Annotated in this window: 48 protein-coding genes, 1 pseudogene and 1 riboswitch (1 of these 50 cut by a window edge); of the genes and pseudogenes, 31 read left to right on the top strand and 18 right to left on the bottom strand. The window is 72.6% G+C overall.

The window, feature by feature from the left end:
* Positions 1-31 precede the first annotated feature (31 nt).
* The 6 genes from IEY37_RS09255 to IEY37_RS09230 all read left to right on the top strand — a co-directional run bounded on the left by IEY37_RS09255 (position 32) and on the right by IEY37_RS09230 (position 4626).
* A complete protein-coding gene (locus tag IEY37_RS09255) occupies positions 32-778 on the top strand; it encodes an SDR family NAD(P)-dependent oxidoreductase (protein WP_229674220.1) in 747 nt (248 codons plus the stop codon).
* 89 nt (positions 779-867) lie between these two features.
* Complete coding sequence (locus IEY37_RS09250) at positions 868-1134, top strand: hypothetical protein (protein ID WP_188941236.1); 267 nt, start codon at positions 868-870, stop codon at positions 1132-1134.
* Between the two features lie 178 nt (positions 1135-1312).
* Positions 1313-2338, top strand: coding sequence for an LLM class flavin-dependent oxidoreductase (locus IEY37_RS09245; protein ID WP_188941235.1), 1026 nt, complete (start codon positions 1313-1315; stop codon positions 2336-2338).
* 106 nt (positions 2339-2444) lie between these two features.
* The gene (locus tag IEY37_RS09240) at positions 2445-2618 is read left to right on the top strand and encodes a zinc transporter permease (RefSeq protein WP_188941234.1); all 174 of its coding nucleotides are present in this window, start codon (positions 2445-2447) and stop codon (positions 2616-2618) included.
* Positions 2619-2854: 236 nt separating this feature from the next.
* Positions 2855-3631, top strand: coding sequence for a DUF427 domain-containing protein (locus tag IEY37_RS09235; protein ID WP_188941233.1), 777 nt, complete (start codon positions 2855-2857; stop codon positions 3629-3631).
* 149 nt (positions 3632-3780) lie between these two features.
* Positions 3781-4626, top strand: a complete 846-nt coding sequence (locus IEY37_RS09230) for a PrsW family intramembrane metalloprotease (protein ID WP_188941232.1) — start codon at positions 3781-3783, stop codon at positions 4624-4626.
* Here the strand turns inward: IEY37_RS09230 and IEY37_RS09225 are convergent.
* Positions 4568-5269, bottom strand: coding sequence for a TetR/AcrR family transcriptional regulator (locus IEY37_RS09225; RefSeq protein WP_188941231.1), 702 nt, complete (start codon positions 5267-5269; stop codon positions 4568-4570). The genes IEY37_RS09230 and IEY37_RS09225 overlap by 59 nt on opposite strands.
* A gap of 96 nt (positions 5270-5365) precedes the next feature.
* Here IEY37_RS09225 and IEY37_RS09220 point away from each other — a divergent pair, with 96 nt between their 5' ends.
* Complete coding sequence (locus IEY37_RS09220; RefSeq protein WP_188941230.1) at positions 5366-6289, top strand: SDR family oxidoreductase; 924 nt, start codon at positions 5366-5368, stop codon at positions 6287-6289.
* Positions 6290-6322: 33 nt separating this feature from the next.
* Here the strand turns inward: IEY37_RS09220 and IEY37_RS09215 are convergent, their stop codons facing one another.
* The gene (locus IEY37_RS09215) at positions 6323-8734 is read right to left on the bottom strand and encodes a DUF8508 domain-containing protein (protein ID WP_229674219.1); all 2412 of its coding nucleotides are present in this window, start codon (positions 8732-8734) and stop codon (positions 6323-6325) included.
* Positions 8735-9014: 280 nt separating this feature from the next.
* Here IEY37_RS09215 and IEY37_RS09210 point away from each other — a divergent pair, with 280 nt between their 5' ends.
* Together IEY37_RS09210 and IEY37_RS09205 are read left to right on the top strand one after the other, a co-directional pair.
* Positions 9015-10430, top strand: coding sequence for a hypothetical protein (locus IEY37_RS09210; RefSeq protein ID WP_188941228.1), 1416 nt, complete (start codon positions 9015-9017; stop codon positions 10428-10430).
* Positions 10418-10648: a hypothetical protein gene (locus IEY37_RS09205; RefSeq protein WP_188941227.1), complete on the top strand. Its 231-nt coding sequence runs from the start codon at positions 10418-10420 to the stop codon at positions 10646-10648. Before IEY37_RS09210 ends, IEY37_RS09205 begins: the two co-directional genes overlap by 13 nt.
* 216 nt (positions 10649-10864) lie before the next feature.
* Here the strand turns inward: IEY37_RS09205 and IEY37_RS09200 are convergent, their stop codons facing one another.
* Positions 10865-13717: an FAD-binding and (Fe-S)-binding domain-containing protein gene (locus IEY37_RS09200; RefSeq protein ID WP_373298286.1), complete on the bottom strand. Its 2853-nt coding sequence runs from the start codon at positions 13715-13717 to the stop codon at positions 10865-10867.
* Between the two features lie 432 nt (positions 13718-14149).
* Between IEY37_RS09200 and IEY37_RS09195 the strand changes: the two genes are divergently transcribed.
* Both IEY37_RS09195 and IEY37_RS09190 read left to right on the top strand, forming a co-directional pair.
* Positions 14150-14686 carry an FAD-dependent oxidoreductase gene (locus tag IEY37_RS09195; RefSeq protein WP_188941225.1) on the top strand — a complete coding sequence of 179 codons (537 nt, stop codon included), beginning with the start codon at positions 14150-14152 and terminating at the stop codon, positions 14684-14686.
* 86 nt (positions 14687-14772) lie between these two features.
* Complete coding sequence (locus IEY37_RS09190) at positions 14773-15309, top strand: FAD-dependent oxidoreductase (protein ID WP_188941224.1); 537 nt, start codon at positions 14773-14775, stop codon at positions 15307-15309.
* 208 nt (positions 15310-15517) lie between these two features.
* Here IEY37_RS09190 and IEY37_RS09185 read toward each other — a convergent pair whose 3' ends face one another.
* The 6 genes from IEY37_RS09185 to IEY37_RS09160 all read right to left on the bottom strand — a co-directional run bounded on the left by IEY37_RS09185 (position 15518) and on the right by IEY37_RS09160 (position 27697).
* Complete coding sequence (locus tag IEY37_RS09185; RefSeq protein ID WP_188941223.1) at positions 15518-17392, bottom strand: sulfatase-like hydrolase/transferase; 1875 nt, start codon at positions 17390-17392, stop codon at positions 15518-15520.
* On the bottom strand, positions 17392-19761 hold the full coding sequence (locus IEY37_RS09180; RefSeq protein ID WP_188941222.1) for an MMPL family transporter: 2370 nt from the start codon (positions 19759-19761) through the stop codon (positions 17392-17394). Before IEY37_RS09180 ends, IEY37_RS09185 begins: the two co-directional genes overlap by 1 nt.
* Positions 19762-19980: 219 nt before the next feature.
* Complete coding sequence (locus tag IEY37_RS09175; protein WP_188941221.1) at positions 19981-22707, bottom strand: helix-turn-helix transcriptional regulator; 2727 nt, start codon at positions 22705-22707, stop codon at positions 19981-19983.
* 109 nt (positions 22708-22816) lie between these two features.
* Complete coding sequence (locus IEY37_RS09170; protein ID WP_229674218.1) at positions 22817-23488, bottom strand: response regulator transcription factor; 672 nt, start codon at positions 23486-23488, stop codon at positions 22817-22819.
* A complete protein-coding gene (locus tag IEY37_RS09165; protein WP_188941220.1) occupies positions 23485-25176 on the bottom strand; it encodes a sensor histidine kinase in 1692 nt (563 codons plus the stop codon). Before IEY37_RS09165 ends, IEY37_RS09170 begins: the two co-directional genes overlap by 4 nt.
* Positions 25177-25246: 70 nt before the next feature.
* The gene (locus tag IEY37_RS09160) at positions 25247-27697 is read right to left on the bottom strand and encodes a hypothetical protein (protein WP_188941219.1); all 2451 of its coding nucleotides are present in this window, start codon (positions 27695-27697) and stop codon (positions 25247-25249) included.
* A gap of 482 nt (positions 27698-28179) precedes the next feature.
* Here IEY37_RS09160 and IEY37_RS09155 point away from each other — a divergent pair, with 482 nt between their 5' ends.
* Complete coding sequence (locus IEY37_RS09155; protein WP_188941218.1) at positions 28180-29985, top strand: Ig domain-containing protein; 1806 nt, start codon at positions 28180-28182, stop codon at positions 29983-29985.
* A gap of 447 nt (positions 29986-30432) precedes the next feature.
* On the opposite strand, the gene IEY37_RS09150 is transcribed toward IEY37_RS09155, so the two are convergent.
* Positions 30433-32496, bottom strand: a complete 2064-nt coding sequence (locus IEY37_RS09150; RefSeq protein ID WP_188941217.1) for a TerD family protein — start codon at positions 32494-32496, stop codon at positions 30433-30435.
* 232 nt (positions 32497-32728) lie between these two features.
* Here IEY37_RS09150 and IEY37_RS09145 point away from each other — a divergent pair, with 232 nt between their 5' ends.
* The 5 genes from IEY37_RS09145 (at position 32729) to IEY37_RS09125 (ending at position 38414) form a co-directional block, all read left to right on the top strand.
* The gene (locus tag IEY37_RS09145; RefSeq protein ID WP_229674217.1) at positions 32729-34135 is read left to right on the top strand and encodes an ABC transporter substrate-binding protein; all 1407 of its coding nucleotides are present in this window, start codon (positions 32729-32731) and stop codon (positions 34133-34135) included.
* 128 nt (positions 34136-34263) lie between these two features.
* Positions 34264-35100: a carbohydrate ABC transporter permease gene (locus tag IEY37_RS09140; protein WP_188941216.1), complete on the top strand. Its 837-nt coding sequence runs from the start codon at positions 34264-34266 to the stop codon at positions 35098-35100.
* Positions 35101-35168: 68 nt separating this feature from the next.
* Positions 35169-35963, top strand: coding sequence for a carbohydrate ABC transporter permease (locus IEY37_RS09135; protein ID WP_373298303.1), 795 nt, complete (start codon positions 35169-35171; stop codon positions 35961-35963).
* A 10-nt stretch (positions 35964-35973) separates the two neighbouring features.
* Complete coding sequence (locus IEY37_RS09130) at positions 35974-37368, top strand: glycoside hydrolase family 13 protein (RefSeq protein WP_188941215.1); 1395 nt, start codon at positions 35974-35976, stop codon at positions 37366-37368.
* Positions 37365-38414: a LacI family DNA-binding transcriptional regulator gene (locus IEY37_RS09125; protein WP_188941214.1), complete on the top strand. Its 1050-nt coding sequence runs from the start codon at positions 37365-37367 to the stop codon at positions 38412-38414. Before IEY37_RS09130 ends, IEY37_RS09125 begins: the two co-directional genes overlap by 4 nt.
* Before the next feature lie 42 nt (positions 38415-38456).
* On the opposite strand, the gene IEY37_RS09120 is transcribed toward IEY37_RS09125, so the two are convergent.
* Positions 38457-39425, bottom strand: coding sequence for an RNA polymerase subunit sigma-70 (locus IEY37_RS09120; RefSeq protein ID WP_229674215.1), 969 nt, complete (start codon positions 39423-39425; stop codon positions 38457-38459).
* Positions 39426-39535: 110 nt separating this feature from the next.
* Between IEY37_RS09120 and IEY37_RS09115 the strand changes: the two genes are divergently transcribed.
* Entirely contained in the window at positions 39536-39922 is a 387-nt protein-coding gene (locus tag IEY37_RS09115) for a nuclear transport factor 2 family protein (protein WP_188941212.1), read from the top strand.
* 37 nt (positions 39923-39959) lie between these two features.
* On the opposite strand, the gene IEY37_RS09110 is transcribed toward IEY37_RS09115, so the two are convergent.
* The gene (locus IEY37_RS09110; RefSeq protein ID WP_188941211.1) at positions 39960-40604 is read right to left on the bottom strand and encodes a DUF8548 family protein; all 645 of its coding nucleotides are present in this window, start codon (positions 40602-40604) and stop codon (positions 39960-39962) included.
* Positions 40605-40682: 78 nt separating this feature from the next.
* Positions 40683-40874 (bottom strand): annotated as a pseudogene (locus IEY37_RS09105) (GMC oxidoreductase); the annotation flags it as partial.
* Between the two features lie 68 nt (positions 40875-40942).
* Between IEY37_RS09105 and IEY37_RS09100 the strand changes: the two are divergent.
* Complete coding sequence (locus tag IEY37_RS09100; RefSeq protein WP_188941210.1) at positions 40943-41263, top strand: putative quinol monooxygenase; 321 nt, start codon at positions 40943-40945, stop codon at positions 41261-41263.
* Positions 41264-41296: 33 nt separating this feature from the next.
* Here IEY37_RS09100 and IEY37_RS09095 read toward each other — a convergent pair whose 3' ends face one another.
* Together IEY37_RS09095 and IEY37_RS09090 are read right to left on the bottom strand one after the other, a co-directional pair.
* Complete coding sequence (locus IEY37_RS09095) at positions 41297-41692, bottom strand: Rv0313 family protein (RefSeq protein ID WP_188941209.1); 396 nt, start codon at positions 41690-41692, stop codon at positions 41297-41299.
* 101 nt (positions 41693-41793) lie between these two features.
* A complete protein-coding gene (locus tag IEY37_RS09090; RefSeq protein ID WP_188941208.1) occupies positions 41794-43284 on the bottom strand; it encodes an MFS transporter in 1491 nt (496 codons plus the stop codon).
* A gap of 110 nt (positions 43285-43394) precedes the next feature.
* On the opposite strand from IEY37_RS09090, the gene IEY37_RS09085 reads away from it, so the two are divergent.
* Complete coding sequence (locus tag IEY37_RS09085; protein ID WP_188941207.1) at positions 43395-44126, top strand: TetR/AcrR family transcriptional regulator; 732 nt, start codon at positions 43395-43397, stop codon at positions 44124-44126.
* A gap of 60 nt (positions 44127-44186) precedes the next feature.
* On the opposite strand, the gene IEY37_RS09080 is transcribed toward IEY37_RS09085, so the two are convergent.
* Positions 44187-44801 (bottom strand): TetR/AcrR family transcriptional regulator, encoded by a 615-nt coding sequence (locus IEY37_RS09080; RefSeq protein ID WP_188941206.1) that lies wholly within the window; start codon positions 44799-44801, stop codon positions 44187-44189.
* Positions 44802-44864: 63 nt separating this feature from the next.
* On the opposite strand from IEY37_RS09080, the gene IEY37_RS09075 reads away from it, so the two are divergent.
* The 11 genes from IEY37_RS09075 (at position 44865) to IEY37_RS09025 (ending at position 55604) form a co-directional block, all read left to right on the top strand.
* Positions 44865-45362: a DUF4188 domain-containing protein gene (locus IEY37_RS09075; protein ID WP_188941205.1), complete on the top strand. Its 498-nt coding sequence runs from the start codon at positions 44865-44867 to the stop codon at positions 45360-45362.
* A 473-nt stretch (positions 45363-45835) separates the two neighbouring features.
* Positions 45836-46822 (top strand): S1C family serine protease, encoded by a 987-nt coding sequence (locus tag IEY37_RS09070; RefSeq protein WP_229674213.1) that lies wholly within the window; start codon positions 45836-45838, stop codon positions 46820-46822.
* 49 nt (positions 46823-46871) lie between these two features.
* Positions 46872-47897, top strand: a complete 1026-nt coding sequence (locus IEY37_RS09065) for an AAA family ATPase (RefSeq protein WP_229674212.1) — start codon at positions 46872-46874, stop codon at positions 47895-47897.
* 33 nt (positions 47898-47930) lie between these two features.
* The gene (locus IEY37_RS09060) at positions 47931-48815 is read left to right on the top strand and encodes a DUF58 domain-containing protein (protein WP_188941204.1); all 885 of its coding nucleotides are present in this window, start codon (positions 47931-47933) and stop codon (positions 48813-48815) included.
* 34 nt (positions 48816-48849) lie between these two features.
* On the top strand, positions 48850-49815 hold the full coding sequence (locus IEY37_RS09055) for a VWA domain-containing protein (protein WP_188941203.1): 966 nt from the start codon (positions 48850-48852) through the stop codon (positions 49813-49815).
* A complete protein-coding gene (locus tag IEY37_RS09050; protein ID WP_188941202.1) occupies positions 49812-50924 on the top strand; it encodes a vWA domain-containing protein in 1113 nt (370 codons plus the stop codon). The genes IEY37_RS09055 and IEY37_RS09050 overlap by 4 nt, the downstream gene beginning before the upstream one ends.
* A 177-nt stretch (positions 50925-51101) precedes the next feature.
* Positions 51102-52682, top strand: a complete 1581-nt coding sequence (locus tag IEY37_RS09045; RefSeq protein ID WP_188941201.1) for a hypothetical protein — start codon at positions 51102-51104, stop codon at positions 52680-52682.
* A 199-nt stretch (positions 52683-52881) separates the two neighbouring features.
* The gene (locus tag IEY37_RS09040) at positions 52882-54126 is read left to right on the top strand and encodes a metal-dependent hydrolase family protein (protein WP_188941200.1); all 1245 of its coding nucleotides are present in this window, start codon (positions 52882-52884) and stop codon (positions 54124-54126) included.
* 95 nt (positions 54127-54221) lie between these two features.
* A complete protein-coding gene (locus IEY37_RS09035) occupies positions 54222-54704 on the top strand; it encodes a MarR family winged helix-turn-helix transcriptional regulator (RefSeq protein ID WP_188941199.1) in 483 nt (160 codons plus the stop codon).
* 26 nt (positions 54705-54730) lie between these two features.
* On the top strand, positions 54731-54946 hold the full coding sequence (locus IEY37_RS09030) for a hypothetical protein (RefSeq protein ID WP_188941198.1): 216 nt from the start codon (positions 54731-54733) through the stop codon (positions 54944-54946).
* A 333-nt stretch (positions 54947-55279) separates the two neighbouring features.
* Positions 55280-55353: riboswitch (cyclic di-GMP riboswitch) on the top strand.
* 17 nt (positions 55354-55370) lie between these two features.
* The gene (locus tag IEY37_RS09025) at positions 55371-55604 is read left to right on the top strand and encodes a hypothetical protein (RefSeq protein WP_188941197.1); all 234 of its coding nucleotides are present in this window, start codon (positions 55371-55373) and stop codon (positions 55602-55604) included.
* Between the two features lie 93 nt (positions 55605-55697).
* On the opposite strand, the gene IEY37_RS09020 is transcribed toward IEY37_RS09025, so the two are convergent.
* Together IEY37_RS09020 and IEY37_RS09015 are read right to left on the bottom strand one after the other, a co-directional pair.
* Complete coding sequence (locus tag IEY37_RS09020) at positions 55698-57200, bottom strand: aldehyde dehydrogenase (NADP(+)) (RefSeq protein ID WP_188941196.1); 1503 nt, start codon at positions 57198-57200, stop codon at positions 55698-55700.
* A gap of 75 nt (positions 57201-57275) precedes the next feature.
* Positions 57276-57671 carry the end of an aldo/keto reductase gene (locus IEY37_RS09015; RefSeq protein WP_188941195.1) on the bottom strand. 549 nt of this gene lie beyond the right edge of the window, so the window shows 396 of its 945 coding nt (coding positions 550-945); its start codon lies off the right edge, out of view; it ends in the stop codon at positions 57276-57278.

The following is a 57671-nucleotide window of genomic DNA, read 5'->3' as shown; positions in this document are numbered from 1 at the left end:
GGCGGACGCCTGGGCGGGCCGGGTGGTCGTAGTGACCGGCGCGGCCGGCGGCATCGGCCGACGGATCGCCCTGGACTTCGCGGCCGCCGGCGCCACCGTCGTGGTCGCCGATGTCGACGCCGCCGGCGCGGACGCCACCGTGCAGCAGGCCGTCCGGGACGGGCACCGGGCGGCGAGCGTGCGGATGGACGTCACGTCGGCAGCGTCCGTCGAGTCGGCGCTCGAGGCGGTGGCGCTGCGGCACGGGTTCCCGGACGTCCTGGTCGCCGCGGCCGGGATCTACCCGACCCGTCTGCTGGTCGAGATGACCGACCAGGAGTGGGACGCCGTTCACGGCGTCAACGTCCGCGGACCCTTCCTGCTCTGCCGATGGCTCGCGCGGCGGATCACCGACGGCACCGTCCCCCGCACCCGGCGGAGCATCGTGGTGGTGTCGTCGGGTGCCGCCCGGTCCGGCCGCATCGGCGCGTCGCACTACTGCTCGTCCAAGGCGGCGGTCGAGATGCTCACCCGCGTCGCGGCACTCGAGCTGGCGCCGCTGGGGGTCACGGTGAACGCCGTCGCGCCCGGGCTGATCGACGTGCCGCGGGTGCGGGAGCTCAGTCCGGAGTACCTCGACACCCTGGTGGCCGGTCAGCCGGTCCAGCGCATCGGCCGGCCCGAGCACGTCGCCCGGGCATGCCTGTTCCTCGCCGACGACCGGTCCGACTACGTCACCGGCGCGGTCCTGGACGTCGACGGCGGCTTCTCGGCGGGCCGGCCGCTGCCGCTGAGCTGAATCGCCGGCCGCGCTGCTCGGCCAGGACGCGGCCGGGGGCCTCACGCTGGTCACGTTTCCGTGCCGCTACCCGCGGGTACGGTCGAGACGTGACCGAGCAGAGCAGCCTCAGCGGCCGGGAGCAGGCGATCGTCGACCAGTCCGACGACGTCCGCGACCCGGCGGACGACTCCGACGAGCTGAACGACCCGACGGCCATGGCGGACACCTACCCCAAGGCCCTGGAGGACAAGCTCCAGGCAGCGGAGGCGATCGAGGAGCACCGCGACGAGCCGGACCGGCGCACGATGTCCGGGAACGGCGACGATCGCAAGGACGAGGCTGCCGGGCTCACCGGCTGGGCCGGCCTGCCGTAGGCAGGTGCCCGGGACGGGCCGCGTCGGGCGACGCCACGCGTCCTGCGCGGGCCCGACTCCCGGGCTGTCGGTGGTGTCGCCACAGTCCCCGAGGGTGACCTGGGCCATCGGACCGGTTGCCGGACAGGGCGTCCCACCGGGAACGGCCCGCGGAGGTCCCTGACCGCAGGAGATGTGCATGTCCGAGTCCCGCCCGCTGCGCCGCCTGGGGTTCCTGACGATCGGCCTGTTCGACGGGGACGACCCGAGACCCGGCCACGAGTCGACGCTCTCGATCATCCAGCTCGGCGAGCAGCTCGGCTTCGACAGCGCCTGGGTGCGCCACCGGCACCTGCAGTACGGTATCTCGTCCCCGGTGGCCGTGCTGGCGGCGGCATCGCAACGCACCAGCCGCATCGAGCTCGGCACGGCCGTCATCCCCCTGGGCTGGGAGAACCCGTTGCGGCTTGCCGAGGACCTCGCCACCGTCGACATGCTCACCGGCGGCCGGCTCAACCCCGGGGTCAGCGTCGGCCCGCCGATGCACTGGGACACCGTCAAGGAGGCGCTGTACCCGGACACCGCCGACGCCGAGGACTTCTCCTACGAGCGGGTACGGCGACTGCTCCGGTACGTCCGCGGCGAGCAGGCGACGAGCGTCGCCGGGGTCGAGGGCATCGAGGTGTTCTCGGACCGGGTGCAGCCCTACTCCCCCGGTCTCGGCCGCCGGATGTGGTACGGCGGCGCGAGCCTGCGGTCGGCGCAGTGGGCCGGCGAGAACGGGATGAACTTCCTGACCAGCAGTGTCGTCAAGGCCGAGGTGCCGGACGAGGACGCCGACTTCGCCCGGATCCAGCTGTCGCACGTCCGGACCTTCCGGCAGCACCACCCGGACGGTGACCGGGCCCGGGTCTCCCAGGGGCTGGTGGTCATCCCGACCGACTCGGCATCCACCGACCAGCGGGACAAGTACCAGGCGTACGCCCGCAGCCGGCTCCCGCGCACCGCCCGACCGCAGGGCCCGGCGCGGATGCTGTTCGCCCCGGACCTGGTCGGCCCGTCCGCCGAGCTCGCCGAGCGGCTCGAGCAGCACGCCGCGTTCCGGGAGATCGACGAGGTCGCCTTCGCGCTGCCGTTCACCTTCGACCACGACGACTACGTGCAGATCCTCACCGACATCGCGACCCGGCTCGGGCCCGCGCTGGGGTGGATGCGCGGGAACTGACCGGGGACCCGGTGGGTCCCCGGCTCCCGGGGAACCACACGACGGGAACGGACCCGAGACCGGCGGCAGCAGGATGCGGCCGGGCACCGACGACCAGGAGGCGACCATGAGCACGACCGAACCGGCCACGCACCGCCAGCACGACGACGAGCACGCCAACCACCTGCACGGGGTCGACTGCGGGCACCAGGCGGTGTCGCACGACGACCACTTCGATTACATCCACGACGGTCACCGCCACGCCCAGCACGACGACCACTGGGACGAGCACGGCGACTGACCTGCCGGGTGGGTGACCCGTCGCCGGGTCGCGCAGCGGGCGGCCGCGCGCCGGACTGCTCCCGCGGCGGGCGGCCGGTTGCCGGACTGCCCACTGCGGGTGACCGGTCGCCGGGCCGCCCGCCGCGCGCGGTGGTCACCGTCCCTGCCGGCCCTCGACCGCGGTGGCCGACCGTCCTAGGGTCCGGTGGAAGGGTCCGCCGACCGGGGCCGACCCGACCGGACGGAGGTGTGGCGATGCGGACGGAACCGTGCGGCAAGTGGGTGCGGGGGTTCGTCGGGGACACCGTGGTCGTGGACACCCGCGACCCGCTGCTGTTCTGGGAGGACCGGCTCCCGGTGCCGTTCTACGCCGTCCCGGAGGGGGACGTCGCCGACGGTGTGCTGCAGCCGGCCACCGGGGAGCCACCGCGGCAACCGTTCTTCTTCCTGCCGCAGGGGCCGGTCTCCCGGTGGTTCGACGTGGTCGTCGGCGACCGGCGGCTGCCGCACGCCGCGTGGATCCGGGAGGATCCGGCGCTGGCGGGACGCGTCGTGGTGAGTTGGCAGCCCGGCCTGCTGGACCGCTGGCTGGAGGAGGACGAGGTCGTCGCCGGGCACCCGCGTGACCCGTACCACCGAGTGGATGCGCTGCCCAGCTCCCGGCACGTCACGGTGTCGGTGGACGGCACCGTCGTCGCGGACTCGCACCACCCCGTCCTGCTGTTCGAGACGCACCTGCCGACGCGGTACTACCTGCCGGTCGAGGACGTCGTCCGGTCCGCGGTGGTGCCGGCGGACACCCGGAGCCACTGCCCGTACAAGGGCGACGCCGACCGGTACTGGGACGTCGTCGGGCCGTCCGGCGATCGGCTCGCGGACGCGGCGTGGAGCTACAGCACGCCGTTCCCCGCCGTGTCGGAGATCGCCGGTCGCGTCGCCTTCTACAACGAGCTGGTCGACATCACCGTCGACGGAGTGCCGCAGCCGCGGCCGGTGTCGCCCTTCAGCGACGCGGAGAACCGACCCAGCTGAGGCTCTCGCGCGGACGTCGTGCCGGGAGTCCGACCCCGCCGGTCGTTGGGGGTCGGGCGCGGGCGCCCGGTCCAGGGAACGCTGCATTCGCGTGGCCCGACGTGCGGCGGGAACCGGTGCCGCGTTCCGAGACAGGGAGCAGATCCGCGATGAGCCTGTACCACCACCCCGCGGCGGGCGAACGGACCGCCGTCATCCCGGGCACCCGTCCCGGCAGCCTGCCGAGGGGTACGTGGCTGGCCGTGCTCCTGGTCGGCGCAGCCATCTTCGAAGCACTGCGGCACACCCTGCTCAGCACCCAGAACCCGAACCTGCTGCCGGCGCTGATCCTCGTCGGCGCGCTGGTGGTCCCGGCGGCCTTCCTGGCGTTCATCTACAGCCGGCGGCTGGCGTTCGATGTCCCCGGCGGGGTGCTGGCCGTCGCCGCGCTGGTCGGCGGGTTGATCGGGGTGATCGTCGCCGGCACGGTCGAGTACGACACCGTCCGCCGGCTGGGCACGCTGCCCATGGTCGGCGTGGCACTGATCGAGGAGACCGCGAAACTGGTGCTGCCGGCGTTGCTGCTGCTGTGGGGCCGCTACCGGACGCCTGCCGACGGCCTGCTGGTCGGGGTGGCCAGCGGCGCCAGCTTCGCGGTGCTCGAGACGATGGGCTACGCGTTCGTCACCCTGATCGTGACCCGGGGCAACGTCACCGCGGTGGGCGGCGTGCTGATGGAGCGGGGCGTGCTCAGCCCGGCCGGCCACATGGCGTGGACGGGCCTCACCGCCGCCGCGCTGTGGATGGCGGCCGTGGAGCGCTGGAGTGCTCGCGCGGTGCTGCGTTTCGTCCTGGTGTTCGCGGTCGCCGTCGGCCTGCACACCGCCTGGGACAGCATCGGCACGCTGACCGGCTACATCGTCCTGGCGGTCCTCGGGTTGGGCGCCCTGGCCCACGTCACGCACCAGCTGCACGTCCGCCGACCTGCGTCGCCGAACGAGCCAGCAGTCCGCTGAGCAGGACCTCGAGCAGCTGGCGCGCGGTGTCGGTGAAGCCGATGCTCAACACGGCGAGCGCGGGATCGGCGTCGTACGCGGCCTGCATGGCCGGGGACGGGCGCCCGTGCGTCCAGGCCGCACCGAAGATCATGGCCGCGGCCGCGGCGAACCGAAGGCCGTCCTGCTCCCCGAGTTCCGGGACGACCCGGACGATCTCCCGGCCGAACGCGGAGGTGTCGTCGAGCGCGGATCGCTTGAACCGCGCGGCCACGTCCGCCGAGATGTTGCGCTCGAGCACCCCGGTCTGCGCGCTCCACAGGTCGCACAGGACGGGCCGTCCGGCGACGGAGCTGGTCAGGACAGCGGCGGTCCGGTCGACCCGCACCTCCAGCGGTCCCGAACCGACGGCCGATGGAAGTGTCTGAGCCAGATCAGCGACCCAGTCGCGATAGGCACGGTGCAGGAGTTCCAGCAGGACGGCCTCACGCGACACGAAGTACCGCAGGACGTTGGACTTCGCCAGACCCACCCGTCGACTCAGTTCGTTGAGAGTCAGATCGTTGACCGACATCTCGGACAACATGGCAGCGGCTGCATCGAGAATCGCTTCTCTCCGCTGCTCCCGCTGGTCCTCGCTGCGGGCGCGTTGGAACGAGGTCATCGGTCACACCCTACAGACCGTCGGTCCGTTGCGAAGGGACCAGTGGTCTGATACGTTCCTGCTATAAGAGACCGCAGGTTCGTAAAGGAGGAACGCATGTACGCAGTGCCCCGTCAGTCCGGAAAGCTCGCCGTCGTCACCGGAGCCAACTCCGGGACCGGAAAGGAGTCCGCGCGCCGATTGGCCGCCGCCGGTGCTCGGGTGGTCCTGGCCGTGCGGACTCCCGCCAAGGGCGCGGTCGCCCGGGACGAGATCCTGCGCAGCGCTCCGGACGCCGAGGTGCAGATCCGCCACCTCGACCTGGCCGTGTTGGACTCGATCCGGGACTTCGCCGACGAACTCCTGGCTGACGGCGAGCCCGTCGACCTGTTGGTGAACAACGCCGGCGTGATGGCGCCGTCAAGGCGTTTCGAGACCGTCGACGGCTTCGAGCTGCAGTTCGGCAGCAACTTCCTGGGTCCGTTCGCGCTCACCGTCCGGCTGCTCCCGCTCCTGCTGGCCGCAACTGCCCCGCGGGTCGTCACGATGAGCAGTGGCACGGCGAACTTCGCTCGGATCCGGTTCGACGATCTCCAGTGGACCCGGCGCCGGTACAGCCCGTCGCGGTCCTACGCCCAGTCGAAATTGGCCGACCTCGTCACGGCGTTGCACCTGGCCCGGGTCGCGGCCGAGCGGGACTGGAACCTACTCAGCGCGGCGGCGCACCCGGGGTACACCCTGACCAACCTGCAGACCGCGGGCGCGAGCCTGGGGCGCGATCGGCCGAAACGCTCGGTGCTCCACGCCCTGCGTTTCCTGCCGACGCAGGGCGTGGAACAGGGAGCGGAACCGTTGCTGTTCGCCGCGACCAGCCCGGACGCGGCCCCGGCCGGGTACTACGGACCGGGCGGCCAGTGGGGGTTGGTCGGGCCGACGGCTGTGGCCCGGATCCCGCGACGGGCCGCGGACCCCGCCCTCGGGCGGCGACTGTGGGTCGAGGCGGAGCGGCTCACCGGCGTCTCGGTGGGCGCGCCGGTGTGAACTCTCACAGCCGTGGCGTCGGGTCGGGTGCGCTTACCGGAAGGCGCCGAACAGACTCACCACCTGCGGGTCGTGGTCGCTGGTCTGATCCGGGAACTCGCTGTTGATGTGGGCGACCTGGTAGCCGACGCGGCCCTGCAGGAACGTCCCGGGTGTCAGCAGGATGTGGTCCAGCACCTGGGAGACCCCGTTGTAGACATAGGTGTACCGCTGGTTCGCAGGCAGCGTCTGGATCATGTCGACCAGCACCGGGACGCCGCGGCCGTCGGCACGGCCGGTCCGCAGCACCGACAGCGCCGGGCTGAACTGGAAGTCGTTGAGGTCGCCCAGCACCACGGTCTGCGCCAACGGGTTCTTCTTCAGTATCGCGACGACGAAGGCGTGCACGAGCGCTGCCTGCTGCTGCCGCTGGGTCTCGGAGGACCGGACCGGGAACTGGAAGCGGCCGTCGGCGTTGCCGTCCCCGCCCTTGGAGTTCCAGTGGTTGGCGACGACGAAGACCGTCCTCCCACCGAACCGGAACTCCCCGACCAAGGGCTTGCGGCTGGAGCTCCACGCGGCGTTCGTCGGGTCGATGCGGCCGGGTGAGAGGGTCAGTGCCGGCCGGCCGGCGGATCCGGCGACCTGCGTGGCGGTCGTGGACCGGTCGACGCCGGCGGCGCCGCGGTCGACGAACGACACCCGGTGCGGGTCGAACAGGAACACGGTGCGGATGTTGCCGCCGGGCTCCCCGCCGTCCTGGTCGTCCACCGGGTCGATCTCCCGCCAGCTGTAGCGGGGGCCTCCGGCGGCGACCACGGCGTCCGTCAGTGCGGTGAGCGTCTTCCCCGCGGTGACCACCCCGTCGTCGGCGGCACCGTCGTCGTCCTGCACCTCCTCCAGCGCGACGATGTCCGGCGCGGCCAGGTTGACCACGATCCCCCGCGCCAGGGCGGCGAACTTGGCCGGCGGGTCGGTGGGGTCGAGGTTCTCGACGTTGTAGGTGGCCACCGTCAGCTCCCGCGCGGACGCGGCGCGCACCACGGTCGGCACGAGGCCCCCGCGGACGACGGCGCCGAGCTGGGTCGCGGCGATCAGGTAGCCGCCGTACTGCGAGTAGTCCACCGGTCCGACCGTGGCGCCGGCGTACACGTCGCCGACCGCGACGTCGGGGCCGTCGACGAGCGGCACCAGCTGGATCCGGCCCGACGGGGTGGCGTTCTCGCCGGTGAGCAGCGTTCCGCCCCGGTACGAAGGCTTCTGCGCCGGCTTGGTGGTGATCCACTGCTCGCCGTACTGGTTGGACGGCCCGACCACTCGGGCGTCGTCGACCTGGACCCGCATGCCTTCGCGCGATTCCCAGAAGTCCAGGGCCGACCGGCTGGGCGTGACGGGGGTGTCCTCGAGGTTGCCGCCACCGAGGTCCGGCGCGTACACGTCCGGAACGGTGGTCGGTGTCACGACCTCCGGAGCCGGCAGTGCGGCGCCGTGCGCGAGCACCGTGACGGTCGGGCCGGTGATCTCAGTGACCGACAGCGTCTGGGCGTCGGCCGGCGCGGCGTCCGGGTAGTACTCGCTGATCCGGCCGCTGACCAGAACGGAGTCGCCGACGGACACCGCCGGTGCGCTGGTGTAGACGAACACTCCCTCGCTGGTCGCGGGGTCGGCGTCCGGCGTCGGGTCCTGGAGGAAGAAGCCGCGACTGGACCCGGTTGCGCGGACGGCGGTCACCACGCCGGGCACGTCGGTGACGGCCTGCCCGACCAGCGGCGACCGGAACCCGGGGCCTTGGAGATCGTGGATGCGGACGGGTCCGGGCTCGGGTGGCGTCGGTGGCGGGGTGGATCCGGCGTTCACGGCGCCGGGCGTCGGAGCGCCGGCCGCCAGGTCCGTGGCGTTGACGTCGGTGTCCGGTGCGGTGCCGCGGCCGACCGACTGGGTGTTCGACGCGCCACCGACCGGCGTGCCCTCGGCGATCGCTGCACTGCCGTACCCGACCAGGTCCGTGCTCGCGGTGACGCAGGAGGCGGAATCGGTGCAGGTCAGTGGGGTCGTGGCGGCGACCAGGGCGACCGTCCCGGAGGAGGCGCTCATCGCGATGCTGCCGGTGACCTGGGCAGGCACCTCGGTCGTCCCGCCGGCGCCCTGAGCCTCGGCCACGACGAGGTAGCCGCCGGGAGCGACGGTCCCGGTCAGCGGGGTGACCTGCCAGCTCCCGGTCGCGGAACCCGAGTGGTACTGGATGGACCAGCCGGTGAGGTCGACCGGCTCCGTCCCGCGGTTCTGCAGCTCCACGAAGTCGCGGGTGTAGCTGGCACCGCTGTTCCCGCCGCCACCGTAGACCTCGTCGATCACGAGACCGTTCGAGGGAACTGCCGCGGCGGGCAGGGCCGCGGCGACGGTGCCGGCGAGGGCGACCGCCGCCCCGGCGGCGACGGTGCGCAGGCGTGTGGAGCGACGGATCACGGTGTTCCTCCCCGTTGGAACGGTGTGCGGTCCACGCATGGTGGGCGCGCGGGGTGAACGTAACGTGTCGGTCCGACAACGGCTTGTCCTCCGGCGCCCGAAACGCTCACGGCGGGCGCGACACCGCACCGATACCGCGGCGCCGAAACGTCGGACGCCACGGGTGTTGTCGTGCCCGCCACCAGCGGCATGTGGACAACCACGGCCTCGCGGACCCGACCGTCCCTACCGTCCTGCTCCGACCGCGGGTCCCCGCGGACGGACGCCGGGAGGTGGGATGGTGACGGCGGCGTTGGGCGGTGACCCGCCCGCCATCCGGGACTCGGCGCGGGCATGGGTGCGCTTCGGGGATACCTGCGGGTCGGCGGCGGGGCGCATCCGGTCGCTCGACGCCGGCGAGTTCGTCGGCGACGAGGCCGAGCTGTACGCGCAGCGCATGTCGGGGGACCTGCCGCCGTGCCTGGTCGCCACCTCGGACGCCTGGCACCTCGTCGGCGGGGTCCTCACCACGTACGCCGACGACCTCGAGTCGGTGCAGCGACGCCTGACGACGCTGTCCGCGCAGGCCGGCGACCGCGAGGCGTCCGTGCGATGCGCGCAGGACGACGTCGCGGCGGGAAGGGCGGCCGACCGGGCGCACGCCGAGGCCGCGGCGTCCCAGCCGGCCGGGACGCGGGTGCCCGCGGACGACGGCTACCGATCATCGACGCCGGTGGCCGAGCAGGCCTTGGACCGGGCGCATCGCGCGTTACAGGAGACCGTCGACGCGGTGACCGCGCTGCGGGCCGAGCACGATGCGGCGGTCCAGCGCTGCGTCGACGCGGTGGAGCGGGCCCGGGCGTCACGCTTCGCCGATCCGCCGGGGTTCTGGACCCGGGTCGGCCGGTCGATCACCTCGTGGGTCGGCGACCACGCCGACGCGCTGCTGGAGATCTCGTCGGTGCTCAAGGAGGTCGCCTCCGTCGCGGCCATGCTGTCGTTCGTCCCCGGCATGGCCGCCGTCGCTGTCGCCGCCGGCGGCGTCGCCGTCGCGGTGGACGCCACCGTCAAGATCACCACGGGCGAGGGCTCGTGGACCGAGATCGCCCTCGACGCGGTCGGCGTGGTCCCCGGCGGCCGCACCGCAGGCGCCGCGCTCCGCGGGTTGCGACGCGAGGCCGGCGAGGTGGCAGCGGTCGGGCGGACGGCCCGGGGCGCTGTGCCTGCAGGGTGGACGGGCGCCGAGCGCATCACCGGCGGACGCATCATTCGACCAGGCGATCCCACGAAGGTTCCCGGATGGGCGGAGGCCTCCTACGACGAGATACGTGCAACGTCGGACACCGCGCTCATAGCGTCCAACACGAGATCTGTCGTGCTCCCGGACGGGCACCGTCTCGACGAAGGCGACCTGGAGCAGATCAAAAGGCATCTCTTCACGGACGAACACGTGCTTGAGTACGGAGACGGCGCCGTGGTCCTCGGCCGGTTCGACGCTGACCCGGACATCGCGGAAGCGTGGTACCGACTGCGTGCAGGAAGTCCGGCTGACAGTGACCTGGTCCTCCTGCACCACGAGCTGTACGAATCATCCTGGTTGCGCGACCATCCTGGGTCGACCTACGTGGACGCCCACGCGCGGGCCAACGGCGTTGCCGACTGGCATGCCATCATCAAATCCAGACATCGGCGAGGAGGTAACCCGTGGCGATCCTGATCCACGCTCGGCTGATCGAACGGGACGGGGACGACCTCACCTATGAGGTCGACGACGACGGTGAGACGACGAAAATCGTCGTGCCGACGGCGGACTACGCCTCCGTCTACACCAGGAATCCCGACGAACAATGGCTGGCCGAACGCGTCGCCGGCCGAGTGTTCACTGTCCGTGAGAGAACCGGCGCCTTCCCTGACACCTTCAGCATCTTCTCCTGAAACGTGCTGGCCAAACGTAGATGTCGGGCGGCACGGCACAGTACCGGCGGGTGGTCATCGCGGGCCGGCAGCCGCAGCCGGGTGCGACGAAGGCGCAGAGCCGTCGGTGCCGTGAGCGGGCCGGCAAGTGGAGCGACAGCCGCCCGGATCCGTGACCGGCTTGACGCCCACCGGTAGGCCCGGATCACTTCGATTGCTGCCGCCCTGCACCCACCCCTACCGCGTCGCTTCCTCCAGCACCTCCAGCACGTGCCGGTACGGCTGCCCGGTCGCTCGTTCCATGCCGATCTCGCAGGTGCGGTTGGCCGAGACGTACTCGGTCCGCACACCCCGCGCGGCGAGCCGGGCCACCTCGGCCGCTTCCGGTCCGGTGGCCGACGCGGTGAGTTCGGGGTGGAGCATGCCGCGGTCGCCGGCGAAGGCGCAGCAGCCCCAGTCGACCGGCACGGTGACGTCGTCGGACACCAGCTGCGCCAGCCGGACGAGAGCCGCGGTGCTGCCGAGCTCCGTGGTGGAGCAGGTGGGGTGCACCACCACCGCGGGGACCCGGCGGGTCACCGTCAGCCGCGGCGCCACCTCGTCCGCGACGAAGTCGAGGGCGTCCACCACCCGGTAACCGGCACCGGTGACCAGCTGGCCGAGACCCTGCGCGCACGAGCTCGCGTCGACGACCACCGGCAGCCGGCCGTCGTCGGTCGCCGTCCGGAGCGCGTTCCGGACCAGCGCGGACATCCTGTGCTGGCCGTCGAGCTGACCCTTGGACTTCCACGGGGTGCCGCAGCACAGGCCGTTCGGCCGCTCCGGCGTCCGCAGCGCCACCCCGGCCCGCTCGCACAGCGTCCGCAGCGCATCGCCGACCCCGCCGCCGAACATGCTGCCCACGCAGGCGTCGAACAGCACCGCCTGCGCCGCAGCCTCGTCCAGCTCGCGCCGGCGTCGCCCGCCCGGCGGCAGGCCGGGGTCGTAGAGCGGCACGGTGTCGTGACCGGCGAACCGGCGACCGACCTTGGTGATCGTCACCGGCACCGCGGGCGGCAGCTTGTCGGCCGCGGTCAGACCGAGCGACCCGGCCCGGGACACCGCCGACCAGTGCCCGGCGGCCGCCTTCCACAGCCGCCGGGAGGTCGGCGTGGCCGCGTCGGCCCGCAACCGCCGCACCAGGTCGCCCGTGTTGATCAGGACCGGGCACGCGGTCTGGCACATGCCGTCCACCGCGCAGGTCTGGACGCCGTCGTAGTCGTAGTCCCGCTCCAGCTCGGCCACCAGGTCCGTGTCGCCACGCTCGCGCGCGGCGGCCATCTCGCGACGCAGCACGATGCGTTGCCGCGGCGTCGTCGTCAGCGCCCGGGACGGGCACACCGGCTCGCAGAAGCCGCACTCCACGCAGCGGTCCACCTCCGGCTCGACCGTCGGCGTGGTCTTCAGATCCTGCAGGTAGCCGCGCGGGTCGTCGGTGAGCACCGATCCCGGGTTGAGCAGACCCTGCGGGTCGACCAGGTGCTTGACCTGCCGCATCGCCTCGGCGAGCTCGGCACCGTACTGCCGCTCGACGAACGGGGCCATGATCCGACCGGTCCCGTGCTCGGCCTTCAACGTGCCACCGAGACCCAGCACCAGGTCCACCATCTCGGTGGTGAACGCCTCGTACCGCGCCATCGACGCGGGCTCGTCGAACCGCTCGTTGAGCAGGAAGTGCAGGTTGCCGTCGCGGGCGTGACCGAAAATCACCGAGCTGTCGTAGCCGTGCCCGTCGAACAGCTCGGTCAGGCCGCGGCTGAGTGCACCGAGCCGGTCCACCGGGACCGCGACATCCTCCAGCAGTGCGCTGGTCCCGGACGGCCGGGCGCCGGCCACGGCGCTGTACAGGCCCTTCCGGGTGTGCCAGAGCGAGGCCCGTTCGGCCGCATCGGAGGTCAACTCCGTGGCGGCGGCCAGCCGCAGGCCGGACAGGTCCCGCCGGGCGGCGTCCTGCCGATCGGCGAGCTCGTCCGGTCCGGAGGCCTGCAGCTCCACCAGCAGAGCCGCGTACCCGCCCGCCGCCAGCACGTCGGTGTCCAATCGGCGGATCTGCTGCGGGCAGGCCGGATCCAGTCGCGCCACCCGCAGGGACGCCGCGTCGAGCAGTTCTGCGGTGGCCACACCTGCGGCCGAGACCTGCGGTACCGCTTCGGAGGCCGCCTGCAGGCCGTCGAAGACCAGGAGGCCGGTGGCCGCGTGCGGCAGCACCGGCACCGTCCGGAACACCGCGGAGCCGACGAATCCGAGCGTGCCCTCGCTGCCGACGAGCAGCCGGACCAGGATCTCCACCGGGTCGTCGTGGTCCAGGAACGCGTTCATCCCGTAGCCCATGGTGTTCTTGATCGCGAACAGCCGCCGGAGGGTCGCCACGGACTCGGAATTGCCCCGGATCCGGTCCCGTAGGGCGAGCAGCCCGGCGTGCAGTTCCGGCTCCGCAGCCGCGAGGCGGGCGCCGGCGGCGGGATCCGCCGAGTCCAGAACCGTGCCGGAGGGCAGCGCGAACACCATCGACTCGAGGGTCCGGTACGTGTTCAGCTCCGTCCCGCACTGCATCCCGGACGAGTTGTTGGCGATGACCCCGCCGACGGTGCACGCGCCCTCGCTGGCCGGGTCCGGTCCCAGGCGACGCCGGTGCCGGGCCAGGTGGCCGTTCACCGACCGCACGGTGACCCCCGGCTGCACCCGCAACCGCGCACCGTCGTCGAGCACCTCCAGCCGCTGGAACCCGGTCCGCGCGTCGACCAGCACGGAATCGGACAGCGCCTGTCCGGACAGCGACGTGCCGCCACCGCGGAAGGTCAGCGGCACGCCGAGCGCGGAGCAGGCACGCAGCACGTCCGCCACCTGGACGGTGTCCTGCGGGACGGCGACCGCCTGCGGATGGAGCAGGTAGTGCGACGCGTCGTGGGCCCGGGCCAGCAGGTCCAGCGACCGGCCCGTGACCCGGCAGGACGAGTCGCCCAGCGCCGTCCGCAGCCGCTCGGCCAGCTCCGTCCCGGCGGAGGCTTCGGCGGACCGCCCGGCCGGCGCTGCGGTGGCGGTCACGGGCACCCCTGTCGTCGCGAGGACGGCGCCGCCGCAGACCGGCGGGCCGGTTTCCGATGGTAGGCGTCGGCCGGTGGCAGCAGCGGAAGGCGGCCAATCGGGGGCTGAGCCCGATCCCTCGGTGAGGTCGAGCCCCGGTCCGGTCCCGGTCTCTGTCTCCTCCCTGAGGGCTGGGCCCGTACTCGCGTTGCGATCAGGAGTCGTGCTACTCAGTCAGGGTCCGGGTCGGGATCAGCGACTGGACGGACCTCTCCGACGACCGACGTGGGCACAACTCAGTCGGGCCACCACGCCACACCGTCTTCGACCGGACCAGCACCCACCGCGACCGACTCACGCTCCCACCGCACCGCTCGTGTCCCGTCGGTTCAACCCGCCGGCGGCGAGGCGACCTGGGTCCATTTCACCGTCGCCCGAGGGTCACCACACTCGACGCGCATGCGTCTGCCCGCCCGACGTGTGTCCTACGGAAGGAGACCTCAGGTGAGCACCGAGTTCACGCGCAGAACCGCCTTGCTGACAGGGCTGCTCGCCGTCACCGGAGCCGGCGCACTCGCGGGATGCGTCACGAACGCCAAGCCGGACGACGCACCTCCCGGTGGTCAACCGGTCGTCGACGTCAGCAAAGACCGGGTGATCAAGCAGGTCGCGGGGTTGCGGCCGTTCCGTTCGTCCGGCTTCCGGGTCGGCTCGGAACGGATCGGTACCAAGACGGTGATCCACAACTATGGTCACGGCGGGTGCGGCGTCACGCTGTCCTGGGGCACCGCGAAGATGGCGCTCGATCTCGCCCTGCGGACACCGCACCGGGCGGCGGCCGTGCTGGGCTGTGGCGTCATCGGTCTCACCACGGCTCGTCTGCTGCAAGATCACGGCTTCGACGTCCAGATCTATGCGGCAGCCCTTCCGCCGGACACCACCTCGAACGTCGCGGCAGGGGTGTTCGGCGTCACCGACGTGGCCGACGGGACCTGAGCGGGCCGTTCCTCCCCCAGTTACAGTTCGCCGCGCGCTACGCCCACCGCTACTTCCAACCGTTCGTCGGGCGCCCCGAGTACGGAGTGAAGTGGTTCGACCTGTACGTGCTCGGCGACGCGCCCATCAAGCCCCCGGCCGAGTTCGCCGTCACGCCGGAGCTCTACCCGATGACGCAGTTCGGCCCGGGCCAGCATCCCTTCACCACCCCGTACGCGGCGAGCGTGCCGACGCTCATCGCCGAGACGAACGTCTTCCTCCCGAAGCTGATGGAGGACGTTCGCCTCGCGGGCGGCAAGATCAACGTCCGGTCGTTCACCGCTACGGGCGAGCTCGAATCGCTGACGCAGCCTCTCGTGGTGAACTGCACCGGCCTCGGCGCCAAACTCCTGTTCCGCGACAACGAGTTGACGCCCGTACGGGGCCAGATCCTCTTGCTGCGACCGCAGCCCGCACTGGACCGCGGATACATCGATCCGAAGAACGACCTCTACATGTTCCCGCGCAGCGACGGGGTGGTCTTCGGCGGCAGTCACGAGATCGGCGAGACCAGCACCGAGCCCGATCCTGCGGTCACGACGCGAATACTCGACGGCGGGAAGCGCATCCTCGGCGGCAGTTGAGCGAGGCGGGAGACGCATCCTGGGCGGCGCCGTACATGCTCGACCACGCATGCCCGCTCGGCGTCAGCGTCCGAGCGGGCGCCCTCCCAGGTATCGGCCGAGCGGTCCACCCGCGGCTGTCGGGACCGCGGGTGGACCCGTCGACGCGATCAGGCCGGCCGGGCCACGGGCGTCGGGTTCCGCGGCTCGGCCGGTCCTGACCGCACGATCAGAAGTTGGCCCCCCAGGCGGTCAACCGGGCGATGCCACCGTCGCGCAGCTGGCCGTCGCTGAGCCGGTCCAGGAACGCCTGATAGGCCAGGTAGCGGGCCTTGGCGGCGTCGCTCTGTAGCTGGTACGCGGGTGGCAGCCGCCGTTCCAGCTGGAGCGGGACCCGGACCGTCAGCAGCTCCCTGGCCGCCGCCTTCGCCCGCCGGTCGCAGTGGAAGGTGTTGTCGAGTTCCAGGCGGCCGCGTTCGGTGCCGTAGTCGTAGAACTCGTACTGCAGCGACTTGGGGTCGATCCTGGTGGTGTTCTCGAACCACCGGGCGTAGGCGGCCACCTTGTAGCCGTGCGTCCGCATGACGTAGATGTGCAGCGGGACGTTGTCGAAGTTCAGCGCCTTGGGCGGCTGCTCGCCGCTGGCCCAGACCAGGTGGCTGCGCCCCCGGGCCTTGTTGCTCTTGAGCAGCGGGAGCAGGTCCAACCGTTCGCCGTAGATCTGCGCCATGTCGCCCCTGAGCCAGCTCCGGTTGCCGTGCGCGATGGTGGCCAGCATCGGCAAGAGGTCGACGCTCGAGGTCAGTTGCTGCCGGACGGTGTGGATGTCGCCGGTGAGCACGCCCCGCGGGTCCGCGACCACCATCGGGACGCTGAAAGCCTCGTCGTAGGCCGTGCCGATCTTGCCCGAGACCATGCCGTGGGCGCCGGCGTACTCGCCGTGGTCCGACATCATGATGAAGACCGTGTTGCGGGCGACCTCCTTGGGCACGGAGTTCAGCACGGTGCCGATGTGCTGGTCGACCATGACCATCATCTGCGTGTAGCTGTCCAGCGAGCGCTCCCAGTAGTTCCAGGGAGCGGTGCCGATCTGGTACTGCTTCTTCGAGCCGTCCAGGTACGGCTGGAGGGTGAAGTCGGTCTGCTTCCTGCTGTCCGTGACGCCGCCCCAGACCAGCGCCTGGACCTCCCGCGCGAACGCGTGCGCCGACGGCTTGTCGGCCAACGCCGACTCCGGCTCCCAGTTGGCCGGGACGTGGCGGTACCCGTACCGCTGCGGGGTGTCCTCCGTCGGGATCTGCTTCCAGGGACGCAGCGGGGCGGCGTTGTTGTCCGCGTACAGGGCGTTGTACCGGTCCGCCTCCGTGCCGGCCCAGAAGAACTGCTTGTCGTGCGGGTTGACGAAGCTCGCCGTCAGGCAGAAGGGCTGCTGGCCCGGCTTCGTCGCCTGCAACCACGAGGCGGCGCGGGCTGCGATCTGTCCGTCGTAGTAGTAGCCGTCCCCGTTGTCGCCCAGGATGTCCGGCTGGGTGAGTCCCTCGAACCCATACTGCGACAGGTACTCCGGCAGGTAGGCGCCGTTGCGCGCGGACGGCGACAGGTGCCACTTGCCGACGTACGGGGTGCGGTAGCCGGCCTGCCGCAACAGCTTTCCGTAGGTCGGGAAGCCGCGGCCGAGCGCGGGTGAGGGCGCGGGCTGGTCCGCCGTGCCGGTCCGCGTCGCCAGCAGCCACTGCTGCAGCGGGTACAGGCCGGTGACGAACGTCGCCCGGGCCGGGCTGCACGCCGTGCCGTTGGTGAAGTGGTTGCCGAACTTGACGCCGGACCGCCACAGCTGGTGCAGGTTCGGCATGTAGGTGGCGATGAACTGGTCGGCGTCCTTGATGCCCGCGGGGAACTCGCGCGGGTAGCGCATCTCGTCGACGACGATCAGCACGATGTTCGGCTGGCTGTACTGGTGCTTCGGCGCCGCGGTCGGGCTCTCGGCAGCGGCGGCGGTGCCCTCGAAGAGCCCGCTCAACGCGAGAGTGGCGCCGGCGGCGGCGGTGCCGGCGAGGAAGCCGCGCCGTCCGATACCGGGCCGGTCCTCCGGGTCCTGGGTCATCAGTGGTCCTCTCTCGGTGCGATGGAGCGGGCGGTGGTGCCGGCGGTCGCCGGCACCGGGTCGTCGGCACGGGCCGCCGTGGTGGCGGCCGCGGGTGCGTCACCGGTCGGTGACGAGGAGGCGGAATCGCCGGCCGCGTGCTCCGCCTGCGCCTCCAGTCGGGCCAGGTGCGCGGTGCCCTCGATGTCGAGGTTCGGTGTCCAGCGGTCGATCCAGCGGGGCAGCCACCACGCCCGCCGGTCCAGCAGCGACATCGCCGCCGGCACCAGGACCATCCGCACGATGCTGGCGTCGATGAGCACCGCGGCGGCCATTCCGACGGCCAGCATCTTGACCGTGGGGTCGGTGCTCAGCACGAAGCTGGTGAAGACGGCGACCATGATGGCGGCGGCGGTGGTGATGACCTTCGCGGTGCCGCCGATGCCGATGGCGACGCTGCGGTGGGCGTCACCGGTGCGCACCCATCCCTCGTGCACCCGGGACAGCAGGAACACCTCGTAGTCCATCGACAGCCCGAACACGATCGCGAACATCAGCATCGGCACGAAGGCCGGGATCGGCAACTGCTCGTGGATGCCGATCAGGCCGGATCCCCAGCCCCACTGGAACACGGCCACCACGACGCCGTAGGCCGCGCCCACCGAGAGCAGGTTGAGGATCGCCGCCTTGACCGGGATCAACAGCGACCGGAACGCCACCAGCAGCAGCAGGAACGACAGCGCCACCACGCCGAAGATCAACCAGGGCATGCGCTGCGCGACCTTGGCCGTGAAGTCGACGTAGCCCGCGGTCGCTCCGACCACGTAGGTCGGTGCCGGCACGGTGGGCAGCACGGAGTCCCGGAGGTGGTCCACCAGGTCGGTGGTCGCCTCGTCCTGCGGGCCGGTGGTGGGCACGACGGTCAGCACGGCGACGGTCTGGTCGGTGTTGATCGCCGGGGCGCCGACGCCCGCGACGCCGGGGGTGGAGCCGAGCGTCTGTTGCAGCCCGGTCAGCAGTATCTGGGCGTCCTGGGGCGAGGTCCCGGCCGGGACCTGCGCGACCACGCTGAGCGGTCCGTTCAGTCCCGGGCCGAAGTGGTCGGCGACGAGGTCGTAGGCGCGCCGGCTGCTGTCGGTGGTCGGGTTGGTACCGGCGTCCAGCTGGCCGAGCCGGAGCCACAGCACCGGCAGGCACAGCACGAGGAGCACCAGCGTGGCACCGATGGCCCAGGGCGTCGGCCGGTTGCTGACCTTCCGGCCCCAGCGGGCGAAGGGGCTCTGCTCGTGCGCCGCATCCGCCGCCGCGATCAGTGCGGCCGCGGACACCGCGTCCGGCACCTCGCCGGCCGACCGGGCACGACGGGCAGCGCGCAGGTCCTTGAAGGCGCGGACGTTCTGCCCGCACACCCCCATGAACGCCGGCATCAAGGTGATGGCGGCGAGCACCGCGACCGCGACGACGATCGCCGACGCCAGCCCGAGGGACCCGACGAACGGCACCCCGGACACGTAGAGGCCGAGGATGGCGACGACGACCGTGCCGCCCGCCACCACCACCGCCGCACCGGACGTCGCCGTCGACCGTCCGACCGACTCGACGACGCCCATGCCGTGGTCGAGGTTCTCGCGGTGGCGGGCGATGAGGAACAACCCGTAGTCGACGGCGACGCCCAGACCCAGCAGCGTGGCCACCGTCGGTGCCGTGGTGGGGAAGGTGACCGCCGAGGCCAGGATGGTCACCAGCGACAGCCCGGCGAGCACGCTGAACAGCGCCGAGAGCAGCGGGACGACAGCGGCGACGATCGAGCCGAACATGAACAGCAGCAACAGCAGTGCGCACGACAGGCCGATGACCTCGGAGGTCAGGTCGTGGGCGGCCTGGCCGATCTGTCCGGCGCCGGCGCCGTACTCGACCTCCAGACCCGCTGCCCTGGCCGGCTGCACCGCGGCGTCGAGGTCGGCGAGGTACTGCTCGTCCAGTCCCGCGGGGACGACGTCCCAGGAGACCGTCCCGTAGGCCGTGGTGCCGTCCCGGGCGACCTGCGGCGAGCCCGGGGTCGCGAACGGGCTGCTGGAGGCGATGACGTGCGGCAGCTTCGCGACGTCGGCCATGGCGGTGTTGACGGCCGCGGTCTGCGCGGAGACCGCGCCCGTGGGTGCGTGGAAGACGATCTGCCCGGCGTAGCCGCCCTGCTGCGGAAAGTCCTGCTGCAGCACCGCCAGTCCGTCGGCGGACGGGCTGCCGGGCACCGAGTAGTCGTTGGCGAACGTGCCACCCGCGACCGCCCGGACACCCAGCAGCGCACCCAGGATCGCGACCCACACCAGCAGGACGGACCACCGGTGCCGGGCACTGAACCGGCCGAGGGCGTCGAGGAACTGATTCATGGCAGGGGATCCCGTTCACGGAGCCGGATGAGGTGCGCCGTGGCGGGAGGGCATCTGCCCGGACCGCCGGCCGCCCGACTCTGTCAGCGCCGTACAGCCGCCCGGAAGAGGGAAGCAGGCAAACTGGGAGTGCGCGACCCGAAGACTAGGGAGCGGACTGGGGACCCTGGGACCATTCCTCGGGGCGGCGACCCGACGGGCTGCGTACCGTCGGCGCGTTCACCGTCCGGTCGGTGAACCCAGGAGTCGCTGCAGTCGATCCGCCAGCTGCCGGCGCGAGGAAATTCCGAGCTTGGCGTAGACGTTGGTCAGGTGGAACTCGATGGCCTTGCGGGAGACGTACAGCCGGGCGGCGGCCTCGCCGTTGGACAGGCCCAGGGCGACGAGCCGCGCGACCTCGAGCTCCCGGTCGCTCAGCAGCGGAGGACCACCGGCCGGCGGCCGGTCGCTCTGCAGGTCCGCCAGGCGGTTCTCGCACTGCGCCACCCGCGGCCAGGCCCCGATCCCGGCGAAGAGCCCCCGGGCGACGGTCAGCGCCGCCGTCGCAGCCCGAACATTGCCGGTGCGCAGGGCCATCTCGCCGCGGACCTGGGCCTCCCGGGCGCGCAGGAAAGCGTTGTCGGCGGGGATCGCCGACGACGCCGAGCGCAGCACGGCATCGGCGTCGGGCAGGTCGCCGGCCGCCAGCGTCGCCTCCGCCAGCACCACCAGGGCCTCCGCCGCCACCGATCCCGGGTGGCCGACGACGTCGCCGGCGACCCGAGCGGCCGGTCCCGGACTGCCCGCGGCCAGCAGGGCCGATGCGCGCAGGAGTCGACGTTCCCGTGCCCGCAACTGGATCTCGGGCCGTTCGACGGCATCCAGCTCCGCGGCTGCCGCCGCGGGATCGCCGTTCAGCAACGCCTGGACCGCCGCGGCGATCGCGACGTACACCCGGTTGGTCTGCGACCCGAGCAGTTCCGTCCAGGCACGCGCCGCCTGCAGCTGCTCGAGTGCCCGCTCGTCCTGCCCGTGTTCCGCGAGCACCCTGGCGGCTACCGCATGGACGATGGGACGCTCCACCGCCCTGCTGTCGCCCTCCTCCACGGCCAGCAGCAGCTCGACCGTGGCCATCGACTCGGTCCAGTGCCCGGAGAGCAGGCGCCACTCCGCGATCAGCGCGAGCGAGAGCGCCAGCAGGGCCGGAACGGGACGGCCCGCCCTGATGTGCTGCTCGACGAGCGCCAGATCCGCCGCCGCCGCCCCGTCGTCACCGGTCCACAGCCGGATACCGCCGCGGGTGGCGAGCAGCGGCACGTCCCCGCTGTCGAGGACTCCACCCACGGCCGGGGGCACCTGGACCATGGCGACCGCGTCCTCGGGACGCCCGGCGATCATCTGGCTCATCGCCCCGAGCACCCGCGCGAGTTGCCGCCAGGCGGGGTGCGCACCCGGATTGGCGAGCACGCCGTCGACGTCGGCCATGCCGTCCGTGCCGGTGAGCACCTTGCGGGTGGCCTCCAGCAGGCTGACCGATGCCTCGAGCCGGGCGTCCGGGGTCTCCACCAGTTCCTGGCGGGCCTGTGCCAGCAGGTCCCGGCCGGCCGACAACTGCCCGGCGAGCAGGGTGAGCGCTGCCAGCACGACCGTCCGCTCGCTCGACGGCGGGGCGGCCAGCACGTCCGCACGGCAGCTGAACGCCCGCACGATGTCGCCCTGTGTCGCCATCAGGCCCACCGCCCGCAGGAACCGTCGCGCGCGCAGCTCGGGGTCCGGCGAGATATCGGCCGCGGAGAGCAGCAGGCCGATGGCGCCGTCGAGATGTCCGACGAGCTCCCGTGCCGCAGCCGCCTCGGTCGCCTCGACGGCAAGCGCCTCGTCGTAGCCCTGAACGGCCCCGAGGCGGTGACGCAACGCCGTCTCCCCGGACAGGAACGGCAGGACCGCCGCCTCGATCGCCCGCCGGTGCGCCGGCTCCAGGGCGTCGCGCACGGCGGTGACGATCAGGGGGTGAGGCACGCCGAGCGTGCGCCCCAACGCTGTCAGGGTCTCCCGCAGCAGACCGGCGGCGACGGCTTCCTCGACGACGGGGGTCGGGTCGGCGACGCCGGCGACGGCCTGCAGCATGCGGATCTCCACCGGCCTGCCGACCACGGCCGCCGCTGCCACCACGGATCGGGCAGCAGGGCTCAGCGCCTCGAAGCTCGCTGCTATCGCACCGGCGAGGCTGCGGGACAACGGGAGCGGGCCGGAGACGGCCGACAGCTGTTCCCAGGAGGCGGTTTCCACGATCAACCGGGCGTGCAGCGGGTGACCGCCGGTCTGCTCGGCCAGCCGTGCGGCCGCGGCGGGCGCCAGCCGGCGGCCGTGGTGCCGGCGTGCCAGTTCGGCCACGTCGTCCTCGGTGAGCGGTCCCAGTTCGACGGCGGCGCCCGACCCGGCGGCCGTCGAGGGCCGCTGCCAGCCCAGGTCCACCGAGCGGACTCCGCCGCGGGTCGTCACCACGACCAGGGCCCTCTCGACGGTCAGCCGGCGGACAGCGAACTGCACCGCCGCCGCTGTCGCGCCGTCGAGCCACTGTGCGTCCTCCACGAGCAGCACCAGCAGCCGGCCGGGTTCGAGATCGCCGAGCACCCGGACCAGCTCCGCGCCGACCGCCAGCACCGACGCCCCGACGGGGGCTCCGGCGGCCAGGTGTGGCCAGGGGGCGGCCGCCGCCCCGGACAGCACGGGGGCCAGTTGGGCCAGCGCGCCGTACTCGGTGGACGATTCCAGAGGGTCGGCGAGCACCCGCACCAGCCGGTGCGGCACCGCGGACAGCGCCGCCTCGACCAGAGTGCTCTTGCCCATCCCCGCCGGCGCGGTCAGCAGCACGAACTGGGACCGCCCCGAGTCGGCCGCCGCGAGGGCCGTGCGGAGGAGGGCGAGCTCGGCGGTCCGTCCGACGATCGACGACGCGCCGGTCACGCCGGCGCGCTCCCGGTCGGCGCTGCCGCACGCGTCCGCACGCCAGGATGGTAACGAGCACGAGCCGTCACCGTCGGAGCGAAGACCGACGCCCGCGGACAGCACCGGATCAACCGCCGGCGCGGTCCTGCAGGTAGGTCAGCACCGCGAGGACGCGGCGATTCGTCGTCCTGTCGTCGCCGGGGATCGGCAGCTTCGTGAACACGGAGGCCACGTAGGCCTCGACCGTCCTGGCCGACAGGTACAGCGCGGCGGCGATCCCGGCGTTCGACCGTCCCTCCGCCATCAGCTGCAGGACCTGCGTCTCCCGCTCCGACAGCACGCCGAGCGGGGACCGGCGGGCCGGGTGCTGCAGCAGGTGGGCGACGATCTCCGGGTCCACCGCACTGCCTCCCGACGCCACCCGGCGCAGGGCGTCGATCAGCGCCGCGGTGTCGTCGACCCGGTCCTTGAGCAGGTAGCCGGTTCCGGCTGCACCGGCCCCGAACAGCGTCCTGGCCCAGTCGCCGTCGGCATACGTGGACAGCACCAGGACCCCGACACCGGCCGCGGTCCGCCGCAGTTCCACTGCCGCCCGGATGCCCTCGTCGGTGTGGGTGGGCGGCATGCGCGCATCCAGGACGACCGCATCCGGCCGGTGGGTCGTCACGGCGTCCGCCACACCCGCCGCCGAGTCGAGCTCCGCGGCGACCACGATGCCGGCCGCCCGCAGCAGGGCGGCCAGGCCGCTCCGGAACAGTGCCGAGTCGTCGACCAGCACGACGGTCAGCGGATCGGTCATCGACTCCCGTCCTCTCCGCCCGGCACGGGTAGTTCGGCCAGCACCGTGCTCCCCGACCGGTCGTGCTGCGGACAGGGATCCGCGTGGACGTCGAGCGCGCCACCGAGAGCCCGGATGCGGTCGGTCAACCCGGCCAGACCTCCACCCGGGACCACTCGCACGGCGCCCGTCCCGTCGTCGGTGATCACCGCGCGCACGACCACTCCGTCCCACTGCAGCGACACCCGGACGCACTCCGCCGCCGCGTGCCGGACGCTGTTCGTCACCGCTTCGGCCACGACGAAGAACAGCGCGCTCTCCACGTCGGGCGGAGGTCGGTGCGCGGTGAGCCGGTCGTCGAGTCGTAGGTCCAGTCGCACGTCACCGGGCACCGGAAGGCTGCGCACCGCCGCCGGGAGTCCCTGCTGGGTCAACACGGTCGGGTGGACTCCCCGGGCGAAGGCCCGGAGATCCGCGAGCGCGGCGCGCAGCCCCGACCGGGCCTCCGCCACGACCGCGGGCAGCGCGGCGAGCGGCACCAGATCACTGCGGGCGAGGGTGGCCGCCACTGCCAGCAGGCCCTGCTGAGCGCCGTCGTGCAGGTCTCTCTCGATCCGCCGGCGCTCCTCGAGCGTGGCCTCCACGATCCTCGCGCCGGCCGCCTCGAGCTGGACCACCCGCTCGCGCAGCTCACCGGCCAGGCGCACGTTCTCCATGCCCACCCGGACGGCGTGCAGGGCGGTGTCCAGCACCGGGTCCTCCGCCAACCGGCGGTCGACGTCGACCATCAGCAGGAGGGTGCCGTCGTCCTGCCGGACGTCGCAGCGACGGCGCTCCGCGGCCGCGGCCCCGGTGCCCGCGGCAGGCGACGCGACGGTGAGTGCGGGGTCGACGAGCACCGAGCGCAGGGTGGTCTGCAGCCGGGCGAGGTCGGCGCCTGCGGCGGCGGCCAGCACCTGCTCGGACACCGCGGCGGCAGCGATGCGGCGACGGAGCAGGTCCGCGAGCAAGGTCACCGGCAGCGTGGCCGCCAGCAGGTCGCGGACCAGTGCCGGTGCCGCGAGCCCCGGACCGGCGAGTCCCAAGGCCCACACGGCCTGGTCGACAGCGGCGGCCGCGGCGCAGCCCACGCCGACCGAGGCGAGCGGGAGCGCCGCCCGCCGGGTCAGTCCCGGCGCGTGGACGACGCGCACGACGATCGCCGTGGCCGCGACGACCAGCAGCGCCGCCGTACCTCCGCGGCCGAGGTCGACGGCCACGACGTCGTGCCAGAACGGTGAGCGGACCGACGGCCAGTGCGGCGGCCGCCGGAAGCCGTCCGGACGGAGCCCGGTGGTGCCCGCCGCGAGCAGCCGGGTGGCGACCGCCCACACCGCCAGCACGACGACCATCCGGCGCCCGCCGGCGGTGAGGCGAGCGCTCGGGTACCGCAGCACCAGGGCGACGGCCAGCGGCAGGTACACCGGCTCCAGGACGAAGCCGAGCGGCGTGAGCCCCGCCGAGGCGTACACGTCGTTGTTCAGGTCACCGGGCAGCGTGCCGAGAGCCACCCACAGGCATCCCCACCCGGCGGCGGACGGCAGGCCGGTGGACAGCAGAGCCAGGCCGGTGACGGCGAACGCACTGACGACCAGCCAGGTGATCGCGACGGACGCCGCGGCACCCGACAACCGCGGCGCCGACAACGCCACCTTGGCCGCGATCGTCACGACGGCCACCACGGTGGCGGTGGTGCGACCCCGCCAAGGCCGGAGCTGCGTTGCCGACCCCCGCACCGGCTCAGCACCAGTGGGCGGCCAGCGCCCGGGTCATCACCGAGGCGCCCAGGTTGCGGTAGGCCTCGAAGTCGAACTCGTCGTACATCTCGTACGTGTACTGACTCACCGGGAACCCCGGATGCCGCTTCCGATAGCTTTCCAGATCCCAGGACAGGCCCTGAGGGAGAACGCACTTCAGGTAGTGGATGACGGTCGTCGCCCCACCCGGCCAGGTGGCCGTCGCGGAGGTCCAGGCCCGCGCCGGTCGCTCCCCGGCGCCGCGCTGCATCGGTCCCGGCTCGAAGTCGATCTCGACTCCGAGGTCCATCCGGGCCGACGCGATGGCGTCGCCCATCCCGGCGAAGGTGTCCTCGGCGTCGCCCGATCCGTCCAGCAGGACGATCTCCCGCGGCCTGTGGCGCAGACCCTCGACGAGACCCAGGTTGTCGTAGTGGCCGCCGTCGGTCAGGTACAGGAACGGCCGGTAGATGCTCGCCGTCCCGAACGCCTCGGCGACGACCTGGAACGGCGTCAGGGCCCCCATCCACCTGTCGAGCCGCAGCACGGTCTTCCGCCAGGACCCCGTGACAGCGTCGGTCGGGTGTCGCATCCAGCAGGGATTGCGGACCCACACGCCGAGGCGGATGTTCGCCAGCGCCAGCAGCAGGCGGTAGGCGCCCCAGGTCTTGTCGGCCCGACCGGCCAGCGGTGCGACGGCCGCCGCCGAGATGGCCATCGCCGTGTCGAGGGTCATCGGGTCGTGGGACAGATTCCACGGTCGCCAGTCCCCGGTCGGCAGGCACCCGGTCCCCGACAGATCGCCGAGCGTCTCGTCCGTGAAACCGATCTCGTCACCGAGAACGAACGTGGTCCCGTTCCGCGCGGTCGGCAGCAGGTCGCCGTCCTGGACGTTGGCCGTGGCGCAGAGCACCAGCCGTGGGTGCGGGTGCAGTCCGGACTCCCCTCGCGCCGCCACCGCGAGTGCGGCGCCGCGGCGCGGTTCGGACCCCGGTGGTGTCGGGGGCGCCTCGGGCAGGAAGGCCTTGGCCAGCCGGTTCCGGTAGAACGTGTGCATCGAGGTGCTGTTGGCCGACAGGAAGATCGTCACCGCCGTCAGGACCGAGGCGACGGTCAGGACGAGGGCGGCTGAACGACCGGGTGCCAGCAGCCAGGAGGTCTCTGCCACCAGCAGCACGAAGCCGAGCAGCCCGGCCACCGCGACGCCCAGTTTGGGCGCCAGACGACTGCGGACGAACGCCAGGATGCGTGCCCCCACGGAGGAGTCGTGCCCGACGGCCGTCGCCTTCATCGACGACCTGACGAGGGCGGCGACCGTGCTGACGGCCGAGAGGACGCCGGCGACGGTGATGCCGCCGGCCCAACTGCCGAGCGGATGGGCAAGCCAGAAGTCGTGGAGCAGACACGCGAGCCAGGGCACCCCGGGATAGAAGACCAGCACGGCAACGGAGATCGCGAGCAGCGTGTTCGGGGTGTTGTCCAGCCAGGCCGCGGCCGCACCGATCCAGCCGTCGGCGGAGCGGGACGCCCCGTCGCGTCGGCGGCGTGCGATCCCGTCCGCAAGGCGCCGCAGTCGGCCCGGGAACAGCTGGCAGCACAGGAACGTCACGAAGGACGACAAGGCCAGCGCACTCGGTATCCAGAACAGCCCGATGGCGGAACGGCCGCCCGGATCGAACCGCCAGCGGGCGTGCTCGCCGCCGGACACGTCGACCAGCCCCACCAGACGGACGTGCTCGACGAGCAGCCAGGAGACGACGCAGACGGCGGCGCCGGCGATCAGCAGGTTCACCAGGATGCCGAGGAACAGCCAGGACACCAGGTCGAAGCGCGCCCGCGCCGTCGAGGCCAGGTAGTTCGTGTTGCGCCGGAGCTCGGCGACGTCGCTCCCGCCGGGGGCGAACGGGCGCTGGTTCCGATCCCGGTCCGGCTGCGCGTACCGGGCGGCGAAGGCGGCGGCCGTGTAGCCACCCCCACTGACGGCCACGACGGCATCGGCCCGTTCGTACCGGGTGGACGTCTCCCCCGGGGTGGTCGGCGTGTTCAGTACCTGGAGTGCTCCGAGGCAGAACGAGGCCGACTTGATGCCGCCGCCGGAGCAGCAGATCACGGTGTCCGGCCGGTCCTGCGGTGCCGTCCCCGCGGCACCGCCGCCCCGGCCGGCGCCCGGTCCGCCGCCGGCCGGGTCCGCCGGAGCCGGGACCCGTGGGGAACCGATGGACACGACCACCGCCAGCGCCAGTCGGCGGAGCACGGCGGTCACGGCCACGGCGACGGTCAGGCCGGCCGTCACGAGGAACGCCGGATTCGAGATCCCTTGGTGCCACGTGCGACCGGCCGTGACCCCGTCGACGACGAGCACCAGGGCGAGTACCGCCCCGCTCGTGGCAACGGTAGCCAACGCGTACACCCCGAGCCGCCGGCCACGCTCCTCGATGGCCGAGGACGACGGCATCGGGGGCTGCGGTCCTTGGGACCGGTCGTGATCGTCCTGCGATTCTCGGCCGGCCGGCGTCTCGCCGCTGGTCGCCCGCTCGTCGGTCATGGACATGGACAGTCGGCCTCCTGTCGCACTGCGCCGAGACGGTGGCAACGGGACGTCGCGAGCCGGCCGGTTCGCCGACCGCGGTGCCACCGAGCATCGGCACGGGACGGTTGATACACCCGCGGGACATCTTTCGCACAACGGACATGGCGAGCTACCGGGTGGACCCGTGCGAAAGACGCGGGAAATCGCGGTAGCGGGTCGCCGACCGCCGGAAGCATCCTCGATCCGCCGACTCCACCGGACACGCCGTCCGGATCACCGCCGGGTGAGGGTCGGGACGCATGGCGCCGTGCGTCCCGACACCGGGGTCGGGTCTCCCGCCGATCGGCTGTGCCGCGGCGTCCTCCCCGACCACCGACGGTGGTCCCCCACGGAAAACGAGTGCTGCCATGAAACTCTGGAAGTTCGCCGCTGCCCTGGTGGCCGGCGCCTACCTCACCACGGCGGCCGCCGGGACGGCCGCCGCCATCGCCACCGGCGCCCATCCGTCGCCGGCGGCCGTTGCGATGACCGCGCCGGCCCGACCACCCTCCTTCGTACCCCCGCACGTCCTGCCGCCGACGTCGATCCTCGCGGTGCGCGGCCCGGCAGGTGGGACACAGGTCCTCGACGTGCGCGGTGCGCCGGCCGGGCTGCGTCCCGGTGTCGTCGTGGTGTCCGGTCCCGGGCGAGCCGCCGCCCACGGGTTGCTCGTCACGGTGAGGCAGGTCCGGCATGCCGGCGGGAACACCGTGCTGACCGTGACGCCGGCGCAGTTGACCGATGCCCTGGCCCCGGGCACCTACTCGCACCACGCCGAGCTGGGTGGGACGGCGTCGGGCAAGGCGCGCATCACGGCCCGGTCCACCGGCGTCGCGGTCCGCCCGGAGGCCTCCACCGGCGGATCGAAGTCGTTCTCGGTGCAGATCAACAAGTGGCTGTCCTGCAGCGGGTCGGTCAGTCAGGTCAAGGTGTCCGGCGCGCTGTCCATCCGGCCGTCCGTCGACCTGTCGTTCGTCATCGGTCTGGTCAGGGGCCTGCCCGGGATCCAGTCCGCGTCCTTCCACGTCAACGTCGTGCAGGACGCCGTCCTGCAGGCGAGCTTGCAGGCCGCTGCCTCGTGCAAGGCGTCGTTCAAGCTCGTCGACCTGACCCTGCCCGCCTTCTCGATCGGGCCGGTCCCGGTCACCGCCAGCATCGGTCTCGCGGCCGACGCGACGGTCGGGGTCGAGGGTTCGGCCTCGGTGGGTGTCCACGAGCACTTCGAAGCCGGAGCCGGCTTGGACGTCAAGGCCAATGCGGTGACGCCGTACTCGCACATCGTCGGTCCGAACTGGTCGTTCGACCAGCCGCCACAGATCAGCGCGAAGGGCAAGCTCGAGGTCGGGCTCACCGCCACGGCCAGCCTGCAGGTCGCCGCCCTCGTCGGACCGCGCCTGGATACCCGGGGGTACGTGGGGATCTCGGCAGATCCCTTCCAGGTCCCGTGGCTGCGGGCCTACGCCGGTCTGTCCATCGACGGCGGCCTCCGACTGCTGGTCTTCAACCTGGGCTCCTGGCACATCTGGGGCAAGGAGTGGACGCTGTTCGAGGCGCTGGGCATCCGCGCCGGCGCCCTCCCCGCTGCCGTCGCGGGCCAGCCCTACACCGCACGGGTGTCGGCCGCGGGCGGGACGGCTCCGTACGTCTTCAGCTCCGCTGGACCGCTGCCGGCGGGCCTGACCCTCGGCCAGGACGGCACGATCACCGGCACGCCCGACGCGACGGGCGGTCAGGACAGCACCACCTCGTTCGACGTCGTGGTCCGCGACGCCGCCGGGGCACAGGTCACGCGGACGTTCAGCATCGCGGTGCACCGGATGGGCATCGTCGACGACACGCTGCCGACCGCGCTCCCGGGACGCCCCTACAGCGCCGCGCTGTCGACGGTCGGCGGCACGGGATCGACCACCTGGGCGGTGATCTCCGGTTCGCTGCCCGTCGGGCTGTCACTGTCCCCGAGCGGTGTCCTCAGTGGCACCGTCGGCGACTCCGCAGCGATCGTCAACCGTTTCACCGTCCAAGCTGTCGACGCCGCGGGAGCCGTGGCGACCAAGGACCTGGCGGTCACCGTCCGGCGCGTCATCACGCCACCCCCGCCGCCGCTCGGTGGGTGCGCGCTGCCCGGCGTGACCTCCGGCGCGGGCGCGGTTCCGATGATGCTGCCCCGGTGCTGACGCGGGTGCAGTGACGACCGGCAGCGCCGGGAGATCCTCGTGGGTCTCCCGGCGCTGCCGGTCCGTCGGCCCAGCTACCGGTTCCGGCAAGAAGCGCGGGCAGGTCGCGCGGATACGCCACGCAGGAGCAGACCTCGGGGCTCCGGCCGGTCGGCACATTGTGCGGAACGGTCAACCGACGCGGTCAACCGACGCCTGGACGGCGCCGTGCTGCATGCGACCCTACTGGTACCCGTCCACCGTGCTCGGTAGATGTGCGGTGGTTTCGTGGCTCGTGAGCAGCCAGAACTTCTCGGGCCTGTACGGCGTCCCGACGTCGACGAGCCCCCCGTTCTCTGGTGACCACGGGAGCGCGGTACTTGGGCGGAGCCTGTCGTACTGCGACGCACCGCGGACTTCGCTCATCCGACGGCGAGGACTGGGTTCATCGGTGCACTTCCCCGAACGTCACTGGGCCGGCACGCGCGGCGGCCGCGCGTTCCAAGGGCTGAGGTTCTGCACCACTTCCGCGTAGAAGCTGTTTGTCAGGTCCTGCACCGACTTGATGAGACCTCCCGGGACGGAGGACCGCCGGGACCCGATCGGCGCCTCCATGACCACCCGGAAGGCCCGGATTTCGCGGCCGTCCGCGGGCAGCAGTTGTTCGGGCTTCTTCCGGAGCGCGCCGACCAGTGCGGCGGTAGACGCACCCCTTCCGCCTGCGAGTGCGGCCTCGACACGCAAGCTGTCCCGGGCGCCGACCGGCAGCTGCCGGAGCAGCCAATTCACCCGAGTCAGCGGCCGACCGTCGCGCGGAGCGTCGAGTTGGATGGAGCAAGCCACCCGCTCCGCGCGCAGGTCCGCGCTGAGCACGAGAACGTCGACGGCTCCAGGCACCCGGAGAGTCCCGAACAGCAGACCCGAGTCGGCCAACTGTTGGCATCGAGTTGCCGCATCCGGAGCGTTCCGCGGCGGAAGCGATTGCACCTCGACGCCCAGCAGAGCGGACAACCGCAATGCGACGTGCTCGACCAGTTGGTCGAAGCGGCCGCTGACCTCCGCCGCGTTCCGGTCGCCGCTGCGCAGAGTCCTTGCTTTGACGGCGTCGCGGACGCCGACCCAGCGGGGCCCCATGTCGGTGAATCCGTGCAGGCCCGACTTGGGGTGAGACATGTATCGCACGAATTCGTCCAGGACCCGGCGTTGGGTCGGGTCCGCGACCCCGTGATGTCGTGTCAAGAGGACCGCTTGCGTTCGGATCTGATCCCAGGAGAGGTGGATGAGCTTCACCTTCTTGAGCTTCCGACGGTCGACGCTCACCGGACTGTCCTCAGCTCCGGCCAGCTCGTTGCTGATCGTGACAACGGCGTCGTAGCCCTTGTCCTTGGCGATTCCGAGATAGCTCTCGACCTGGTCGGCTCGAAGTTGACCCGTTGCGGTCTTCGCCTCCACCAACGCCTGCCACATGCGCTGACCACGGGTCACCCGGATGACGCCGTCCGGCCGATAGGCCTCCTCGTCATGACCGAACGGCACTTCGATGAACGTCTCGACCATGCCCGCAGGTGCGCCGCAGCGAGCGGTCAGAGCTCGGCCGAAGTCGCGGACGAGCGACATCACCGCCAGCAGGGCCGAAGTGGCCCGACGCTCCTGTTCCTCGCCACCGCCGATGCCCGCAACCGGGAACAGCCGTGCCCGCTGCCAATCGGTGACGTCGTCGGCGGGAATGGTGGCGTTCCAATCAGCCGGCATCCGCGGCGCTCGGGCGGGCCGCCGTACGGACAGCCGACGCTGTGCCGTCTGAGCGGCGGGTCCGGGCACAGAAGCGGAGTCTCCTGCCGCCTCGTCTCCAGCGTCATCAGCGGGGATCGCCTCCACAGCACCGACCGGCTCCGTGCCAGCCTCCGGGGGATCGGTCATCGTGGAGGAACTGTCGTCCTGAACTGCAATGCCATGGTCTGCAATGAGCGCCGCGAGTCCGTGCTCGTAACCCTGCCCGATCGCCCGAACCCTCCACTCGCCGTTCCGGCGGTAGAACTCCCCGAACAGCAGCGCCGTCTCCCTGGAAGCGCCCTCGACTGGGAACGACAGCACGTCCTGTGCGTCTGCCGTGCGCTGGAGGCGCATGGACAGGACAGTCGCATCGCCGAAGGTGGCATCCGAGCCCGGATCGATGCTCGCCGCCAGGACGATACGGTCCACGTCATCCGGCACGTCGTCCAGCTCCAGCGTGATGATGTCCGCCGATGCGTCCTCGCCCGAATCGTCGGCGGCATCCGACCGCACCTTCTCGCGAAGATGGATCGCACCCCCCAGCGCGACCGGTTGGTTGTAGAACACCAGGTCGTCGTCCGATCGTGCGCGCCCGTCCGCCGCAAGCAGCAGCACGCTGGCGTCGGCCGCCACCGGAAGGTCGGACGTGCCCCCGGACTCCAGCACCACTGTCACCGAACCAAGCTCGGCATCCAGATCGCGCAGTGCGACGTTCGCACCTTTCACCAATCGCCGCGGCAATGTCTCCCCCGTAGTCATTCGAGGGATCATCACACGGGGTCTCACGCCGTCGTCAGAAGCCGGCGGCCGCCTGCGTGCCCTCGTGTCGCGCGGACCTCGGACCCGCTCCGTCGACCCGCACCGCTGACATGGATGGACGACGCCGGTCCAAGGCGTCTCCTCGTCTCAGTTCACCCGATCGGGCGTCTTCCCCACCGAGCCGCGAGCTGCCAGGTTAACCGTGTTAGTAACCGCAACCAGGAGGTCAAGGGTGACCCGTAGGCTTCGTCGTCGTTGGTTCGCCGTGGCGGCTGTCGCCACGGCCCTGACCGTGATCGCCGGGTGCGGCTCGTCCAGCAGTCCGGCCGCCTCGTCGTCCTCGTCGTCCTCGTCGTCCCCGGCGTCGTCGAGTGCGTCCGGTACGAGCGACCCGGCCGGCTCGGCGAGCGGTTCGCCGGCCGCCACCACCGCCTCGAGCTCCTCGCCGGCACCGTCGTCGTGGTCCGGCGAGCTGACCGTCTGGCACTACTGGGACGGCAAGAACGCCGACACGTTCTCGGCGATGGCCCAGAAGTACCAGACGGCCCATCCCGGGGTGACCATCAAGGTGGTCAACGTGCCCGGGAGCGACATGATGACCAAGCTGCAGGCCGCCGTCTCCTCGCGGACGCTCCCGGACATCTCGATCGGCGACCTGGTCAACGTGCCGCGGCTCGTGCAGACCGGTCGACTGGTCGACCTCACACCGTTGATCCCGCAGGCCGACTGGTCGGACATGTACCCGGCCATGCTGAGCTTCGGCACCAAGGACGACCAGCAGCTGTCGATCCCGGTCTCGGCCAACGACCTCGGACTGATGTACAACGCAGACCTGGTCCGGCAGGCCGGGTTCGATCCGGCGAAGCCGCCGACCACCTGGGACGAGATGAAGACCGCGGCGGCGGCGATCAAGGCCAAGACCGGCAAGGCGGGCTTCGAGCTCTTCACCCAGGCCGGCGACAACGGGGAGGGTTTGACCTGGAACTTCCAGGTCAGCCTGTGGCAGGCCGGCGGCGAGTTCCTCGACGAGGGCAACACCAAGGCCGCTTTCAACTCCGACGCCGGCCGCAAGGCCCTGCAGTACTGGGTCGACCTGATCGACGCCAAGGCCAGCCCGCTGGCGCCGTGGGGCGAGTTCGAGAAGGGCAACGCCGCGTCGGCGCAGGAGGGTTCCTGGATGGTCGGCATCTGGGCGGACAAGCCGCCGTTCACCTTCGGCACGGCACAGATCCCCGCGCCTGCGGACGGCCGCAAGGCCACCAACCTGGGCGGCGAGCAGGCGGTCGTCTACAGCTCCGACGACGCGCGCGAGAAGGCGGCCGCCGACTTCCTCGCCTGGTTCGACGGGCCGGCGCAGAACCTGTCGTGGAGCGAGCAGACCGGCTTCCTCCCGGTACGCCGCTCGGTGGCCGAAGGCGCCGAGTACAAGTCGTTCGTGGCCAAGACCTCGCCGCGGATGCAGCCCTTCGTCGATGCGCTGCCCACCGCACACGCCCGGCCGAACACACCCCAGTACGCGGAGGCGTCCCTGGCCTTCGCCAAGCAGGTCGAGAAGGCGCTGTACGGAAAGGCGACCGTCGAGCAGGCGCTGTCCGCCGCGGAGGCCGACGTCAACCAGGTCCTGTCCGCGACCCCGTGACCGACACCGCCACCCGTCCGGCACCGATCCCTCCCCGCTCGGCGACATCCGTCGGGCGGGGAGGGGCGTCGTCCGCAGGCATCCGGCGCCGGCGGAGCCGTCCCGGCGACACCCGCACCGCCGCACTGATGCTCGCGCCCACCCTGGTGGTGATCGGCGTGTTCGTGGTGTACCCGATCGTCGGCACCGGCTACCTGAGCCTGACGTCCTGGGACGGCTTCAGCGAGATCAAGAAGTGGGTCGGCCTGGGCAACTACACCAGGCTGTTCCGTGATCCGGCCTTCTTGAACTCGCTCTGGGTCACGGTGCTGTACGGGGCCGGAGTGTGCGTGGCCGGCGTGGTGTCCGGACTGGGCATCGCCGTGCTGCTCAACGGCGCGTTCCGCGGTCGCGGCGTGTACCGGGCGGTCTTCTTCCTGCCCGTGGTGACGTCGTCGATCGCAGCGGCGACCGTGTGGCGGTACGTGTTCGGCGACACCGGCGTGCTGGACGCCGTTCTCCGGTTCCTGCACCTCCCGGCCCCGAACTGGTTGGGTGACCCGTCGCTGGCGCTGGTCAGCCTGGTGCTGCTGACGGCCTGGAAGAGCCTCGGCCTGAACGTCGTGCTGTACCTGACGGCACTGCAGACACTGCCCGCGGACGTCTACGAGGCCGCCGCCGTCGACGGCGCCTCGCGCTGGCAGCAGCTCCGCCGGATCACCGTGCCGCTGCTGGCGCCGATGACCTTCTTCGTCGTGATCGAGGGCTTGATCACCAGCTTCCAGAGCTTCGACCTGGTCTACGCACTCACCGGCGGCGGCCCCCTCGGCGGCACCGAGACACTGGGCTTCCTGACCTACCGGGAGGCTTTCCGGCTCTCGCACTTCGGCTACGGCGCTGCAGTGGCCTACACCGCCTTCGCCCTCGTGCTGGGCGTCACGCTGATCCAGTGGCGGCTGGGCGGCCGGGAGAGGTGGTCGTCGTGAGCTCCGTGACCACGACCCCGGTCCCGAGGCCGGCGACCGTCGCCCGGCCTACCGGCCGGACCGCCCCGGTGCTCCGGCAACTGCTGCTGCTGGCGTTGGCCGTCGTTGTCGTGGCACCTTTCGCGTGGATGGTCACCACGTCGCTCAAGGACTACGCCGACGTCTACCGGCCGCCGTACCTGTGGCCGCAGGAGTTCCACGTCGGCAACTACGGTCGGGCCTGGGACGCCGCTCCGTTCGCCGGCTACTACGTCAACTCGCTGATCATGACCGGCGGCATCCTGGTCGGGCACGTGATGCTCGACACCCTGGCCGCGTACGCCTTCGCCCGGCTGCGCTTCCCCCTCCGCAACACGCTCTTCCTGGTGCTGGTGGCCACCATGCTGGTCCCCCAGTTCGTCACCGTGCTCCCGGCCTACGACCTGGTCATCCGGCTCGGCTGGTACGACAGCTACGCGGCTCTCATCGTGCCCCGGATGGCCGACGTGTTCGGGATCGTGGTGCTCCGCGCGTTCATGGCGTCGATTCCCGCCGAGCTGGACGATGCAGCCCGGCTGGACGGCGCCGGCCCGTGGCGGAGCCTGTGGTCGGTGACGCTGCCGCTGTGCCGGCCGGCGCTGGCCACCGTGGGCATGTTCAGCTTCCTGTACGCCTGGAACGACTTCCTGTGGCCCCTGCTGGTGACGTCCGACGACACCCACCGCACCATCCAGCTGGGCCTGTCCACGTTCAGCAGCAAGTACGGCACCTACCCGGAGCTGTTGATGGCCGGCACCGTGACCGCGGCCGTCCCGGCCCTGGTCATCTTCCTGTTCCTGCAGCGCGCCTTCATCCGCGGCGTCGCCAGCACCGGACTCAAGTAGAGGACCCGACGTGAGCTCGTCCCACAGCGCCCCGACCACCGCGTCGCCGTCCGCGCCGCACCGGCCGGACTGGGTGCCCGATGCGGTCTTCTACCAGATCTTCCCGGACCGCTGGGCCCGGGCCGGCGGGCCGGATCCCGACCTGCAGCCGTGGGGCGCCCCGCCCGACCGCGACCGCTTCCAGGGCGGCGACCTGATCGGGATCACCGAGCACCTGGACCATCTCGCGGATCTCGGGGTGACGGCGCTGTACCTCACGCCGGTCTTCGCGGCCGGGACGAACCACCGCTACGACACCGAGGACTACTTCCGCATCGACCCGATGCTCGGCGACGACGCCAACTTCGACAAGCTGGTCGGCCAGGCCCACGAGCGCGACATCCGGATCGTGCTCGACGCGGTGTTCCACCACTGCGGCTACGGCCATCCCGCCTTCCAGGACGTCCTGCGCCGGGGGCCCGAGTCGCCCTACGCCAACTGGTTCTTCGTCGACAGCTACCCGGTGTCGGCCGACCCGGAGCCGACCTACCGGACGTGTTCGGGCTGCTGGTACCTGCCGAAGCTGAACGTCGACCACCCGGCGCTACGGGCGCACCTGTTCGACGCCGTCCGGCACTGGACGACCCGGGGCATCGACGGCTGGCGGCTGGACGTGCCCTACATGATGGAGAACCCCGGCTTCTGGGCGGAGTTCCGCCAGGTCGTGCGCGAGATCAACCCGGACGCCTACATCGTCGCGGAGGTGTGGGAGCCGGCCGGCGAGTGGACGACCGGCCGGACCTCCGACGCCGCGATGAACTACCAGCTCCGCGACGCCCTGCTGGACTTCCTGGTCGACCGGCGCACCGGCGCGGGCACGCTGGCCGCGCGCACGGCCGAGATCGACCGCGAGGTGGGCGCCGACGCCGCCGGACACATGCTGAACCTGCTGGACAGCCACGACACCGCCCGACTGCGGACGGTGTGCGGGGGCGAGCCCGAACTGACCCGGCTGTCCCTGGCCACGCTGTTCGCCCTGCGCGGCGCACCGATGGTCTACTACGGCGACGAGGTGGGCATGGCCGGACTGAACGACCCCGAGTGCCGCGGTGCGATGCAGTGGGACCGTGCCCGCTGGGACACCACGACGCTGGACCAGGTGACCGCGCTGATCCGCCTCCGCCGGGGCAGCGTCGCCCTGCGGCGCGGCGACCAGCTCGTCACGGCGGTCACGGACGACGTCGTGCGCATCGACCGCCACCATCCGGATCAGCAGGTCGCCGTCCTGGTCAATCGGGCCAACCACCCCGCACACGTGGCGATCGACCCCGCGGGGGTGGACCTCGCCACGGGCGCCGCCGTCCCTGCGGGATCCGTGGCGGTCCCGGCCCGCGGCGCCGTCTTCGTCGACACCACCCGCCGGTGACCCGCGCCACCGCCCGATCGGTCGCCGAGGCCGCAGGAGTCTCCCGGACCGCGGTCTCGTTCGCCTTCAACGACCCGGCGAAGATCTCGGCCGACACCCGTCGCCGCATCCTCGCCGAGGCCGAGCGGCTCGGCTACAGCCCGCACCCGGTCGCCCGGGCACTGAACCGCGGCACCACCGACGCCCTGGGACTCCTGCTGCCGCAACCCATCCCGGAGGTGCTGGAGAACCCCTACTACAACCTCTTCCTGCAGGGCGTCGGTCAGGTGTGCCAACGCGAGGGCCTGACGCTGCTGCTGACGCCCCCGTTGCGCGGTTCGATGCTGACCGCCATCCCGTACGCCGCCGTGGACGGCTTCATCGTCTCCGGCCTCGAGGTGGACCGCGGTGAGGTGGCCGCCCTGCAGCGCCGGCACGTGCCGTTCGTGCTGGTCGACTCCGATGCGCCGGAGGGCGTCCCCAGCGTCGAGGTCACCGACCGCCAGGGCATGGCCGACGTCGTCCAGCACGTGCTGGAACTCGGCCACCGCCGGATCGCGCTGCTGTCGTTCGAGGCCGGGCCGGACCGGGCGACGGGCTACCGCGGGCCGCTCGCCCGGCGGTTGGCGGGGGCCGACGAGGCGCTGCGGCGCGTCGGTCTGTCGCTGTCCGCGCCCGGCATCGACCTGGTCGAGGTGCCGTGCACGCGCGGCGCCGGGTACGACGCCGTCGCCGCGCTGCTGGCCCGCGCCGACCGGCCGACGGCGATCGTGACCTTCAGCGACATCCTGGCGCTGGGTGCCCTCGACGCCGCCCGTGACGCCGGCATCGACGTGCCGGGCGAGCTGTCCGTCACCGGCTACGACGACCAGCCCGACGCCTCCTACGCTCGCCCGCAGCTGACCACCGTCCGGCAGTCCATCGAGGCCAAGGGCAGGGTCGCGGCGGACTTCCTGGTCTCGGCGATCACCGGCGACGCGCACCACCCGCACCAGGTCCTGCACACCACGCTGATCGTCCGCGGATCGACCGGTCCGGCTCCTGACGACCGGATCCCGGCGGGCTGAGACCGGCCGCGGCCGCCGGGCGGTCCGAGCTGCGACCACCCACTAGCGAGGCCCGGCGACGCCGAACCGGTCCACCAGCGCCGGGTCGAGAAAGCGCGTCACCCCGCGGATGCCGCTGTCGTCGACGGTCACCACGACGATGCCCACCGGCGTCGGCGCGGCGCCGGGCCGGTCGAGGAAGCAGCCCCACGCCGGCTGCCCGTTCGCGCGGGTCGGCACCAGGAGGAAGCGGCGGCCGGCCCGCCCGTCCCTGCTCGCCCGCAGGAAGCCGGCGACGGCGTCCCGCCCGACGTACTCGTGCGGAGCGGGCGGCATCGCGAGCCACGCGTCGTCGGTGAGCAGCGCGACCAGCCCGTCGACGTCGTCCCGGGTGTAGGCCTCGGCGAACCGCGCCGCCCACCGGAGCTCGGTCGCGGACCCCGCACCGCCCGTCACCGCCGGGGCCGACGCGGCACGTGCTCGTTGCAGCAGGCCCTTCGCGGCGGTGGGCGTGACGTCGAGCATCCCGGCGGCGTCCGCGACCGGGAAGCCCAGGACGTCGCAGAGCACCAGCGCCGCGGTCTGCCGGGGTGGCAGGCGCTGCAGCGCGGCCAGCGCCGCCAGCGACACCGTCTCCCGTCGCTCGTGCAGCTCGGCCGGGCCGTCGTCGCGGGCGAGCTCGGCGTCCGGGTACGGCTGCAGCCACGGCACGTCGCCGCGGCGGGACGGTTCCGGCGGCCGGAACGGCGGCACCAGTTCGTGGCGGGCGCGCCGGCCACGACCGCGGACCGCATTCAGGCAGCGACGGGTGGCGATGCTGTAGAGCCAGGTCCGCAGCGACGACCGGCCGGCGAAACCGTCCAGCCCGCGCCAGGCCGCCAGCAGCACGTCCTGCAGCACGTCGTCGGCGTCGGTCAGCGAGCCGAGCATCCGGTAGCAGTACAGGTGCAGCTCGCGGCGGTACGGGGCGACGAGGTCACCGAACGCACGGCCGTCACCCGGCGCGGTCGGTGCGGACGGCGTCGGGACCACGCAGGGATGCTGCCACGCGTCCGGCACCGAGGGTGTCTCCGACGCCACCGTTCCGTTCGCCGCCCGGCCGGTGTCCATACCTGTGCACACCCCGACCGAGAGGAACCACCATGCCCGAGACCCCCGACAGCACCGGCACCGCCCTGCAGGTGGCCCTCGCCTACCACCAGGCCTGGACCGGCGGGGACTTCGACGCCGCCATGGGGTTCGTCGACCCCGACATCGTCTGCCTGGCCCCCGCCGGCAGGCTCGACGGCGCCGACGCCTTCCGCGCGTTCATGGGGCCGTTCTCCCGCCTGGTGCTGGCCTCCGGCCTGATCGCCGCGTTCGGCGACGACCGGACCGCGGTACTGATGTACGACACCCGCACCGTCCCGGTCGCCGACGCCCCGGGCGCCGAGTGCCACACCGTGCAGGACGGCCGGATCGTGCACCTGCGCATCGTCTTCGACCGCGCACCGTTCGACGCGGCGCGCCGGGCCGCAGCGGGTGGGTGAGCGACAGCCGCGGACACTCGGGTCCGTCTCGCTCGGGTCAGCCCGAACGTCGGGCAACGCTCCAGATGGCGTGGTCCAGGTGGCTCGACTCCTTCTCCAGCTGAGCGGCGGCAGCCTTGACCAACGCTGCCGCTTCACCGGCGCTGGCCGAGCGCCCGATGGCCTGTTGGACGAAGCGAACGATCCACGTGTCCGCCTTGACCCCTGGGTGACCCAGCAGCATCGTGAAGTACTCCCAGGTGACCGGCCCGAGTCCGTGGATCCGGGTGTAGGCACGTCGTTGATCAGCCGAGTCGCCGTGCACGTCCTCGGCGTGATCCACACCGCTTGCGAGGAGCCCCTGCGCAGCGAGGACGATCAGGTCTGCCTTGAACGTGCCGGAGACCTTCTGCCGGTTGTGAAGTGTCGCAGCGAGTTCCGCGGGATCCGTAGCAGCCAGCGCCGACAGGTCGTCCAGGTGTCCGGAACGACCTGAGTGGTTCCGGTAGCGGCCGATGGCGCCTCGGACTCCGGTGTCGGGGGATCCGTACCGAGCCCGAATCGAGAGCACCGCGTCGATGAGCGCCACCTCGACCTCACCGGGCCAGCCACCGGGCCACTTGGCCCAGTCCGTACCGACCCGTCGGTGGATTTCGTCGACCAACAGCTGCACATCGGCGGAACGGATGTCATGGGTCTTCACCGGCCGAGCATCGCACCGGAACCCGTCGTTCCGGGCGCATCCCGGCACTTCGGACCAAGCCCCGGCTGGGAGCAGCGGCTACGCGCTCGTGCCCAACTGGTCCGCGATGTACTCGGCCTGCCGGATGGCCAGCGCGACGATGGTGAGCGTCGGGTTGGCCGCGGCGCCGCTGGTCATCACCGACCCGTCGCAGACGAACAGGCCGGGCACGTCGTGCGCCTGGCCCCAGCGGTCGACGACGCCGTCCTCGGGTCGCTCGCTCATCCGGGGGCCCGCGTGGCACGATCGCGACGGAACCGGCTGTGCGCCTGCACGTCCCCGCCCCCGAGGAGCCTTGGATGATCTTCATCTGCGTGAAGTGGAAGGTCAGGCCGGAGTACGCCGACCGATGGGTCGAGCTGACCCGGGACTTCACCGAGGGGACGCGCGCCGAACCGGGCAACATCTTCTACGACTGGTCGCGCAACGTCGAGGATCCGACCGAGTACGTCCTGATCGAGGCCTTCGCCGAGGACGCGGCCGAGGCGCACGTCACCAGCCCGCATTTCAAGAAGGCCCAGGCAGAGTTGCCGCAGTACCTGGTGGAGACGCCGATGATCCGCAACGTCGTCCTGCCGGGCGACCACTGGGACCGGCTCACCGAGTTCGAGGTCCGCTGACCGGCTGACCGGCTCCGCGGCGGCCGTCCGGCGCTACGCCTCCGCGCCGTCCTCGGGGGTGTCCAGGACGCTGACCGGCATCCCGTAGGGCAGGAACCGCACCTTCCGGCTCTCGTCGGTGTTGTTCCGGTTGGCCCGCAGCGCGTCCAGCTCGGCGGCGTAGACCTGCTCGATGCGGGCGGAGCCGGACCCGTCCACGGTGTAGACCACCCAGACTCCGTCACCGGTCGCGCCGGTCGTCTCCGGCTCGGGCCGGGAGCGCGGCCGGCGGCCTGCGTCGTCGAACAGCCCGGACCACGACGGTGTCCCGCCGGTGCCCTCGAACAACCTGCCGAACTGGCCGAACGCACCGCGCAGCTGCTCGGCCGCCGCCCGCGCGAAGCGCTCCAGGTCCTCCGGGTCGATCCCCGACGATTCGTGCTCGCTCACGGTGGTCCTCCTGCCGATGCGGTCGCGTCGTGCAACGCCCTCCAGTGTGCCCCCGGAGCCGGGCGCCGGGGGTGGGCGGACCGACCCCGCGGCCGGGCCGGTCAGTGCCCGCCCGCGTCCTCCCGGGCGCGGCGCGGCAGCAGGAACGTCAGCACGAAGGTCAGGCCGATCATCGCGGCCGCCACCCACATCGCCGTGCCGGCGGCGTCGCGGAAGACGCCGACCCGGGACGTCGCCCCGCTCCCGGACAGCACGTCGAAGAACACGGTGCCCAGGACGGCGATCCCGAAGGCCCCGCCGAGCTGCTGCACCGAGGTCATCGCCCCGGACGCCGACCCCGATTCCCGGTCGTCCACGCCGGCCAGGACGATGTCGAAGAACGGCGCCATGGTCAGTCCCATGCCCAGCCCCAGCACGGCCAGCGCGGGGGTCATCGTCCCGATGCCGACCGCGTCGCCGGCCAGGTGCAGGGTCAGCACGAAGAGCGCGAAGCCGGCGCCCGCGAGCAGCTCGCCCACGTGCATGAGCGTGCGGCCGAACCGCGCGTTGAGCGGCTGGCTGACGACGAACCCGACCACCATCGCGGCGGCCTGGCCGATCCCGGCGAGCCCGGCCTTGAGCGGCGAGAAGCCCAGCCCCAGCTGGACGAACAGGGTGAAGACGATGCTCATGCCCATGAGCGCGCCGAACAGCGCCATGCCGGCGGCCAGACCGCCGGTGAAGGCCCGCTTCCGGAACAGCGACGGTGTGATCAGCGTGACCAGGCCGGCGCGGTCGCGCAGCACCTCGACCCGGGCGAGCAGCACGAATCCGACGAGCCCGCCGGCGAGCATCACGAAACACCAGGCCGGCCAATCCAGTTCGCGACCCTGGATGAGCGGGAAGATCAACAGGAACATCGAGCCGGACGCGATCGCCGCGCTGGTCAGTTCGACGTGCAACCGGCGGTCGGGCCGGGAGGCGGGCAGCACCCGGAGCCCGAACACCAACGCCGTCAGGCCGATCGGCACGTTGATCGCGAAGATGGTGCGCCAGCCCCAGCCGAACAGGTCGACGTCGACCAGCCAACCGGCCAGGATCGGGCCGCCGACGGCGGACAGTCCCATGATCGGCCCGAAGGCGCCGAACGCCTTGGCGGCCTCGTGCGGCGGGAACATCTCCTTGATCAGCCCCAGTCCCTGCGGCAGCATCACGGCGCCGAGCAGCCCCTGCAGCACCCGGAAGGTGAGCAGCATGCCCGGCGACTGGGACAGCGCGCAGGCCAGCGACATCGCCGTGAAGCCGGCCATGCCGATGAGGAACATGCGGCGCCGGCCGTGGATGTCGCCGAGCCGGCCGCCGATCAGCAGGCCGGTGGCCATGGCGACGGTGTACCCGGCCGCGAGCCACTGGATGAGTGTGCCGCCCCCACCCAGGTCGCGGACGATGGTCGGCCCGGCGATCGAGGTGACGAGAGCGTCGAGCAGGTCCATCACCTCGGCGGCGAGGATGACGAACAGCGCGGGCCAGCGCAACGCGTAGGCCGCCGACACGGTCCCGGCCGGTGCCGTCGCGGTGGCGGCACCGGGGTCCTCGGACGCGGTCGAAGACATGGGGCTCTCCTCGGTTCTGGTCGCGATCGAACGGCGTTCGTTTCTGACGAACAGTGTTCTAGCGGCGAACGCTGTTCGTGTCAAGGCGCCGGCACCCCTACCATCGCCGGGTGACCAGAGCGCTGCCGGGAGATCCGAGGCGTCCGCGCGCGCGCCCGGACCGGCCGCGGCGGGAGCGGGTGCTCGGCGTGGACGCCATCGTCGACGCCGCGCTGCGCATCGTCGACAGCGAGGGCGTGGACGCCGTGTCGATGCGCCGGGTGGCCGCCGAGTTCTCGACCGGGCCGGCCAGCCTCTACGCGCACGTGGCGAACAAGGACCAGCTGCTCACGCTGGTGCACGACCGGATCGTCGACGAGATCGAGATACCGGACTGCGACACCTGGCAGGAGCTGCTGCGCGCCGGCTCGCACACGATCCGCGACACCTACCGGCGGCACAACGACGCCGCCCGGCTCAGCTTCGGCTTCGTCCCGGAGGGGACGAAGGCCCTCGACTACACCGAGCGCCTGATGGAGCTCATGCTCGCCGCCGGCGTCCCGGCACAGGTGGCCGCCTGGACGCTGGACGTGGTGTCGCTGTACGTCGCCGCCGACGCCTACGAGGGATGGCTGCTCGGCCAGCGCTTCGACGACGGGTCCGGCCGGGATCCGGAGCAGCTGGGGCACGAGTACTTCGCCGGGGTCGCGGAACGGTTCGCCACCCTGCCCGCCGGCCGCTACCCGGTGCTGCTGGCGAATCTCGGCGCGATGATGGCCGGCACCGGCGACGAGCGGTTCGACTTCGGCATCGAGATGCTGATCGCCGGTGTCGCGGCGCAGGCCTCCCCGGATCGCGACTGACCGAGCCGTCGACGGGCGTCGACACTCCCGGCCGCGGAGGCGTCGGAGCCGGGGGGGCCGTCAGGTCGAGCGGGGGGGCGGACCGGCCGGAGCCGCGAACCCGCAGACGATGGCCTCCAGCGCGCGCCCGTACACCCGCCGGTCCTGCTCGTCCGGCGGTGCGCAGTCGGCCAATACCAGCGAGACCAGCCCGTGGACGGTGGCCCACAACGAGTGCGTGATCACGTCCGGAAGGTCCGCCACCACGCCGGCCCGGATCGCCCGGGCGACGGCCTCGCGCAGTGGCCCGATGGTGGCGCCGGCGAACTCCCACTCCTGCGGGGTCGGCTCGAAGCCGGTCAGCGCGCCGCCGAACATCACCCGGTAGGCGTGCGGATGGGCCAGCGCCCAGTCGCGGTAGGCCCAGCCGAGGGCGACGAGGTCCGCGTGCGCGTCGTCCGTCACCGGCACGGCCCGCTGCGCAGCGCCGAAGCTCGAGAAGGACTGCTGGAACAGCGCGGTCAGCAGCCCGGTGCGGCCACCGAACAGCGAGTACACCGCGGTCGTCGACGTCCCCTCCTCGGCAGCCAGCACCCGCAGCGACAGCCCGGTGACGCCCCGCTCGGTGATCAGCCGACCAGCGGTGGCGAGCAGCCGTTCCCTCAGCTCGTCGTCGTGCACTCTTGGCCTGCCCACGTCGCGATGCTACCGTAACGACGTTTTGAAACACTGTTACGAATCCACGGACGAGGAGCGACGATGCCCGAGGTCTTCCCCGGTCGGTACACCGCGCGGACGCCGAACGACGCCACCGCGCTGTTCCTGATCGGCATGCGCGTCAACACCCTTCGGGCCCTGCCCAAGGCCCGCGTGGTGGCGTCGGCCATGCCGCGCATGCTGCGACACCTGTTCCAGCACCCCGAGTCCGGGCTGCTGAGCGTGCACAGCTGGCTCGGTCGCACGACGATCCTGCTGTCCTACTGGCGATCCACCGCCGACGTCCAGCGTTTCGCGTCCGACCCGGATGCGCCGCACGCCGAGGCCTGGCGACGGTACGTCCGCGAGATCGGCTCCAGCGGTGCCGTCGGCGTCTGGCACGAGCTGTACACCGTCCGCCCCGGCGACTACGAGGCCGTGTACGCCAACATGCCGGCCTTCGGACTGGCCGCCGCCGGCGAGCACCTGCCGGTCGGGGCCGGGAACCGGACGTCGGCGCAGCGGATGGCCGGTGGCGCCGGTGGCGCCGGCGGCCGCTGACGAGCACGGACGAGCACGGACGAGCACTGACGAGCACTCGCGACCGCTGTCCCGCCCGGAGCGCTCGACGGTGGCAGTGCGTCGGACGCGTCCGATCGGTGTGCCGGGTTCGACCGCAGCGGGCTCCGGTGTGGTCAGCGTCCCCGGTGTCCCCGGTGTCCCCGGTGTCCCCGGCGTCCACCGACCGGCGGACACCGGCGTCCACACCCGGATCCACCGGTCGGCCGGGCGACGCGGGCCGGCACCGGGGCGAGGCTCGACCGGTCCCGGCTCCCACGCCGGAGCGGGCACGCACTGACGAGGAGACCGGCATGTGGCACGCGATCGTGAGCTTCTTCCAGACCTGGGCGTCCCAGCCGCACCTGTTGCCGGCGCAGGTCATCGTGGGGTGCGCCGGCGGCTGCTGAGGGCGGTCTGCCAGCGCCCACAGCGGGCCACAGCCCGCCCTCAGGAAGCCGCTCTACGCTGCTGGCATGGAGCCGGACGTCCGGAGCCGTACCCCGATCGCGACCGGCGGCGCCGGCGCGGGCGGCGGTGTGCGACCGGCCGGTGGCGGCCGCGGCTTCCGGGTCGAGCCGGACGACCGCCCCGGCGGGCCGCAGCGCGGCTTCCGGGCGCCGCCTCCCGAGGACCCCGCACCCGCCGCGACCGGCGCCGGCCCCGCGAGGGACACCGGCAGCAGCCCCACCACGCCCCCGCCGACTTCCGCGCGCTGGCGCTGGGCGTCCCTGGCAGCCGTCCTCGTGGTCGCCATGGGGCTCATCGCCGTGCTCGGCTTCCGGGCCGGCGCGACGTCGACGCAGCAGCCCTCGGCCGGGCCCGCCGCCAGCCCCACGGCGACGACGACGGCGACCACGCTGGCGGTCGCCGACGTCTACACCCGGATCGCGCCCTCCGTCGTGCTGATCACCACGTCCAAGGGATCGCTCGGGTCCGGGACGGTGGTGACGGCCACCGGCACCGTCCTGACCGCCAACCACGTCGTCTCCGGCGGCGGCGCCGTGACCGTGGTGTTCTCCGACGGCACCAGGGCGCCGGCCACCGTGGCCACCACGGACCCGTCGAGCGACATCGCCACGCTGACCCCGCAGAAGCTGCCGGAGGTGGTCGTCCCGGCCACCCTCGGCGGTGGCGTCCGGGTCGGCGCCGACGTCGTGGCCGTCGGCAATCCGCTCGGGCTGCGCGACAGCACCACGGCGGGCGTGGTCTCCGGCCTGGACCGGACCGAGAAGACCGACGCCGGAAGGATCTCCGGGCTCATCCAGTTCGACGCCGCGGTCAACCCGGGCAGCTCCGGCGGTCCGCTGCTGGACGCTCAGGGTTCGGTGGTGGGCGTGGTCGTCTCCATCGCCGATCCGGGCGGCGACGACGCCTTCGCCGGCATCGGTTTCGCGGTGCCGATCGCCGCCGCCGTCGGCGGGGGGTCCGGCGACGGGCCGGGTGGCGGTCCGCAGATATGACCCGCCGGCACCGCCCGCCCGCACCCCGGCACCGAGAAGGGACACGTCCGTGAACTCCACCCCGGCGCATCTGGCCCGCTACTACAACGGTGGCCCGACCGGTCTCGCCGGCCCGAACCCGTTGGAGCACGTGCTCTTCGAGGTCAAGCGGACGATCGTCGGGCAGGACCTGCTGCTGGAGCGGATGGCGGTGGCGCTGCTGGCCGGTGGGCACCTGCTGGTCGAGGGTGTCCCCGGGCTGGCCAAGACGCTCGCGGTCAAGTCGCTGGCCGCGGCCATCGGCGGCCAGTTCCACCGCATCCAGTTCACCCCGGACCTGGTCCCCGCCGACCTGGTCGGCACCCGGATCTACCACCAGCCCACCGGCGAGTTCCAGACGTCGTTGGGCCCGGTCTTCACCAACCTGCTGCTCGCCGACGAGATCAACCGTGCGCCGGCCAAGGTGCAGAGCGCCCTGCTCGAGGTCATGCAGGAGCGCCAGGTCACCATCGGGCGGGAGACCCACCGGGTGCCCGAGCCGTTCCTGGTGATGGCGACGCAGAACCCGATCGAGTCCGACGGCACCTACCCGCTCCCCGAGGCGCAGGTCGACCGCTTCATGATGAAGGTCCTGGTGGGCTATCCGGCGCAGCCGGAGGAGTACGCCATCGTCGAACGGTCCCTGCAACCCGCGCCGCCCGTGCAGGCCATGCTGACACCCGAGTCCCTGACGGCCATGCAGGGTGCTGTGCAGCGGGTGTACGTCGACCCGGCTGTCATCGACTACTCGGTGCGGCTGGTGGCCGCCACCCGCTCCCCCGGTCGCGCCGGTCAGCCGGACCTGGACCGCTACGTGACCTACGGCGCCAGCCCGCGCGCGTCGATCTCGCTGGTGCTGGCCGGCCGGGCGCTGGCGTTCCTGCGCGGCCGGGACTACGTCCTGCCGCACGACCTCGACGAGGTGGCGCTGGACGTGCTCCGTCACCGCATCGTGCTCTCGTACGAGGCGCTGGCCGACAGCGTGGACGCCGACACCGTTCTGGTGCGGGTGCTGCGCAGCGTGCCGGTGCCGGACGTCGTCCTGCGGGATCGGTGAGCACACCGTGTGCAGCCACCGGGACCTCGACCCGTGACCGCGGCCACCGACCGCCTGTTGCTCCGCCTGGAATGGCGGGTCCTGCGACGGCTCGACGGGCGGCTGCAGGGTGCGTACCGCACCGCGCGCCGCGGGTCCGGCCTGGACTTCGCCGGGCTGCACCCCTACCTCGACGGTGACGACGCCCGGCACATCGACTGGAACGTCACCGCCCGGCTGGACGAGCTGCAGGTGCGCGAGTTCACCGAGGACCGCGAGCTCATCTCGTGGCTGGTGCTGGACCGGTCCGCCTCCATGGCACTCGGCGTCCCCGGTCGCGGGAAGCACGACGTGCTCGCCGAACTGGCGCTGGTCCTGGCGAGACTGCTGGGCCGCAACGGCAACCGGGTCGGTGCCGTGCTGTACGACACCGGCGCGGTGCGGATCGTCCGGCCCGGCTCCGGCCGCGGACAGGCGCTGCGCATCGGCCAGGAACTGGGGCGGACGGCGCCCGGCGCGGGGGCCGGCGCGACCACGGATCTCGCCGCGATGCTGGAGGCCGTCGCGTCGCTGGCGCGACGCAGCCTGGTGCTGGTCGTCTCGGACTGGGTGGGCACCGGCGACTGGGAGCGGCCGCTGCTGCGGCTGACCCACCGCAACGAGGTCGTCGCGCTGCGGGTGGCCGACGACGCCGACGACACCCTGCCGGAGGTCGGCCTCGTCGTCGTCGAGGACGCCGAGACCGGCGAGTCGGTGCTGGTCGATTCCGCCGACCCGCTGTTCCGCGCGCGCTTCGCCGAGGGCGTCGACGCTCGCGACGCCGCCCTGCTGGCCGGCATGCGGCGCGCCGGCGTGCCGCTGCACCGGGTCGACACCCGCACCGACCTGGTGGAGGCGTTGCTGCGCATCGTGGCCACGACGCAGCGGAGCCGCGCATGAGCTCCGTCGTGCCCGACCGGGGACGGTGGCATCGGTGAGCCTGTCGTCGCCGCTGCTGCTGGTACCGGGGATCCTCGCGGTGGCCGTCCTGGTGGCCGCCGTCGTCGTGTCGGCGCGGCGTCGATCGGCCGCGCTGGCCGCCGCCGGCGTGGCCCTGCCCGGTGGCCGCCGGCGCCAGCCGGGGCGCTGGTTCACCGTCGCGGGCGTCGCCGTGCTGGCCGTCGCACTCGCCGGGCCGCTCGCGTCGCTGCCCGTCGGGCGGCAGGCGGGCACGGTCATCCTCGCGATGGACGTGTCCAACAGCATGGGCGCCACCGACGTCGCGCCCACCCGGCTGGCCGCGGCGCAGGACGCCGCGCGCCGGTTCATCGACGCCCAGCCGGCCACCGTCGACATCGGCGTCGTCGGGTTCGACCAGGGCGCACTGGCGACGTCGCTGCCCGGCCCGGACCGGGCGACCGCCGTCGCCGCGGTCGACAACCTGCGGGTGGCCGGCGGCACCTCGCTGACCGCGGCCATCCTGGCCTCGCTGTCGGCCATCACCGGCCGGACCGTGGCGCTGTCCCGGGACGGCACCGTCCCCGACCTCGGCTTCTGGCCGTCGGCGACGATCGTGGTGTTCTCCGACGGCGGTGGTCAGGGCGACGCCGCCGCCGCGGACGCGACCGTCGCCGCCGCGACGGCAGCGCAGAACGCCGGCATCCACATCGAGACCGTCGGGGTGGGGACCACGGCCGGCACCACCGTCGAGGTCGGCGGCTACCAGGTGCACACGGCGCTCGACCAGGAAGCGCTGACCACGATCGCGACGACCACCGGCGGCAGCTACCACCCGGCAGCGGACGCCGCGCAGCTGGACGGCGTGGCGTCGACGATCGACCTGCGGCTCACCGTGGCCGACGAGGACGTGCCGCTGGCCGGCGCCTTCACCGCCGTGGCGCTGCTGTTGCTGGGCGTCGGCGCGGTCCTCACCGTCGCCCGGACCGGGAGACTGGTATGACGTTCTCCTGGCCGTGGGCGCTGCTGTCCCTGCTCCTGGTCCCGCTGCTGCTGGCGGTGGCCTGGTGGTCACGTCGTCGCCGGCGCCGCGCGGCGGTCCGGGTCAGTTCGATCGCCGCCGTGCGGGCCGCGCTGCCCCGCCGCACCCGGTGGAGCCGGCTGATCCCCACCGTGCTGCTGGTGCTCGGCCTGCTCACGCTCGGCGTCGGGGCCGCCCGTCCGCAGGCCACCGTCCCGGTGGCGGCCAACTCGACGACCATCCTGCTGGCGCTGGACGTGTCGGCGTCCATGTGCGCGACGGACGTGGACCCGAACCGGATCACCGTCGCGGAGCGGGCCGCGATCGACTTCATCCGGTCCCAGTCGGGCGGCGCCCGCATCGGACTCGTCGCCTTCGCGGGCGTGGCGGGCCTGCAGGTCCCGCCGACCACGGACACCGACCGGTTGGTCGACGCGATCGAGAAGCTCTCCGTCGCCCGTGGCACCGCCATCGGCGCCGCCATCCTCACCTCGATCGACGCCATCGCCGCCGTGGATCCCGCCGTCGCACCGACCGGCGTGGACGTCGCGGCGACCCCGCGCCAGGGCTACGCCGCGGACGTCGTCGTCGTGCTCACCGACGGCGCCAACACGCAGGGCGTGGCACCGGCCACCGCCGCGGACGAGGCGGCCGCCCGCGGCCTGCGTGTCTTCACGATCGGGTTCGGCACCACCAGCCCCACCCGCATGGCGTGCACCGGGGCACAGGTGGAGGGCTACGCCGGCGGCGGGGGTGGCTACGGAGGCGGCGGTTACGGGGGCGGCGGCTACGGCGGCGGCGGGTTCGGCGGCGGCCGCAACCCCTTGGTGATCGACGAGCCGGCACTGCAGCAGGTCGCGGACGTGACCGGCGGCCGGTACTACCGGGCCGAGAACGCCGACCAGCTCAGCGGCGCCCTCGCCGACCTCCCCCACCACGTGACGGTCGCCCACCGCCAGGTCGACGTGGCGTCGTGGTTCGCCGGGGCGGGCGGCCTGCTGCTCGCCGTCGCGCTGGCGCTGTCGCTGTGGTGGGGACGGGTGCGGACGCGGCCGGTGTCGACGCCCACCCGGGCCGGCGCGAGGCGCTGACCCACGGGTGTCCTGACCGCGACACTCGGGCCGGTGCCTGGGCGGGTTCGGGGCAGCGCGACCCGGCGACACGTCCGATGACCTCACGTCGGGCGCTCCGTCCCCCTGGCACCATCCCGCGGTGATCGGCGACCGCACCGGGTCGGCGCCGGCGCGTGCGGGGCTGGGGGTGCTGCGGTGGCGGTGCTCGCTCGGCCTGCCCGGGAGACCTGGGCCGATCGCGTCCGATCCGTGGTGCGGCGGCCGACGGCGGTGGACGCCGCGCTGGCGTCGGTGCTCACCCTGCTGACGTTCGTGGTCCACGACGTGCCGTACCTGCTCACCGCGCCGTTCTGGACGGACGAGGCCTGGGTCGCCATCTCGACCCGGCTCCCGCTGTCGGAACTGCCGCGCATCACCGCGTCGACGCCGGTCGGCTGGTCGTTGCTGTTGCGGCTGGTGGTCGTCGGTGGCCCGGAGCGGCTGCGGCTCGTGCCGCTGCTGTTCGCCGCCGCGACCGTGGCCGCCGCGTACTGGTACGGGCGCACCCTGCCGTGGCCGCGGCTGCTCGCGGCGCGGATCGCCGGCGTGCTGACCGGAGTGGCGGCGTTGCTGCTGCCCTCGGCGCTGTACCGGGACGACCTCAAGCAGTACACCGCCGACGCCTTCGTCACCGTGCTGCTGCTCGGCCTGACCACCCGGGTCGGCCGGGACAGCCGCCACCCGCCGTGGCGTGCCCTGCTCCCGCTCGCGGTGACAGCGGTGGTCGGCTTCCTGTTCAGCGCGGTGGCGGTGTTCGTCCTGGGCGCCGTCCTGGCCAGCATCGGGCTGACCCAGCTGGTGGCCCGCCGCTGGGCCGACGCGGCACGGACGGCCGCGGTCGGTGCCGGCGCCGCGGTGCCGCTGCTCGCAGTGTTCGTCCTGCTCTACCGCCCTGGCATGCCGCAGGGCCTCACCGACTACTGGTCGGGCAACTACCTGCCGCTGTCGCGGGGTCCGGCGGCGGTGTGGCGGTTCGTCGCGCACGGCATCGCCGCGCTCGACGCCGACCTCGGGACCGGCCCGGTCGTGCTGACGGTGCTGCTGGTCTCCCTCGGCGTGCTGACGGTGGTCAGGCTGGGCCGGCCCGACGTCGCCCTGGTGGTACCGGTCCTGCTGGTCGAGCTGCTGGTGCTGGGCGCGGTCCGGCAGTACCCGCTGTTCAACCTGCGCACGTCGCACTTCGCGCTCACCGCGCTGGCCGTCACCGCCGCCGTCGGTGTCGCCGGGGCGTGCCTGGCGCTCTCCCGCTGGCGGGTGCAGGCCGCGCTGGTCTGCGCGACCGTCGCGATCGCGTTCTTCACCGTCGGCGTGCGGCACCTGGTCCACGGCCATCCGCTGCCGCACGAGGACGTCCGGACACCGGTGCAGGACATCCTCGCCCTCCGCCGGCCCGGCGACGTCGTGGTCGTCAACTCCGCCAGCAACTGGGGTTTCGCCTATTACTGGCCGATCGGCCGGCCCGTGACGGCGCCGTCCGCCGACAATCTGCAGGGCTTCGTCGCCGTCTTCCCGGACCAGCCCGACATCCTGCTCGCCTCCGACACGACCCCGGAGACCATCGATGCGACGCTGAATGCCGCACGCACCCGGGCACTGCGGCATCCCGGCGGTCGCATCTGGCTCGTCCACGAGCACATGCATGCCGACCAGGTCCGCGCGACCCTGGCGTGGGAGCAGTTGAACGCGGTGTCCGTGCAGACCGTCGGCAGTCTGGATCTGGTGCAGCCGAACCGGTGAGGGCCGCGGCGCTGCCGCCGACCGTGCCGCACACCCGCCGGGTCGAGCGCGCGGCGGCGGGAGGATCATGGTCCACCGGTCCGCCGAACCCGGGTCGACCGCGGTCCGGAGCGAGAGCTCCGGATGCGACGACGGGACGGACCCGCCGCGGGACGACGACGCACCTCCCGCCGCCCGCACCGCCGAGAGGAGACCGCCGATGACCACGGCCGCGCTGGTCCTGGACGACTGCCGGGTCGTCGACGTCGCCACCGGGGCGGTGTCCGCCCCCACCTCGGTCGTCGTGCAGGACGGCCGCATTGCCTCGATCGGGGCGGAAGCCGCTCCGGCCGGGGCCCGGCACCTGCGGCTCGACGGTGCCCACCTGGTCCCCGGACTGATCGACTGCCACGTGCACGCCGCGGCCTGGACCGCCGACCTGGCGTCGATGTCGTCCTGGACGGCGGGGTACACCGGCATCGCCGCGGCCGCGAACCTCACGGCCATGCTGCACCGCGGGTTCACCCGCGTCCGCGACGTCGGCGGCGCCGACTGGGGCCTGGCGCAGGCCGGACAGGACCGCCTGTTCGACGGCCCGTTCCTGCACTTCGGCGGCAAGGCGTTGAGCCAGACCGGCGGTCACGGCGACAGCCGGGGCCGTGGCGACGACTGCGGCTGCGCCGCGGCGGGCGGGATCGGCCGGGTGGCCGACGGGGTCGATGCCGTCCGCACGGCGGTGCGCGAGGAGCGCCGCCGCGGGGCGTCGCACATCAAGATCATGCTGTCCGGCGGGGTCGCCTCCCCGTCGGATGTCCTCGAGCAGGACCAGTACTCCGACGCCGAGATCGCCGCTGCCGTGGAGGAGGCGCATCGCGGCGGCATCTACGTCGCGGCCCATGCGTACACCGCCGCCTCGATGCAGCGCGGTGCGGCGCTGGGCGTCCGCAGTTTCGAGCACGGCAACCACCTCGACGACGCGGCGGCGCAGGCGCTCGTCGACCACGACGCGTACCTGGTCCCCACGCTGGCCACCTACTACTGGCTGGGCCGCGAGGGCACCGCGGCCGGGCTGCCGGCCGGCAGTCTCGCGAAGCTGGGCGACCTCTACGACGCCGGTCTCGCCGCCCTCCGACTGGCCCGCCGCGCCGGCGTCCGGGTGGCCTTCGGTACCGACCTGCTCGGGGCCATGCAGGTGCACCAGAGCGACGAATTCTCGTTGCGCGCAGCGGTCGAGACGCCGCTCGAGACCTTGCGCAGCGCCACCACGGTGGCCGCGGAGCTGCTCGGCATCGCGGACCGGGTGGGCCGGGTCGAGGTCGGGATGACGGCCGATCTCGTGGCCGTCAGCGGCGACCCGCTGGCCGATCCCGCCGTCCTCGCCGACCCGGACACCCACCTGCGGCTGGTCCTGGTGGGCGGCGAGGTCCGGGTGTCCAGGCTGGACGACGGCACCGTCCCGGCCTGAGCCGCCGGGGTGCCGGCCACCGCACCCGTGGGTCGGTGCTGTGACCCTCACCCGCAAGAGCGTCCGTGTACGCCAATGATTGGTACGCTAACTGTATGGCGGACGCGGTCGACCGGCCGGACGGATCCGACCCGCTGGCGCTGGACCGCCAGGTCTGCTTCGCACTGGTCGTCGCGGCGCGCAACGTCGTGGCGCTCTACCGCCCGGTGCTCGAACCGCTCGGGCTGACCCACCCGCAATACCTCGTCATGCTGGCACTGTGGGAGCGGGCGCCGCTCTCGGTCAAGGCGCTCAGCGGGTTGCTCCAACTCGATCCCGGCACGCTGTCGCCGCTGCTCAAGCGACTGGAGTCCGCCGGGCTGGTCCGTCGTGGCCGGGATCCGCAGGACGAGCGGTTCCTGGCCGTCGATCTGACCGAGCCCGGGCGCACGCTGCGCGACGAAGCACTGCGCATCCCGGCAGCGGTCGCGGAACGGCTCGGCATGTCGACGGAGGAGCTGGCCGGCCTGCACACCGCACTGACCCGCGTGATCGCGGCCGCCACCGACCTCTCACCCGCCAGCCCCGGGCGCAACTAGTCCGGCACCGTCCCAGGAGTTGTGCCATGCCCGCACCCGAACACCGATCGGGATCCATCCCGCGCAACCAGCGGCGCTTCGCCCTCGTCTTCGCCGCGGTCTTCTTCCTCGTCCTCCTGGCGGCCGCGCTGTTGCTCAAGCTCGTCGAGCACGTCGACATCCCGTGGATCTGGGTGATCGTGACGCCGATCTTCGTGACGTTCCTGATCCTGATGTTCCTGTGGGTCCGGCTCAGCGACTGACTTCCAGCTGTCGACCCCGGCCCGGCGCCGTTCACCGGTGAGGCGGAGCGGTCCGGTCACCGACGGTCCACGGTCGTCCGAGGCGGTCTCGGAGGCGATGGGCGGAGGTGGTCATCGGGCCGTCGGGCTCCGTTGCGAACCGAGGCCGTGCACGGTTCCGTCCAGCCGTGCCGCTCCTCCGGTCCGGTACCCGCAGGAAATCCGGCCGGCGGCCGTCGCGGTGACTTTCGGCGGACAGCCTTCGCTGCGTCTTCTTCTACGGGACTGTCGAAGGTCCGGTTGGGCTGTTGGAGAGATGCCACTGCCGATCGACGCATCGGCAACTCGGGGCCGACACCGAAACGGCAAACCCGACGCGAGTCGGGGACGCAAGCCACGGAACCCCACGGGTCAGCCGGGCCACCGAAGCAGAGGAGCACCATCCATGAAGATCCGACTGGCCGCCGTCGCCCTGGCAGTGACCACCGCCGGCGGCATCCTCGCCGCGACGCAGGCCGCTGCCGGGGCGTCCCACGCCGCCCGCAGCGCTCTCGGCGCGGCCGGGGCGTCGCCGTCCGGTGCTCAGGACACGCTCGCCGCTCCCGCCGCCCCGTCCACTCCGACCGATCCATCCGCTCCGACGGCGCCGGAGGCGCCCGAGGACCCCGCCGACTCCTGACCGGTCGAACCGCGGCGACCGGGAGCACCACCGGTCGCCGCGGTGGTCGGGACGGGCCCGTGGCAGCAGCGATGTGGCTGGTGGGCCCGGCCGTCAGGACCCTGGTTGCACCGTCCGCGGCACCCCGAGCGGGTTGTCCTGCGCCAGTTCGACGGGAAGCAGGTGGTCGGGGAAACCCTGGAACGCGACCGGCACCAGCCACCGGTCGATGGCCCGGCCGCCGACCGAGGTCCAGTGCGGCGCCGTCGTCGCCGGCCACGGGCCACCATGCTGCTGCGCCCAGGCCACGGCAACCCCGGTGGGCCAACCGTTGTAGATCAACCGGCCGGCCCGCCGCTGCAGCGTCGGCACGAGACCGGCCACCAGCTCGCGGTCCCCGGGTTCGGCGTGCACCGTGGCGGTCAGGGCGCCCGCCATCCCCCGCGCCACGGCGGCCAGGTCGGCGTCGTCGCGGTAGGTCACCACCAGACCGGCCGGACCGAACACCTCCTCACCGAGCGACGGTTCGGACAGGTACCTGTCCACCGTCACCGTCCAGGCCACCGGCGCCGGCGCCTGCGGGCCCGCGCCGGGACGCCCGGTCGCCACCGCGGTGAGGCCGCCGCGCGCCCGGACCGTCTCCGCGTAGGTCCGCGCCATCCGCGGCGTCAGCATGGGCACACCCGCGGACCGTGCGACCGCATCGGCGAGCGCCGACAGCAGGGCGTCGTCGTCGGGGACCACCAGCACGCCCGGGTTCGTGCAGAACTGCCCGGCCCCGAGTGTCAGCGAAGCGACGTACCCGTCGGCGATCTCGCCGGCGCGGGCCTGTGCCGCGGCCCGGGTCACGAACACCGGATTGACGCTGCCCAGCTCCCCGTGGAACGGAATCGGGTCCGGTCGGGCGGCGGCCCGGTCCGCCAGCGCCCGCCCGCCCTGCTGCGATCCGGTGAACCCACCGGCTCGCAGCAGCGGGTGGTCGATCAACTCGAGGCCGGCGTCGCGGCCGTGGACGACGCACAGCAGGTCCTCCGGCGCGCCCGCTGCGGCCAGTGCCCGCCGGACCACGTCCGCGCTGGCGACCGAGGTGGCAGGGTGCGCCTCGTGCGTCTTGACCACCACGCCGCAGCCGGCGGCGAGCGCGGAGGCGGTGTCCCCACCGGCCACGGAGAAGGCGAACGGGAAGTTGCTGGCCGCCCAGACGCCGACCACTCCGATCGGGATCCGGATCCGGCGCAGATCGGGCGTGCCGGTGACCGGGTCCGCGGGTGTGACGACGGCGTCCAGGAAGGCACCCTCGCGCAGCAGACCGGCGAACATCCGTAGCTGACCGGTGGTCCGGGCCACCTCCCCGCCGAGCCGGGCGGCGCCGAGCGCGGTCTCGCGGTCGGCGAGTTCGACGAGCTGGTCGCGGGCGGCGTCCAGTGCGGCGGCCACCGCCTCCAGGACGGCGGCGCGGTCGCCAGCGGGCGTCCCGGCCCATCGGTCGCCCGCGTCGGCCGCAGCGCGTACCGCTGCGTCCACCTGTTCCGGGGTGCTGACGGCGACCGGGTCGCCGATCTCCTGCCCCGTCCGCGGGTCGACGGCCCGCACCACCTGTTCCACGACGGCGGTCATGGCCTGGCTCCTTCTCGTTCGGTACTGGTGGGTCGGTCCTGACGGGTGGGCGCCGGCGGCGTGGCGCCCATCCCGTCAGCGGGCCGGGACGGACCCGGCCGCGGACAGCGACTCGAGTTCCGTCCCGGTCAGGCGGAGCTCCGCCACCGGCAGCAGGTCGGCGAGTTGCTCGACCCGCCGCGCGCTGGCGATCGGACTCGCCGTGCTGGGCTGCGCGGCGAGCCAGGCCAGTGCGACGGCGGCCACGGTGGTCCGGTGCGCGTCGGCGATCCGGTCCAGGGCGGCCAGCACCGCCAGACCGCGTGCGTCGAGACGGCTCTCGTTGTCCGCCGCGCGATGGCTGTCCACCGTCAGGCCCGGCCGGTACTTGCCGGTGAGGAAGCCCTTCGCCAGCGCGGTGTGCGGCACGTTCGACAACCCGTGCTCGGCCAGGACGGAGGCCATGCCCGACTCGAACTCGGTGCGGTGCAG

It is taken from the genome of Nakamurella endophytica (assembly GCF_014646215.1).
GTDB classification, from domain to species: Bacteria; Actinomycetota; Actinomycetes; order Mycobacteriales; family Nakamurellaceae; genus Nakamurella; species Nakamurella endophytica.
Note: the sequence above shows the minus strand (reverse complement) of the source record. Positions and strands in the feature narration are given on the sequence as shown.

Excerpts from the sequence above, each read along its gene's own strand:
- IEY37_RS09245 (WP_188941235.1), top strand. The coding sequence starts at position 1,313 with ATGTCCGAGTCCCGCCCGCTGCGCCGCCTGGGGTTCCTGACGATCGGC.
- IEY37_RS09240 (WP_188941234.1), top strand. The coding sequence starts at position 2,445 with ATGAGCACGACCGAACCGGCCACGCACCGCCAGCACGACGACGAGCAC.
- IEY37_RS09235 (WP_188941233.1), top strand. The coding sequence starts at position 2,855 with ATGCGGACGGAACCGTGCGGCAAGTGGGTGCGGGGGTTCGTCGGGGAC.
- IEY37_RS09230 (WP_188941232.1), top strand. The coding sequence starts at position 3,781 with ATGAGCCTGTACCACCACCCCGCGGCGGGCGAACGGACCGCCGTCATC.
- IEY37_RS09225 (WP_188941231.1), bottom strand. The coding sequence starts at position 5,269 with ATGACCTCGTTCCAACGCGCCCGCAGCGAGGACCAGCGGGAGCAGCGG.
- IEY37_RS09220 (WP_188941230.1), top strand. The coding sequence starts at position 5,366 with ATGTACGCAGTGCCCCGTCAGTCCGGAAAGCTCGCCGTCGTCACCGGA.
- IEY37_RS09195 (WP_188941225.1), top strand. The coding sequence starts at position 14,150 with ATGCGTCTGCCCGCCCGACGTGTGTCCTACGGAAGGAGACCTCAGGTG.
- IEY37_RS09185 (WP_188941223.1), bottom strand. The coding sequence starts at position 17,392 with ATGACCCAGGACCCGGAGGACCGGCCCGGTATCGGACGGCGCGGCTTC.
- IEY37_RS09180 (WP_188941222.1), bottom strand. The coding sequence starts at position 19,761 with ATGAATCAGTTCCTCGACGCCCTCGGCCGGTTCAGTGCCCGGCACCGG.
- IEY37_RS09170 (WP_229674218.1), bottom strand. The coding sequence starts at position 23,488 with ATGACCGATCCGCTGACCGTCGTGCTGGTCGACGACTCGGCACTGTTC.
- IEY37_RS09160 (WP_188941219.1), bottom strand. The coding sequence starts at position 27,697 with ATGCCGTCGTCCTCGGCCATCGAGGAGCGTGGCCGGCGGCTCGGGGTG.
- IEY37_RS09155 (WP_188941218.1), top strand. The coding sequence starts at position 28,180 with ATGAAACTCTGGAAGTTCGCCGCTGCCCTGGTGGCCGGCGCCTACCTC.
- IEY37_RS09150 (WP_188941217.1), bottom strand. The coding sequence starts at position 32,496 with ATGACTACGGGGGAGACATTGCCGCGGCGATTGGTGAAAGGTGCGAAC.
- IEY37_RS09140 (WP_188941216.1), top strand. The coding sequence starts at position 34,264 with ATGCTCGCGCCCACCCTGGTGGTGATCGGCGTGTTCGTGGTGTACCCG.
- IEY37_RS09115 (WP_188941212.1), top strand. The coding sequence starts at position 39,536 with ATGCCCGAGACCCCCGACAGCACCGGCACCGCCCTGCAGGTGGCCCTC.
- IEY37_RS09100 (WP_188941210.1), top strand. The coding sequence starts at position 40,943 with ATGATCTTCATCTGCGTGAAGTGGAAGGTCAGGCCGGAGTACGCCGAC.
- IEY37_RS09090 (WP_188941208.1), bottom strand. The coding sequence starts at position 43,284 with ATGTCTTCGACCGCGTCCGAGGACCCCGGTGCCGCCACCGCGACGGCA.
- IEY37_RS09075 (WP_188941205.1), top strand. The coding sequence starts at position 44,865 with ATGCCCGAGGTCTTCCCCGGTCGGTACACCGCGCGGACGCCGAACGAC.
- IEY37_RS09070 (WP_229674213.1), top strand. The coding sequence starts at position 45,836 with ATGGAGCCGGACGTCCGGAGCCGTACCCCGATCGCGACCGGCGGCGCC.
- IEY37_RS09050 (WP_188941202.1), top strand. The coding sequence starts at position 49,812 with ATGACGTTCTCCTGGCCGTGGGCGCTGCTGTCCCTGCTCCTGGTCCCG.
- IEY37_RS09040 (WP_188941200.1), top strand. The coding sequence starts at position 52,882 with ATGACCACGGCCGCGCTGGTCCTGGACGACTGCCGGGTCGTCGACGTC.
- IEY37_RS09035 (WP_188941199.1), top strand. The coding sequence starts at position 54,222 with ATGGCGGACGCGGTCGACCGGCCGGACGGATCCGACCCGCTGGCGCTG.
- IEY37_RS09030 (WP_188941198.1), top strand. The coding sequence starts at position 54,731 with ATGCCCGCACCCGAACACCGATCGGGATCCATCCCGCGCAACCAGCGG.
- IEY37_RS09025 (WP_188941197.1), top strand. The coding sequence starts at position 55,371 with ATGAAGATCCGACTGGCCGCCGTCGCCCTGGCAGTGACCACCGCCGGC.
- IEY37_RS09020 (WP_188941196.1), bottom strand. The coding sequence starts at position 57,200 with ATGACCGCCGTCGTGGAACAGGTGGTGCGGGCCGTCGACCCGCGGACG.